This is a genomic window from Glutamicibacter sp. (assembly GCF_035257265.1).
Classification (GTDB): Bacteria; Actinomycetota; Actinomycetes; order Actinomycetales; family Micrococcaceae; genus Glutamicibacter.
Map to the genome: position 1 here is coordinate 171,522 of NZ_DATEXC010000019.1, position 57,122 is coordinate 228,643.

The following is a 57,122-nucleotide window of genomic DNA, read 5'->3' on the forward strand; positions in this document are numbered from 1 at the left end:
GTTCCCATGGGCCATGTACGCAATTGTTGGTCTGGGTATGGCCTACGGTAGCTTCCGGCTCGGACGTCCACAGCTGTTCTCCGCGATGTTCTCCTCAATTTTCGGTGACCGGGTCACGCATAGTTGGGGTGGCCGCACCATCAACATCTTGGCCATTTTGGCCACGTTGTTCGGCTCCGCGTGTTCTTTGGGTCTTGGTGCGCTTCAGATCGGTGGCGGAATACAGGCCAGCGGTGTGATGGCCCAGGTTGGCTCCGGTATTTTGGTTGTAATCATCGCCATTTTGACTGCATTGTTCGTCGCCTCGGCCGTATCCGGCATCGAACGCGGAATTCAGTGGCTTTCAAATATCAACATGATCTTGGCTCTGGTCATTGCATTGATCGTCTTCATCGGCGGACCAACGCTGTTCATTCTTAACGTCATTCCAAATGCCGTGGGTGCCTTCATTGGCGACCTTCCGCAGATGGCATCGCGTACCGCCGGTTCCGGAGGCGAAGCAATGTCTGCTTGGCTGTCCTCCTGGACCGTGTTCTACTGGGCTTGGTGGGTTTCATGGGCTCCGTTCGTTGGCTTGTTTATCGCCCGTATTTCGCGTGGTCGCACCATTCGTCAGTTCGTGACCGGTGTGCTGCTGGTGCCTTCCAGCGTTACCCTGATCTGGTTCTCGATCTTTGGCGGCGGCGCTATCGGCCTGCAGGAACGTGCCGAACAAGCTGGGGATACCGGTGCTGCCCTGGTGAATATGGTGGACGGAGTTCCGGACCTTGACTTTGACTTGATCCTCTTTGACCTGCTTGACGCGCTACCTCTACCTGGTTGGATCGCGGTGCTGCTCATGATCGTGACGGTATTGCTGATTGCGATCTTCTTCGTCACCGGCGCCGACTCTGCCTCCATCGTGATGGGTGCGCTCAGTGAACGAGGAGCCGCGGAACCGTCGAAGAAGTCCATTATCTTCTGGGGCGTTGCCGTAGGCGCGGTAGCTGCGGTGATGCTGCTTGCCGGTGGCGACAAACCAGCCGAAGCGTTGAACGGTCTGAAGAATATTACAATCGTTTCCGCGCTGCCGTTTGTCCTGGTGATGCTACTGCTCTGCGTGGCCATCTGGAAGGATCTGAGTAGGGATCCTCTGGTGCTTAGCGACAAGGTGGCTCGTCAGGTCTTGGAGCAATCGGTGACCGAGGGCGTTGAACGCCACGATGGAAGCCAATTCAGCTTGATGACCACGGAAATCCCGTTGGTAGATAGCAAAGAATTTGTGCTCAAGACGGAGGCCGTCGATTCGTCATCCGCAAAGGAAGACTCCGGCTCAACTGGGCCGGCGAAGCCCGAGCGTATCGAAGAGTAACGATGTAAAACGAGACAAATCTGCCCCGCAGTTCAACGAACTGCGGGGCAGATTTGTCTCTGAAACTGTTTAGCTCCGTGCCCGGCAAATTTCATCTAGCTCGGCGATGCACGGCTCATTTTGCAAGCTGGTGGTGTCCCCGAGCTTGGTGCCTTCGAAGAGCTGAGTCAGCAAACGGCGCATGATCTTGCCCGAACGGGTCTTTGGGACATCGGGAACCAATACGATATCGCGCGGTTTAGCGATGGGGCCGATCTGCTCGGTGACCGTTGCACGTAAGGTGGTGATGAACTCTTGCTGGCGAGCAATCGTTTGCGCGTCAGGGTTTGCTGAGATCAATGTCTTATCCAGCGGAACCACAAACGCGGTGGCCGCGTGGCCGGTCTTCGCATCCGGGGTGGGGCAGACTCCGGCCTCGACAACACCTGCATGGGTCACCAACGCCGACTCAATCTCAATGGTTGACAGCCGGTGCCCGGAAATATTGATTACGTCATCGGTGCGACCCAGGATATAGATATCCCCGTCCTCATCAAAGCGGGCTCCATCACCTGCAAGGAACCATCCCTGGGCAACATATTGCTCCCAGTAGCTGGTGTAATAACGTTCCGGGTTTCCCCAGACCGTGCGGGCCATGGATGGGCCGGTTTGGGTAATCACGATATTTCCCTGTTCGTTGGCAGCCACGGTATTTCCCGCAGCGTCAACGATGTCCACCGATACGCCCGGTAGGGCGCGCGAGGCACAGCCTGGCTTGAAGTGCTCATCGGTAGGCAAGGGCGAAAGTACGGTAGCGCCAGACTCGGACTGCCACCAGGTGTCAACCATCGGGATCCCATTCTCGGTATCTCGTCCCACCTGGGCGCGCAGCCAGCGCCACGCCTCGGGGTTGACCGCTTCGCCCACGGTGCCGCCCACACGAATTGAGGACAAATTGTACTTGTCCTCAATTCCATCGGGGAACCAACCCATCAGCGAACGGACCAGCGTAGGTGCAGTGTAGTAACTGGTGACCTCGTAGCGTTCGATAATTTCAAAGTGGCGTCCGGGATGCGGCGCGTTCGGCACACCCTCATAGATCACCTGGGTGACACCGTTTGCCAGTGGCCCATAAATTTCATACGTATGCGCGGTAACCCAGGCCAAATCCGCGGTGCACCAGTGCACGTCTTTGGCGCGCTGCGACTCATCGGGGTTGCCGAACAAAAGATTGTGGCTATAAGCAGCCTGTGTGAGGTAACCGCCGGTGGTATGAACCAGCCCCTTAGGCTGTCCGGTAGTTCCCGAGGTGTACATGATGAACAGCGGCGTTTCGGAGTCGAAGGCTTCGGCTTCGTGATGCGTGGGCTGGCTCGCTACCGTTTCGTGCCACCACAGGTCGCGTCCTTCGGTCCAAGGAATGTCGTCTCCGGTGCGGCGGATAACCAGCACCTTTTCAATATCATTTTCTCCGGAGACCGCAATGTCGGCATTGGCTTTGACGGGGACCGAGCTCCCGCGACGGAATTGACCGTCGGTGGTCACTAGGAGCTTCGCTTTGGTGTCTTCCACACGGAATTTGAGTGCCTCCGCGGAGAAACCTCCGAAGACCAAGGAATGGATCGCGCCGATACGGGCGCAAGCCAGGGTAATCACAATTGTTTCGATGAGCACCGGTAGGTAAATGACCACACGGTCGCCCTTGGTAATACCGAGTTCCAATAGTGCGTTGGCCGCTTGGCTGATGCGATCTTGCAAGTTCTGGTAGGTCACCGCAATGCGGTCCCCAGGCTCACCCTCAAAGTAGAGCGCAACCTTGTCACCATTTCCGGATTCCACATGGCGGTCCGCGCAGTTCACCGCGGCATTGAGCTTACCGCCCAGGTACCAAGAGATCTGTGGTCCACGCTTTGCTTGGGGATCTGCGGCAACGATCTGGCTAGTGGTGTGCCATTTGGTGTCCCAGTTGAGCAAGTTTGCTGCTTCGTCCCAGAATTCCTGGCGGTTCTTGTCGCCAGCAAGTGTGGTTGTTTTGGCCAACTCGGTGATAGTCATTGTGTTTCCTTGAAGAGTTTGGGGGCTGCAGTTCCTGCGGTGCTTACGTGCGCGTTGTTTAGCTAGTGGGTGCCCAGTTGCTTGCGCATTATCGAGCAGCATCTTCGAGTAAGCCGGCCGGGGCAGGGCGATATGAAAACCATGATTTATCTCCATCGTTCCTGGCGGTAGCACCGGCCACACCTTGAATGAAAATTCGTGTGTGGTGGTTGCTGCGGCGTCACAGAGCCAGATCTCTTGGCCGCTCGGGATGGTTGCATGACTATTACAGGCTGTCGAACGAATTCAATGCAAATCCGTCGTAACATGAAAAATATTCGATAACTACGTCACATCATCAAGATATTTCGATTTTTATTTCACCAACAACGTATTTGGCTGAAAATTCGCGAAACGCTGGGCGTGGTGTTCGGCTATGGCGGATAAGTGCAGTCCTTGATGCACTTCAAAGGTCACGCCAGCACGAAGAAATGTGACTTATCGGGTTGAAGGCAACGTAATTCTCAGGCTACAAATGATTACGAACCATCCAGAGCGACCGAGAGATCTGGCTCGAAGACGTCGCAGCAACCACCCACCATTTTTTGGCCCGGGACGGTGCTACAGCCAGAACCGATGGAAAGAATAGAGGACTTTCGATGTCATTTGGCGATTCAGCTGGCGACTTTAACGAGCTCAGCGATCCGTCTGTGGCTGGAAGCGCTACGCAGCTTGATGAGCTGCCCGCAGAGCTGCCCACACGACAATTACTCAAAATAACTCCAGGTCCAGGCGCGGATGAACAGTACGAACGACTTGCAGATATCTTCCGTCCCGTCTTCGCGCAGATTGCCGCCGGGTCCAGTGAGCGTGACCGGCAACGGATTCTCCCCTTCGAACAAGTTGGGCTGCTTAATCGTGAACGCTTTGGTGCCCTGCGACTACCCATTGCCGAAGGTGGTCACGGGGCACGGCTAAGCGATGTGTTTCGGCTGCTCATTGAGCTAGCCGAAGCTGATTCGCACGTTGCACAACTCTGGCGCGCCCATATTGCCTTCGTGGAAAATGTGGTGCGTCTAGAAGACCAAGAACTCCGCAGCAAATGGGTTACACGAATCAGTGCCGGCCAGATTGTCGGCAACGCTTATACCGAAGAGGGCGGAAACGCCCTGGGCGTACTGAACACCAAAGTGACCGAGCAGGACTCGCGGTGGTTGGTCAACGGCCGCAAATTCTATTGCACCGGTACCATCTTTGCGGACTGGACCACCGTCGCGGTAGCCCACCCAGAGATTCCGGGCCGCCAGATCGCCGTGGTATCAACACAACACAGTGGTGTGAAGATCCTTGATGACTGGGATGGTTTTGGCCAGCAGCTCACAGGTACCGGCAGCACCGAATTTCAAAATGTCCCGGTGGATACCTTCATGCCTGAAGATCCCACCGACCCGGAGGCCGCAATCTTCCAGCTGGTGCTCATGGCGGTGCAATCAGGAATTGGTCGGGCCGCACTAAACGACCTGCGATCCTCGGTTCAAGCACGTACCCGCAGCTTCTCCACCGGGACAGGGGTCCCGGTGCACCGAGAACCGCAGGTACTGCAGTTGGTCGGGGAAGTTTCCGCGGAAGTTTTTGCCTCAGATTCCGTGGTGATCGGTGCGGTGCTGGAAGTTGAAGCGGCGATGGCGGACCCAAATCTGAACTCCGAGGAACGCTTCGCGGTATGTGAGTTAGCGGCTAACCGGGCACAGACCATCGTGCAGCCCTTGGTGATCGGGGCGACGAGCAAACTCTTTGACGGTCTCGGCGCATCAGCTACACGTAACAGCTGCAATATGGATCGGCATTGGCGAAATGCCCGCACCATTGCAACGCACAACCCGGCAATTTATAAGGCACGCATCGTAGGGGACTACGAGATCAATGGGGTCCAGCCCCAACGGCTCTCGGTCACCGGCACGGTTTCTGGAATCCGCAGTTTTCCGGATCCGAAACAAAATTTCTGAACACAACTCAAGATCAACCAGATGTCATTTACATGGATAGGGGCACACCAATGAGCGAGAACAAGCGCGAAATCCGTTTTAACGCCTTCGATATGAACTGCGTGGTCCACCAGTCACCAGGACTGTGGCGTCACCCAGCCGACAAGGCCTCGACCTACAAGACTCTGGGCTACTGGACACACCTGGCCAAGGTGCTGGAAAAGGGTAAATTTGATGGTCTGTTCCTCGCCGACGTCCTAGGTACTTACGACGTATACAAGGATTCCAACGAGAGCCCACTGCGCACTGGCGCGCAGGCTCCGGTCAACGATCCGATGATGCTGGTTTCAGCGATGGCCGCAGTCACCGAGAACCTCGGTTTCGGTGTCACCGCTGGCACCGCATATGAACACCCATATGCATTCGCCCGCCGCCTGGCCACCTTGGACCACCTGACCGAAGGCCGTGTGGGCTGGAACGTTGTCACCGGTTATCTGCCATCCGCTGCCCGCAATATGGGTCAGGAAGACCAGATGGAACACGACGAGCGCTACAACCACGCAGACGAGTACCTGGAGGTTGTTTACAAGCTTCTTGAAGGTTCGTGGGAAGACGACGCGGTACAGGCCAACAAGGAAACCGGCGTTTATGCCGACCCGGCCAAGGTGCACTCGATCAACCACGAAGGAAAGTACTTCAAGGTTCCGGGCATCGCCATCACCGAACCAAGCACCCAGCGTACCCCGGTGATCTACCAGGCCGGTGCCTCTAGCCGCGGTATTAAATTTGCCGCCGGCAACGCCGAATCGGTCTTCGTCACCTGCCCAACACGTGAAACCCTCAAGGCTGCCGTAGCCAAGATCCGCGATGCCGTTGAGGCTGCCGGCCGCGACCGCTACGACGTAAAGATCTTCGCAATGCAGACCATCATCACAGATGAGACCTCCGAGCTAGCCGAAGCCAAGTACCAGGACTACAAGTCCTACGCGGATATCGAAGGCGCTCAGGTGCTGATGTCGGGCTGGATGGGTATCGACCTCTCCGCATACGGTCCCGATGACGTCATCGGCGAGAACGTCAAGTCGAACGCTATCCAGTCAACTGTGGAGACCTTCCAGAAGGCCAGCGGCGATTCGGACAAGCCATGGACCATCCGCCAGCTGGCTGAGTGGGTCGGCGTTGGCGGCTTCGGTCCAATCACCGTCGGTTCCGGTGCTGAGGTTGCCGAGAAGCTCATCGAATGGGTGGACTACACCGATGTAGACGGCTTCAACTTGGCCTATGCGGTTACTCCGGCAACTTTTGAGGACATCGTCGAGTACGTGGTCCCGGAGTTGCAGGCACGCGGCGCATACAAGAGCGAATACACCGAAGGTTCACTGCGCAATAAGCTGTTCGGCCAAGGAGACCGGGTCAAGGATACCCACCGGGCTGCCCAGTACAAGATTTCAAACCGACTGGCTGCGCAGGCTTGAGGTTTTAAAACTCACGTAGTGGCGTAAAACCAGCAGGTCCCCGCGAAATATCGAATTTCACGGGGACTTGCTGGTTTGAGCGGCTATTTAGCGGGCGTGACCACCATGGCCGAGCCGCCGCCACGGCGGGTTGGTTCAGCCGCCGCGGTCAGAGACCCATCTGCGGCGATTTCCACCGCCTCGACCGCGCCGATTTCCGCCTGCGGTGTGAAGGAATCACCGGCGGGGGTGAGCTTGTGGCCGAAAGCCTCAAGCGCTGACCCGTAGGCCTCGATGAATTTGGGCTCTGCCGTCACTGCGGCGGTATTGCGCTGCGAGGCGCGAGGTGCCGCGATTGCCTGGCTGATGTCCATTCCCAAATCAATGCGGTTCACCAAGGTCTGCAGCACCGTAGTGATAATAGTGGAGCCGCCGGGGGAGCCGATGGCGAGCATCGGTTCGCCGTCGCGCAGCACAATCGTTGGCGCCATCGACGAGCGCGGACGCTTGCCAGGTTCAATACGGTTTGGATCCTGCGGGTCGTACACCGTGGAGAAGTCGGTCAGCTCGTTATTCAGCAGGAAGCCACGCTCCGGCACCACCATTCCCGAACCGCCGGTCTGCTCAATAGTCAGGGTGTAGGAAACTACGTTGCCCCAGCGGTCCACCACCGAAAGATGGGTGGTGGAAATGTTCTCGGTATCCTGCTCAATGACCGGTTCGCTGGTTGCCGCCGGGCACAATCCGTCATAGCCCTCAATGTCGCCCGGAGCTACCGGCTTCACCGCAGCCTGTTCGGGGTTTATCGCGCACGCCCGGTCCACGCCGAACAGCTTGTCGGTCAGGGTTTCGGTGGGAACATCAACAAATGCCGGGTCGCCAACAAACTTGCCGCGATCAGCATAGGCCAAGGCCGTTGCTTCAAAGTAGTGGTGAAGCGCGGACGGCCGCTGCATGCCCGAGAGGTCGAATTCGCCAAGAATGTTCAGTGATTCTCCGATGGTGGTTCCTCCGCTGGACGATGGGGCCATGCCAAAAACGTCCAGTCCACGGTAGGTCACCTTGGTTGGCTGCTGCTCCGCAACCTCATAGTCCGCCAGATCGGCGGTGCTCACATAACCAGCAGGAACGGGGAGGGCGGTGTCTTCAGTCTTGGGTGGAGCTTGCACCGTCTGGGATATTTCCTCGGCCATCTCGCCGTGGTAGAACGCCGAAGGGCCCTGCTTGGCAAGTAACCGGTAGGTCTGGGCAAGATCCGGGTTCTTGAAGATGCTGCCAACTTGGGGTGCATCGCCATCGGGCAGGAACAGTTCGCTCGTCGAGCTGAAAGCAGCGAAGCGTTCCTTGTTATCAAGGGTCTGTTCACGGAAGGTTTCATCGACGACAAAACCGCGTGAGGCCACCTGAGTGGCCGGGCGCAAAACTTTCTTCAGACTTTGGGAACCCCAATTATCCAATGCCCGCTGCCAGGTGGCTAAAGTCCCGGGTACACCGACCGCCACCCCGCTAGTGACCAGTTCGGGAGTGAAGTTGTAGGGCTCGCCGGTTGCAGGGTCGACAAAGGCATCGTGGGGCATTGCTGCCGGAGCTGTCTCACGGCCGTCAATGGTGCTGATTTTTCCGGTTTTTGAGTCGTAGTACATGAAGTAGCCGCCGCCACCGATGCCCGCACTATAAGGTTCGGTCACACCCAGCGCTGCCGCGGTTGCGACGGCCGCATCAACTGCGTTGCCGCCTTTGCGCAGTATTTCAATGCCGGCGGCGGTCGCTTCGGGGTCCACGGATGAAACAGCGCCGCCGCTGCCTTTGGCCGTAGGCGTTTTGCCGGTTGCCCGGGGATCTGCGCTGGCCGGAAGGGCAGTGAAAGTTCCCAGTCCCAGCGCAAGTGCCGCCGCGCTGGCGATAGCTCTCGTACTTGCTCGTGACATACTTTGATCTCCTGAAAAGGTGGGGATGAAGTAAGCGCCAATTTACGTGACAAACACCTGAGACTAGGCCTGTGACACGCATCACCGTGCAAGCTTATCGGTAATTTCGCGCAGGTCGGGACGTATTTAACTTGAGTTTCACCAACACAGCAGTGTCCTCAGGGCGCGAGCGCACAGGTATCAAGTTCATCTGATTCGCTGGTTGCTGCCACTTCGGAAACCTTTGCATCCGGCGAGGACGCTGCGCTTTCCGAACTGAGGGAGCGTGGCGTGTGCCTGGCCGAGTACGCCGAAGGCTCACACCGGGAGCTGCACGAGACTGTCTGCCCAGTCTCACATCATCGCGCTAACACCCAATCAATTACCTGGATCAACAACTGCGGTGGCTGGACTGCGCTTAGGCTAAGAGAATGAGCAACGAACCAACCGCCGAAATGCCACCGCTAGATCTCGCTGCAGCCGCACAGATGTGGGATGACTACCAGAAAACCTGTGCCAGCGACCCGGGCGGCTACGTGGTGGAATACTTCGGAGACAGCCCTGCTCTCGCCGACTCGTTATTGCGGGAAGTAACCCACGGGCAGAAACGTGCCACCTCGAGCCTCGAAAACGAGTACCTCGCCGAAAATGAACCCCTCCCGCAGGTCGGCTCGCACTGGATTGCCAGCGACGGCACCGGGACACCGCAAATCATCCTGCGTACCAGCGAGGTGGCGTTGAGGTCATTCGACCAGGTAGATGCCGACTTCGCCTACGCCGAAGGCGAAGATGACCGCTCCCTGGCTAGCTGGCGCCGGGAACACGAGAAGTTCTGGAAGCGGACGCAGCAAGCGGATTTCGGCAAAAACTGGGAACCTGGCATGACAACTGTGCCGGGAGAACGAATCGTGTGCGAGCGCTTCGATGTCGTCTGGCCGCGCAGCTAACGGGTGGTACTGATTCATGGAGATTAGATATCCCCAACCGTTGAAACCGGGCGACCTGATCGCGGTGACCGCACCCTCTAGTGGTGTCGGCAAATCTCTGCAGCATCGTCTGGATTTTGCGGTGCAAAATTTACGCAATCACGGTTTCAAAGTCCAGATCGGTAACTGCATGGATGGAGACAGGCACATCAGCGCGCCGGCTGAAGAGCGCGCCGCGGAACTCATGCAGATGCTCTTGGACCCAGCCGTTAAGGCTGTCGTTCCTCCATGGGGAGGCGATATGGCTATTGACCTTATTTCGCTCCTCGATTTCGAGACGCTCCTGCAGGCAGAACCCACCTGGTTGGTGGGCTATTCAGATATTTCAACGCTGCTCGCCCCGCTGACCCTTCTCACCGGAATGGCAACTCTGCACGGCGGTAACCTGATGGATACTCCGTATGAGGTTCCCGAAGGACTCATGTCTTGGATTGAGGTTGCGTCACTAACTGCGGGGGCGAATTTCAGACAATCTTCCCCTGGAATTTATAGGCTCAATGACTGGGACAACTGGGAGAATAATCCTCAGGCCGCCCGCCATGCGTGGAATGGCAAGGGCAGCTGGGAGCGGTTTGATTCGGCAGGCGATCCGGTCGATGTTAGCGGCAGGCTTATCGGCGGGTGCATTGAAACATTGGTCAATCTTGCAGGTACCCCGTATCTCGATAGCAGCAGGCTACTCGTTAGCGCAGAAGAATCATTAATTGTGTTTGTGGAAGCTTCCGGAGTCGAAGCGACGACGATCTGCAGGCAGCTTCATGGGATGCGGCTCTCCGGATTCTTTGATCGTGCGCAAGCGATCCTTGTGGGACGAACGGGAGCCCCGGATTCTCCGACACTGACTCAACGCGAAGCCGTATTGGACGCGTTGGGAATGCTGTGCATCCCAATTATTGGCAATGTGGAATGCGGTCATGTGCCTCCTCAGCTGCCGATCGTCAACGGCGCGAAGGGGCACCTGATTTTTACCGAAACAGAGCAGTATCTCGGACAGGAATTGGCCTGAATTTCAAGGCCAATTCCTCTCCGCATCAAGCGACTCGTTGAGCTCACTGCGGATTCGTTTTCGGGGCAAATAGAATTGCCAAATACTTCAAATATCCAAGCTCTGTCGACAGCCAGCGTCACGTGACGACATATGACGTTCGATGGTTGTGTATTTGACCAGTTTTCCGTCCCGGGCCTTCGCCGCGAGGGCTCCATGACGCATTTATAACGTCATGGTTGTTCATGAAAGCTGCTCCGGGACAGACTGAAACTGTTCGATTCAGACATCGAATGGTAACCATCCAGAGCGACTGAGAGACCTGGCTCGCAGACGTCGCAGCAACCACCCCGAGCGGGGCCGGTGCTACCGCCAGGACCGATGGAGCGGTCCGTAGATCCAACGCTGTTCTGCAAGACTCCGTAGCTGCCTCATGCCGCTGCATTGTGAGTTTGCAGCTCATGCTTGACTCGGGCTCTGCGCGGTGCCAGCACCAAGGAGAACAAATGCAACCAACTTTCTTCGGGCCTTCGAATGATTGAGATCCGTCAGCTGCACAAGCATTACGACACGGCTCAGGGCCGTGTCCAGGTCCTCAAAGGAATCGATCTGGATGTCCAAGCGGGAAGCATCACCGCCGTGGTTGGACCTTCGGGTGCAGGTAAATCTACGCTGTCACATTGCATCTCCCTCCTGGAGAAGCCGAGCAGTGGGCAGATCTTGGTTGATGGCAAAGACCTTTCGATCCTCTCAGGCAAGGCATTACGTATAGAACGCCGTGCTATTGGCACGATCTTCCAGAATTCTGCCCTGCTGCGCCGCATGACCGTCGCCGAAAATGTGGCGCTGCCGCTGCGCAACCTCGGCGTGATTCACCATGAGATGGAACATCGGGTTGCCGAGCTTTTGGAACGAGTCGGGCTCGCCGACCGAGCCAACTCATATCCTGGCGAACTCTCCGGCGGACAGCGCCAACGCGTAGGTATCGCCAGGGCTCTGGCCCTGCGCCCACGGCTGCTGCTCTCCGACGAGGCAACCTCGGGTCTTGACCCGGAAGCCACCGCGCAGATCCTCGAACTTCTCGCTTCCCTGCGCACCGACCTGGGGTTGGCAATCATCTTGATTACCCACGAGATGGATGTGGTGCGTCATATCGCCGACCGTGTGGCACAGCTGGACGGTGGCCGAATCGCTGAATACGGCGAACTTCGCACGCTGGTGGCAAACCCGGAATCGGTGACTGGTTCCAAGCTTTTGCCCTTGCACCCAGACCTAGTGCCTGCCGGTTACGACTTTGCCTTGACCGTCGCTTACCGCGGGACACACATTGATCCGTCATGGATTTCCAAATTAAGCAGCGAATTTGGTGCCACGGTGGCACTGCTTGGCGGATCCGTAGAGGCCCACCATGAAGGCACCCTGGGCCGCGTTGAAATAGGGCTATCTGGTATCGGCGAGGCACGGGCCATCGAGGTACTCGACGGTTGGGGATTGCATGCCACCGCGCATTTGCAGGCGCTGCACACAGGCAAAGTCAATGATGATACACGAGTCGAGGTGACGGTATGAGCCTTCCAGCTGAAAGCGCCACCGTGGGTACCGATACCCCGTGGAGTGAGTTGGGCGCCCTGATGCTCCCTGCCTACGCAGAGACCTGGGCCATGGTAGGAATCGTGATGGTCTTAGTGATCATTTTTGGCGGCATCATGGGACTGGCTCTGTTCAACACTGACAGGCGAGGCCTCTTCCCGCACACGCAGAGCCATGCCACGTTGAGCTGGATCGTGAATATGGGCCGCTCGCTACCGTTCCTTGTTTTGATGGCTGCCATTATTCCTTTCACCAAATGGATCACGGGAACCACCATCGGCATTTGGGCTGCCGTAGTCCCCATGACCATTGCGGGTATTCCATTCTTCGCCCGTTTGGTCCAAAACGCGTTGAACGACCTGCCCAAGGAAAACCTTGCAGTCGGTTTGGTGACCGGTGGATCCTCGTTGCAAATCATTGGCACCACGCAAGTACGCGAGGCGTTGCCGGCACTCGCCTCGGCGATCACGTTGAACACCATCTCCATGGTCGAATATTCGGCGATTGCCGGAACCATCGGAGCTGGCGGTATCGGATATCTTGCGGTGACTTACGGATACCAGCGTTTTGATATGAACGTCATGATTGCGACCATCCTCGCACTGATCGTAACCGTACAAATAGTCCAATTCCTTGGCGACCGTATCGCCCGTGCACTTGCGCGACCCTAAGCGCCCTCAAACAAACGAGAAGAACATGACAACTTCACCCAACGGCCACGATCACGGCTTCACCCTTCGCAAAAGCACCGCCAAGTTGCCCTGGACCATCGCCGCTTGCGCGACCATCGTGGCACTCGTCCTTGGCGCACTCTTAATACAGCAACGATCTACCCCCGCACTCGCTGCCAATCAGCCAAGTAAGACAAAGTTCAAGGTCCACTATGAACCGGCGATGGCCGGGGAAGAGCAGATACTGAAATACGTCGCCGAGAACATTGCTCCTGACCATGGACTTGAAATCGAACCTGTGGGTTTGCAGGACCCGGTTCAAGCCAACCGTGCCGTGGCCGAGGGGCAATTCGACGCCACCATTTTTGAGCACGAGTGGTACATGAAGCAGTCTGCGGAGGCCGCCGGTGTTGACCTCACCGCTACCGTGGAGCTGTATCAGTGGGGCTTCGGGTTGTACTCCAGCCGGTATGGTTCCGTCGAGGAATTGCCCAAGGGAGCGACACTGCTGCTCCCTAACGACGTCGCCAACCAGGGACAGGCGCTATGGCTTCTGGAACGCGAAGGTCTGCTCGGATTGAACCCTGATATCGAACCGCGTACCGCGAAGATGGCTGACGTGGTGGACAATCCACATGAATTTAAATTGAAAGAAGCGGAACTGATGACTATGCCGCGCATGCTCGATGACGTGGACGTGGCGATTGGTTATGTCTCGCAGTTTGATGCTGGAAAAGTTGGCCGGGATAAGGGCCTCCTGTTCCCGGAACCACCTAGAACTTTCGCGTCTAAGCTCATTTTTGGTACCGAATTCTCCAAGTCTCCAGACGCAGCAAAACTGATTGAGGTCTTCTCTGATCCTCGGTTGCAAGAATATCTGGAGAGCACGGAAGATCCCTTAGTGCAGGGAGTGCTGACTCCGGTATCGGAAAAGTAGCACTGCTTACCATCGGCTACACCCATGAGGTCAGCTCGAACCGTCAAGGTCCGTGCTGGCCTCAATTTATTCGGAAATCTATGGCGGGATCCAGCCATAGAAGAAATAGTACTGTCAAGGAATTTTTGAAAAGAGTGTCACAAACTGACTTATGACGAGATCTGGAGAAGAATGTGACGCGTATTTCCGTGTCAAGCAGCTCGCAGTTGGCTTCGTGACGCGTTTATAACGTCATGGTTGGTCACACCGCAAGGCCGGGCACAGACTTGAATTATTCGGAAAACACACCGAATGCTAACCATCCAGAGCGACTGAGAGACCTGGCTCGTTGACGTCGCAGCAACCGTCCTTTAGAAGGAGCGGTGCTAAGGCCAGGACCGATGGAGATTGCTAGATTTCGCAACGGTCCACACAGGGGAGAAGTCTGCCTTTTCCCCCTCCCCGCAGCCTTGCGGTTGGACCAGGATCTCGGCGTAATCCTCGGGAACTTACCGAGAGGAACACCAGAAAATGCGTACTAAATACTTAGGGATAAAGACGGCAGCATTACTGACGGCAGTCGGACTAACTTTGACCGCCTGCGGCGGAAGTAGCTCCGCGACTGGGGCAAACCCAGCTCCCTCGAAGGTTTCTGAAAGCGGGACCCCGGTAGAAGGTGGCACTTTCACCTACGCCGAGGTTACCCCGATCAACAACTGGCAGACCCAAGCTGCACGCTTCTACGAAAAAGCGAACGTGCTCAACTCGGTACTGGACAGGTTGACCTACTTTGATGTGGAGTCTGGCAAGCTCGTAGGTTGGATCGCCTCCGATTTCACCGCCAACAAGTCACAGACAGAGTTCACCTTCACCATCCGTGATGGTGTTACTTTTTCTGACGGAACTGATCTAGATGCGAAAGCCGTGCAGAAAAACTTAGATGCGCTTGGTTTAGGCATCAAGTCCGCGCAAATTCAGCCGAACGTCGACTTTTCCGCCTACAAAAGTTCCCAGGTCCTCGGCAAGAACAAGGTCAAGGTGACGCTCAAGCGACCGGATGCAAACTTCCTGCGCTCCACCTCCTCCGTGACCGCCGGTCTGGTATCTCCGGGCACACTGGAACTGGATAATGCAGGACAGACCGCAATATCGCAGATCGTCGGTTCTGGTCCGTTCGTCTTCGAATCCGAAAAGCCAGATGAGGAAGTCGTCTTCACCAGCCGCGATGACTACGCCTGGGCACCCAAAACAGCAGAGAATCAAGGCGATGCTTACCTTGAAAAACTAGTCATCAAATACTTGCCAGAGGTGGCTCACCGTGCCGGAGCGGCGCAGTCCGGGCAGGTGGATTTGGTTCGCGGCCTGCAACCGGTTGACGAAGAAGTGCTCAGCGCCGGCGGCGGACAGATCTTCGCCGCCCCAGGTGTTGACCTGACGGCTAATCATGCGGCGATTCGCATCGGTTCGGGCAAACTGGCCGAGACGAAGGTACGCAAGGCGCTGCAGGTGGGCATCGACCGCCAGGCGCTAAAAGACACGGTCCTGTCGGATAGCTATGTCCTTGCAGGCTCGATCCTCAACCACCAGGCACCGGGCTTTGTGGATCTGTCTGCCGAACTCGACTATGACCCGGAGAAGTCCAAGTCATTGCTTGAAGAAGCGGGCTGGACCGTCGGGGCGGACGGAATCCGCGAGAAGGATGGCGAGAAGCTGGAAATAACAGTGGCCAGCTCCAATAACTCCGTTGTCATCAAACCAGCTTTTGAACTCGTCGAACAGCAATGGCGTGAGATCGGGGTGCAGCTAGTGAACCGCGCTGCGGACAATTCATTCTTGACCAACGCGATGGTCGATGACCAGATCGAATTCTTCGGAACGCGCCAGTTCGCCTATGGCGGTCTGGGGCCGGTGTACGCACCAGCGACTAATAACCAGACGCTGAATGCCGACAAGGAACTGAACGCGTTGTTCACCCGCGAGCAGGCGGCGACCACCGAGGAAGAACATCTGAAACTTGTTGGCGAAGAGCAGCGTGCGTTGGTACTGGACAAGGCATTGACCCTCGTGCTGTGGGACGAAGTCCAGGTGTACGGTGCCAACAAGGACGCGCACGTCGACTTCACCTCCGGTACCGCACCAATCTTCCAGGGCGCCTGGAAGAGCAACGGCTAAAGGACTCATCATGGGTGTATACATCGTTCAACGCATCGGACAGGCGCTGCTGGTGATCCTGCTGGCCTATACCGCGGTCTTCCTTGCGGTGCAGGCCTTGCCGAACGACCCGGTCACGATCTTCCTCTCTGCCGATGCGTCCGCGGACCCGGCAACCATCGCACAGATGAAGGCCTACTACGGCTATGACCAGCCATTGATCGCGCAGTACTTCACCCAGCTCGGTGCATTGCTTTCCGGGGATCTGGGCTATTCCTTGTCTTCCGGCTCGGCGGTGAACACCCGCATAGGTGAAGTCATCGGCTCCACCCTGGTGCTCGCCGGAAGCGCCTTCGCTGTGGCGCTGGTGCTGGCAGTCGGCTTGACTGCCGCCGCCAGCCTGTCGCGCCGTGCCCGGGTGCGCAACGCCTTGCTGAATCTGCCACCGCTGATGATTTCCATCCCGGTGTTCTGGCTCGGACTGGTGCTGCTGCAGATCCTCGCGGTACAGCTCGGAATGATGTCGCTGTTCCCCGACGGCTCGTTCCTCGCCCTGGCGGTGCCGATTCTCGTCTTGGCCATCCACCTCAGCGCACCCATCGCGCAGGTGCTGATCAAGAGCGTGCACCAAGTGAACACTCAGCCTTTCGTCGACGTCTTACGGGCTAAAGGCGCCAGCGAGGCGTGGATCTTCTACCGCCATACCCTGAAAAACGCCGCCCCGGCGGCGCTATCCATCGCAGGCATCACCATCGGCACCCTGCTCGCCGGATCTGTTATAACCGAGACCGTATTTGCCCGCGCCGGCCTGGGCCAATTGGTGCTTCAAGCGGTCACGGTGCAGGACATCCCGCTGGTGCAGGGACTGGTGCTGCTCACCGCCGCCGCCTTCACCGCGGTGAATCTGCTAGTTGACCTGATTCACCCGAAGCTTGATCCGCGCATCATTACCGCCCACGCCGGTTCGCCCCGCGCACTGGCAGCTTAGGGAAGAGGATACGATCATGAGCCTTTTGACCGAACGAGGCAACACCGCAGTGGATCCAGGCACCGGTGCCGGGCTGTTCCCGGCGCATACCGCCACACGTGGCGGCACATTGTTTGGCTGGTTGGGGAACTGGTGGGTGCTTATCCCCTTGGCGGTCCTGCTCGCTTGGGCCGTAGCGCCGGGGCTGTTCACCGGACAGGATCCGCTCACCGGGGTGCCGCAGCAGAAGCTCGCCGAACCATCGCTGGCGCATCTATTCGGAACCGATCATCTGGGCCGTGACGTATATGCCCGGGTGGTCCACGGAACCAGCCAGACGCTCATGACGGCCGGGCTTGCCTGCCTGATAGGCAGCGTCGCAGGAAGCCTGCTGGGACTGCTCGCCGCAACCGCCGGACGATTCGCGGACTCCGTCGCGATGCGCTTCGTTGACGTGGTGCTGGCGGTGCCTGCTTTCCTGATCGCGCTGATCCTTGTCACCGCGACCGAGCCCGGCCCTTTCTCGCTGGGACTCGGAGTGGGCATCGCCTCGATCGCAGCCTTCGCAAGGCTTGTCCGCACCGAGGTGCTGCGCGTACGCTCGCGTGATTTTGTGCAGGCGGCGCTGATGAGCGGCGGCGGGTACCTCACCGTGCTGCGCCGCCACATCATCCCGCATGTCATCGGCCCGGTGCTCGCCCTCTTAGCCGTCGATCTGGGAGCGGCGATCCTGGCGATCTCCGGGCTTGGATTCCTGGGATTCGGTTCACCGCCGCCCACACCAGAATGGGGATTGCTGATTTCCGAGGGCCGCCAATACCTCACCGTCGCCTGGTGGCTGACCACCCTTCCGGGGCTGGTGATCGTCGCGGCAGTCATGCTCACCGCGGTGCTCGGCCGAGCGATCAACAGGGCCTTCCGCTTCTAATCCGCAACGGTTACCCAAAACTTGTGAAGGGAGTCAGGTAATGACAACCAAGAACACCAAGCGCAACCCGGTAGTGCGCATCGAAGATCTCTCGGTGCGCTACGCCCAAGGTGCCCTCGCCGCGCAGGGGATCAACCTCGAAATCCCGTCCGGAGAAATCGTGGCGATCGTCGGCGAATCGGGTTCGGGGAAATCTACGCTGACCAAGGCACTGATCGGGCTGCTTCCCCAAGACGCCAGCACCACCGGCAGTATCCGGTTTGGCGGCACCGAAGTCACCGCGCTGAGCTTGCGCCAATGGAGAGACATCCGCGGTGCCGGCATCGGGCTGGTCCCGCAGGATCCAGGCGCGTCGCTGGACCCGGTGAAGACCATCGGCTCTCAGCTCATCGAGGTGTTCCGGCTGCACCCCGCCAGTTCGGTGCCCAAGAACCAGTGGCGCGAAAAGGCAATCGAACTACTGGCCAGTGTCGGGATCGACCGGGCGGAAGAACGCCTGAGCCAGTACCCGCACGAGCTCTCCGGCGGGCTGAAGCAACGGGTGCTGATCGCCATCGCCTTCGCGCTGAATCCGCAGCTGCTGATCGCGGACGAGCCAACCAGCGCGCTGGATGTCACCGTGCAGCGCACGGTGCTTGAAGTGTTCGTATCCCTGGCCAGGCAGAAGGGGACCACCGTCCTCTTTGTCACCCACGACCTCGCCGTAGCCACCGATATTGCCGACCGGGTGCTGGTGATGAACGGTGGAAAGGTGCTCGAAGACCGTCCGGTCCGCGAACTGATAACAAACAGCACCAATGACTACACCAAGGCCCTGCTCGACCAGGCTTATGCCACCAATACACGCCGCGAGGCGGCTGGAAGCGGTGACGTGGCGATCCGCGTTGCGGACCTGGGCAAGGAGTTTGGCCAAGGTTCCAAGGCGCATCAGGCGGTCCAGCAGGTCAGCTTTGAGGTGGCGCGCGGCACGACCTTCTCGCTTGTCGGAGAATCGGGATCGGGTAAGTCGACGACGGCAAAAATCATCATGGGGCTGCTTGACGCAAGTCAAGGCAGCGTCGAAGTCAATGGCCAAGACATCACCTCAATCAGCGGCAAACAGCGCTACGCGCTGTGGCGCGAGGCTCAGCTGGTTTACCAGAATCCCGACTCGGCACTGGACCCCCGTCAAACCGTCCGTTCGATCATCCAAGAGCCGATGCGCAACTACAAGCTGGGCGACCCGGCCTGGCGTGAATCGCGCACGGAGGAGCTGATGGCGCAGGTGAACCTCGCCCCGGAGCTTGCAGTCAAGCGCTCGCCGGAACTCTCGGGTGGCCAGCGCCAACGCGTGGCCATCGCCCGCGCCCTGGCAAGCGGCGCTAAGATCCTGGTCCTCGACGAAGCATTGAGCGCGCTCGACGTGCTCACCCAGGAACAAATCCTCAGCTTGCTCGATCGGCTGCAGCTAGAACAGCAATTGACCTACTTATTTATTTCCCATGACCTGCATGTGGTCGAGCGGATCAGCCACCGGGTGGGAGTGATGCGCCGCGGCGAACTTGTTGAAACCGGAACTGTCGAGCAGGTGTTCTCCAACCCAACCCACGAATACACGCGCACCCTGCTTGCGGCCAACCCTGGAGCGGTGCTGCGCGAATTCGAGCACCTGCGCAGCGTCTAAGCGGCAATTCATCCCCATATATTTCCAGTGAAGAGGAACGAGAAGCACATGAGCATTGACCTCAGCCAATCCCTGAGCTCCGAAGCCACCTATCAGCGTCTGGCCGAGCGTTTCGCTCCGGTGTTCGCCCGCGTGGGTGCGGACGCTACGCGGCGTGAGCAACAACGGATTCTCCCATTCGAACAGGTCCAATGGCTCAAAGATGCCGGCTTCACCACGCTGCGCGTGCCGCGCAGCCATGGTGGAGATCCGGTCGGCCACGAGCATCTTTTCCGATTGCTGATCGATTTGGCGGCCGCTGATTCGAACGTTGCCCATTTGCTGCGCAGCCACTTCTCCTTTGTCGAAACCATCGCGTTGCAACCACAAGAGTTCCAAGACCGCTGGTTCCCCCGCGTGCTTGCCGGTCAGATCTTCGGAAACGCCGCCACCGAGCGTGGTGGCAATGCGCTGGGCACCACCAATACGCGTTTGAAGAAAACCGCAGTGGGGTGGGTGCTAAACGGCGAAAAGTATTACACCACTGGTTCAATCTTTGCCGACTGGGTGGTAGTGATGGCCTCCACTGATGGAATTGAAGGACGCCAGTACGCGATAGTTGACCGTCATGGCGAGGGTGTGGAGATTCTTGACGACTGGGATGGATTCGGCCAGCCGCTCACCGGGACCGGAACGGGGATTTTCACCGACGTCCCGGTGGAAGAAACTAATATTCTGCAGCGGAAGGTGGCGTCCACGCTGGAGCCCGCGTTCTTCCAGCTCTGCCTGCTCGCCGTACTAGTAGGCATTGGCAAGGCAGCCCGCAATGAAGCAGCGCATATCGTGGCAACACGCACCAGAACGTTCAACACTGGATCGGGAGAGCTGTTCCGCAATGACCCGCAAATTCAAGAACTTGTAGGGCGGCTTGCTGCTAACGTCTACGCCGCGGAATCTATTGTGGTCACGGCTGCCCGAGAACTAGATGCGGCCCATGATCCATCGCTGGCTCTGGATAGCACCGCGGCTTATCTCCGAGCCGAGCTAGCGGTCCAACAGGCACACGTTGCTGCACCCAAGCTTGTACTTGATGCGACCAGTGAGCTCTTTGACGTGACAGGGGCCTCGGCCGTCTCCGTCAGTAAATCATTGGATCGTTTCTGGCGCAATGCGCGCACGGTCGCCACCCACAATCCTGTCGCATTCAAAGCTCGTTCGGTGGGCGATTACTTTATTAACGGCACTATTCCAACGGGCTTAAATTCAATTGGCGACGCCAAGGGAGCAAAATAACATGGGTACTTTCGACTCTCGCCCGCGGTTCATCCTTTCGGCATTTCTGATGAACACCTCCAGCCATATTCTCGGCGGGATGTGGCGACATCCAGATGCGCAGCAGGACCGCTTTCATGAATTGGGGCTCTGGGTAGATTTGGCGAAGAAACTCGAAGAAGCCAAGTTTGACAACCTTTTCTTCGCCGACGTAGCTGGTGTTTACGGTGATCATGAAGGCGGCTGGGCTTCATTGGCCCGTAAAGGAATGCAGATTCCAAGTCATGATCCAATGGTGTTGCTCTCGGCTCTATCTGCGACGACCAAAGACATTGGACTGGCGATGACCAGTTCCGTAGTGCAGTCCCATCCGTTCCAATTTGCCCGGCAAATTTCCACGTTGGACCATCTCTCCCAGGGGCGTGTGGCTTGGAATATTGTGACCAGTGTCCTTGAAAATACGCACCGTAATTTTGGTGCGAAAAACCTTATGGGGCATGACGACCGGTACGGCTGGGCTGAAGAGTATGTCGATGCCGCGTATAAGCTCTGGGAAGGGTCTTGGGAAGACGACGCATTGAAAGCTGACAAGAAAGCCGGACTTTATGCAGATCCTTCGCGGATTAACAAGATTAACCACCGCGGTGAGATCTACTCAATTGACGGTCCACACCAGGTCCTTCCCAGCGCACAGCGCACGCCGTTTCTCTTCCAGGCAGGATCTTCTGCGCGGGGAAGCCAATTTGCAGCTACCCATGCCGAAGCCACATTCTTATTCGCACCGCATCCACAATACGTGGCCAAGAAGGTCACCGGACTAACGCAAAATCTGCAGGCCGCGGGGCGAACACGTGAGGACATCAAAGTTTTCGCAGGTCTCTCCTTCGTCGTCGGTTCCACGGAAGCGGAGGCCAAGGCCTTGGAAGCTGAATACGATCAATATCTTGACCCGCATGCAATCATCGCTCATATCGGCGGAGGAATCGGAGTAGACCTTGGTGGATTGGAACTAGACACTCCACTGGGTGAGGTCAAAACGGAGGGTGCTCAGGGAGTACTTGAGGCCGTCTTAGCGTCTACTCCGGGACGTAACCCGACCCTGCGCGACCTCGCGCACTACCGGGCGAAAGCACAACAGATTGTGGGAACCCCAGAACAGATCACTGACAAACTACTTGAGTGGCAGGATGCGGGGATTGACGGGCTGAATGTCATGAACCATATCTTGCCTGGATCCTATGACAACTTCATCGAGGGGCTGCTTCCGGAACTTCAGCGTCGAGGACTGGCGCAGAGTGAATATGCTCCCGGAAGCCTGCGCGAGAAGGTCTTCGGTAGGGGAGACAAACTGCCAGAAAACCATCCGGCGGCCAAGTACCGTGGTTCCTTTGGTGACCTGTCTGCCACCAATCTGGAAAAGGATCTTCAACAAGTACGGTAAGGCGACTGTTCATAATGTGGCAGTGATTCGCGGTGCAATGGGGGACCGCGAATCACTGCCAGGTGGGTGAACTCATCAGAATTCGCTGCGATGCTTTGGCCGTTTGGGGGTTCACGGTAAGGTGGCGGACATGAGCAACCAACATGTCAACGATCAGGCAATAGTGCGCAGATTATTGACGACGCATGCGCGATGGGCGGTCGTAGGACTGAGCGCTAACCCGCATCGGGTGGCCCCTTCAATTGCTGGGTACCTCCGCGATGACCTAGGCATGGAAATCATTCCTGTCTCGCTCCGTGCCGAAGATGCACTTGGAGAAAAAGGCTATGCGAGACTCGATGAGATTCCCGGGCAGATCGACGTGGTGAACTGTTTCGTCAATTCGCAAAAGGTCGGCGATATTGTGGACCAAGCAATCGCGGTCGGGGCAAAAGCTATCTGGATGCAGCTGGGCGTTAGCGATGAGCTCGCCGCCGAGCGTGCCAAAGATGCAGGGCTCGAAGTAGTCATGGACACCTGTCCAAAGATTGAATATCCGCTGCTCTAAGCCCTTGAGCTAGTCGATGCAGGACCAACCATCTTGATACGGTAAAAGCACTAGCCCGGTCTTAACTCCTAAGGATATTTGATGCCAGACGATTCGCTCGAAGTACTTCATGAGCGCTGGCGTGCCCTCTGTCTGGAGATGCCCGGAGCTTTTGAAGATTTTCCCTTCGGTGAAGGCAGCACCGTGTTCAAAATTGCCGGTCGTGACCGCGCAAAAGCCAAGATGTTCGGGTTGCTGATGGAACATCATGGAGAGCTGTTGCTGAACTTGAAATGCGAACCAGCTATCGCAGACCAACTTCGTAGCGAATATGAGCATATTATCCCCGGATATCATATGAGCAAAAAGCACTGGAATTCTTTGCTTCCAGGGTTGGAAACCGAGCACATGCGCGAGCTGATTGAAGACTCATATGATCTGGTGATCGAAGGCATGCCCAGGCGTGACCAAGAATTCATCCGGTTTCAAACCAAAGTCTCTAGTGAATCGTTAGACTGATTTACATGTACTTCATTGTCGTTAAATATCAGGTAAAGCCGGAATTTTCCGAGAGCTTCATGTCCCACGTTGCACAGTTCACTGAGGCCACCCGCGCCGAAGCAGGCAACATGTGGTTTGACTGGTCACGCAGTGTTGAAGATGCGAATGAGTACGTTCTCGTCGAAGCATTCCGCGATGACGAAGCTGCTTCGGCTCACGTTAACTCTGAGCACTTCGCTGCTGGGCTTGAATCCATGCGTCCATTGCTTGTCCAGACCCCGAAGATCATCTCGCGCAAGATCGATGGCGAAGATTGGGACGAAATGGGCGAGTTGCAGATCGGCTAGTCCCCAAGTCAATATATCGACGCGGCTCGTGAATGGAGAAAACTCCACTTACGAGCCGCGTTTTTGTTGTTGCGCTGATAAAAGCAGGTTGCATTGGTGCACTACGCGGTGAAGACTCGGTACGGAAAGCAACTCAACAACTGTGAGGACGCGATTGTGGCTAGAGAACTTGATGTCATCGTTATTGGCTGGGGTAAAGGCGGCAAAACCTTGGCCGGAACGCTGGCCCGTGCAGGGTGGCGCGTAGCGATCGTGGAACAGTCGGAAAAGATGTACGGGGGAACGTGCATCAACATTGCCTGTGTGCCAACGAAAATCTTGATTCACGAAGCCGAACAACACCGTGGCCATGGCGCAGATGCCGATTACTTCAATAGCTCGGTTGAACGTCGCGATGAGCTCACCGGCAAGATGCGTCAAAAGAATTTCTCCATGCTTGATGATCTGGATTCCGTCTTGGTGCTCACCGGGAAGGCCAGCTTCCTCGGGGCTCACCAGATCAGGGTGGAATGTGGTGAGGATGTTCTCGAGCTGAGCGCACCAAAAATCATTATCAATACCGGTGCAGTGCCAGCTATTCCACCCATCAAGGGTGCGGAAGTCAGCGGGCGCATCCATGATTCAACTACCCTGCAGCATGCCGAACTTCCGAAAAAACTCGTGGTGGTCGGTGGCGGTTACGTGGGTCTCGAATTCGCTTCAATGTTCGCTCAATTCGGTTCGGAAGTCAGTGTCTTGGACCGTGGTGAACGGGCACTGAAACTCGAAGACGAAGACATCGCTGCTGAAATAGTCTCGGCATTAAACAACGCCGGAGCCACGATCATTAGTTCGGCCAACGTCACCAGTTTGAGCCAAGACGCGCACAGCGCCACAGTCACCTATGAGCGACTCGGAGAAGAGCACCAGTTGCACACAGATGCAGTGTTGCTGGCACTGGGCCGAACCCCAAATACCGCGTCACTAAAACTAGAGAACACCGCGGTGAAGCTCGGTGACAAGGATGAAATCAAGGTGGATAAATACCTGGCGACGGATGCGGAGGGGATCTACGCACTGGGTGACGTCATCGGGGGAGCTCAATTCACCTACACCTCGCTGGACGACAACCGGATACTCAAAGACCAATTTTTAGGCGAAGGTAAACGAAGTCTCGATGATCGTGTTGCGGTACCGAGCACTATGTTCGTCACCCCGCCTTTGGCTCGCGTGGGGCTGAATGAAGATCAAGCTCGTTCACAAGGACTAGACATCAAGGTCGCGACGAAAAAGGTTGCAGATATCGCGGCGATGCCGCGTCCCAAAATTGTGGGTGATCCGCGCGGCATCATCAAGTTTGTAGTGGAGCGCAAGACCGACCAAATTCTTGGTGCCGCGCTAATGCACGTAGATTCGCAAGAGCTCATCAACCTCGTTGCGATGGCCATGCGTGCGGGTATCAGCGCAAGCACTCTGCGCGATTCGATCTTCACTCATCCGTCTTCTACTGAAGCGCTCAATGATGTCTTGGGCAGCTTTAATTAGCCTCAAAAGGATTATGGCACCCCGGAAAATTTCCGAGGTGCCATAATCCTTAGCGATATTTAGTGGGAGTTCTTCTTACGACTGCGAAGCAGCAACAAGATAATTCCGGCCACGATTACTACGCCAGCGGCAATTCCAATCCAGCTAGCGGCGAAACCGGTGTCAGCCAATGAGTCCTTGTCCCGAGGCTGTTTGCTCGGAGACTCGTTGGTGTCATTTGATGGGGAAACGCTTGGTGACTGCGAAGGGCTCTGCGTCGTCTCGGCCGATGGCGATGGCGATGCCGACGGGCTCGGCGACGGCTCTTCGGATGGTTCGTCGCTAGGAGTCGGAGCGACTGCCTCTTCGACCACGGTGAAGTCCACCGAGATGTCTTCGCGCTGAATCTGCGAAACTACCAGAGAATTTTCGCCCAAGGTTGCATCGGAAGGAACCGCAAGCTCGAAGGAAGTATTGCCTTCAGTGTCTGCGGCCGGGATGTCCTCAACGGCAAGAGCACCGTCGAAGGCCGTTGCGCTGAGTTCTGCACCCTGTTCCAAACCGGAAACCGAGACCTGAGCACTTTCGCCGGCAACTACCTGTGTTGGGTCAATTTCCACGGTGGCCCAGTCGGTGCCAGCCAGTGAGGCGCGGCCTAATGGTGCTGGCGAAACCAGATCGTGTGATTTGAAGTAGTTGACCGTTGCATCCAGATCAATTTGGCCACTATCGGTGTGACCGGTTCCGGAGGCAAAAGCTGAGAAGTTGTCGCCACCGGTAGCCAAGAATGCGTTAGCAGCTACCTTGAATGAGGCGCTCTCGTCGAGTGGCTCTGCGTTGAAGGTGATGTCTTTGATGTGCTTACCAAAAGCTGCATCTTCGACGTAGGTGTAGTCCAAGCCGTCGGAGATTCCCAGGTGCAGTTTGGCACGCTCGGAGCCTTCTGGCTGCCACTGCTGCTCTAGCGCTTCACGGATCTGCTCACCGGTCATGTCGAACGTGATCAGTGTGTTTGCAAATGGCTGGACATCCGCAGCGGCCTTGTAAGTCACCGTTCCGTCTTCGCCGTAGAGCAAATCAGCACGCAAACCGCCAGGGTTCATGAACGCAATTTCTGCTGGTTCGCCACCAAAGTTCTCATTGGAAGTGGCCCATAAGTGAATGTCTGCCACGGTATTACCAAGGGAGGACTCGACGCCACGGTCAGATCCGGGTTCCGTTCCACCGCGCAGAATATCCTCGGAAATTTGGCCGACTGGCTCACTGCCGACTACCTCAGAATCTTCTACGGCCTTATCTACAATGGTTCGAACCTCGGGGTTGGCCTCGAACAATGGGGACCAGTCTCCATTGGCATCTTCTTCCGCCAACGGAATCAGTGCGTGTGTACTGTCTACAACTTCAAAAGTGGTTGGGTTGATTTCGAGTGAAATCTGGCCAAGCGTAGTTCCGTACTGGTGCGACTGGATAACCGGGCGTCCATCGATGTCGCAGTCGTATGCCTGGTGGGTGTGTCCGGAAAAGACTGCGTCAACATTCTCATTAACATCGCGGATCAACGTTCCATAGTCGGTTTTTTCGCCGGCAATGGTGGCGCAGTCGGTGCTGTCCGAACCGTTGTGAGTCAGCAAGATCAACACGTCTGCGTCGCCGTTTGCGGGATCCTGGTCAGAGAGCTGCTTGGCGACACGGTTCGCGGCTTCAAGTTCGCTTCCGAAATCAAGGTTCTTAATACCTTCTGGGCTCACTAACGACGGAACGTCCGCGGTGACGGTGCCGATGAAGCCGACCTTGATCCCAGCAATATCGCGAATTGCGTATTCACGCAGAGCGGGTTCCTTGGTGCCCTTCTTATAAACGTTGGCGCCGAGCGCAAAGTCGGCACCTTCTGCTCCGGTTGCTTCGCCGAAGCGGTCAACGACTCGGCCACTAAGATCTGCGAAACCACGGTCAAACTCGTGATTACCAACGACAGAAACATCTAAGCCGCCGGCAGCGAGTGCATCAATGGTCGGGTTGTCTTCTTGCGAGGCAGAAGCGAAAGTGGAGGCGCCGATATTATCGCCGGAGGAGACAAAGAGCGTGTTTGGATTTTCCGCTCGTTGCGTATCGACGGCGCCGGCTAACACCGCAGCGCCTGCCGAATCACCATCGGCCGCGATACGACCGTGAAAATCATTGATTCCCAGCAGGTTAAGCGTGATGTTTTCGTCTGCTGCTGGTGTTGCGGTGGTTGTTGCCTGGGCGGTCAACGCGCCCGTGGTGAGTAGGGACAAGGTAGCTAGTGATGCTAGCCCCGTGTTCCTTAGCTGCCTGATTGTAGACATAGGTCCTCCTAGTAGTGTGCGAGTGACATGCATCATGTCTATCGCAAGAAGGTGAACCTGTCGATGTTTTCTTATGAAATTTATCCATCGTCCGGTAAATTTTTTCGCAGACGCAGGTACTTGCTGCCGCGTGGACTGCTAATTCGGCGACCTTGGTAAACTACAGCTTATGAGTGAAACTTTGCCGCCGTGCCCAGAATGCGCCAGCGAATACACCTACGCCATGGACACCTTGTTGGTTTGCCCCGAGTGTGCCCATGAATGGAATGCGGCTGCAACTGCCGATAAATCGAGCGATGAAGCAAGCACTGAGATTAAAGATGCTGTGGGTAATGTCTTGCAGGACGGCGACTCGGTCACCATCGTGAAGACCATGAAGGTCAAAGGCGCGCAGAGTGCCCTGAAATCTGGAACCAAGGTCCGTAATATCCGGCTCACGCCCGGTAGTGGAGACCACGATATTTTTGCCAAAGTTGATGGTTTTGGACCAATGGAATTGAAATCTTCGATCGTGAAGAAAATCTAGCCTGTTAGTTCTTTTGGCGACGTGGATCGCCGGCGGTGACGATTGACCGTTCAAGCGTGCTGGTTACCAGGATCATTGCTGCCACGATGAACATCAGCGAGGACGTTACCCAGCAGGTAGTCGCGATTTCACGTTGCCCAATATTCAAGGCGAGCAGGAAGACACAGACGCTGACGGCCAGGATTGATGAGCCGAGCAGTCGAGTCTTCATGGTGCACCAGTTTCTGTAGAAATTCATCGTTCGCGCCTAAAAGCATACGCAAAACGCTGGACTAATAGAATTCTGCCACAGTTTATCTACTTTGAATATAAAACTTTTGGTGCAACTTTGACCTATTGCCCTCATCCTTTTGTAGGATGCCTACCCCTGAGTTTGGGTTAGAGGCAGGATTTTAAGATGGTACTAATCGCCGTGTGCTCCGCGGTAGTCATCCAAGCATCGTACTTTGCCTTGACCTGCGTCTGACGCGAAACGTAGGCACAACGGAACTGTTTGTTCGGCGGTAGCCACGTCGCCGCGTCCTTGTCACCCTTGGAGGCATTGGCAGAACCATCCGAGGCCATTAGATTTAGCGGGTCATTCGCGAATTCGAGGCGAGTCTGCGGATTCCATTTTTGAGCACCCTTCTGCCAGGCGTCCGATAGTGCGACTACGTGATCGATTTGAACCTTCGAGCTGGTTGCCTGACCGCGCTGAAAATTGATGGTTTCGCCGGTATAAGGATCGTGGAAAACACCACTGAGAACTACGCAGTTTACCCGGGCCTGTTTGAATACTACGTTTTCCAGATCGCGTGCCAAGATATCATTGCGAGCGTCGCAGCCGTTTCGGTCTGGATCCTTCCATCCCTTGCTGAACTGGTCACGCGTGTAGCCTGTTTTCGGGGCGCGTCCCTTGATCCTGATGGATCCCAACTGTTCAAGCGACTTTGCAAACGCTTCTGGACTACCCAGCTCGGGACCTGCAGCTGGTGCAGTTCTTTCGGCCTTAAATTCAGAAAACTCGACGGATCCAAGAGAAGCGCAACCGCCTAATCCGAGGGTGCTGGCAAGTAATGCAATAGATAAAGTGCGACGCAATAAGCGCATGCTCGGGTGGTTCTCCTGCTCAAATTAAATTTCGTGGAGATACGCTCCACTCTTTGCACTATATTTTGAGCAACCGACGAAAAGACGCATTCGAACGCGTGTGGCATTGTGAGATGACTCCACTAGTACGTGGGAGAAACAAATTTTGCACCAAGTTTGGAGATGTAATGCGAATCAAAGAATCTGACTCCTATTGTTTAACGTCATCCGATGAAATAATCTTTTCTCAAGCGAGGTTATAGAAGGCCAATAGAGGAGCAATACCGTTGAGAAAAATGCTATCTGTATTGACTGCGTCGCTGATGGCGTTGACCGCTTGTACTGGCACTCCGGCCTCGGTGCTGGAGAAACAGGCAGGCTTAGAGGATCTCCAGATACGACATGAACAACAACTTAGCGCTTGGGAAGCCGAACAGATCGCAATCGAATCAGGCACCTTTGAAGAACCAGCAGTTTTCCTAGAAAAGGTGTTTAACGCGGTCAGAGAGGTCGATCTGCTGGACGATGAAGTATTGGACAACGACGGGGTGACGATGGAGGTCACAAACGCTGGATACTTTAGTCTCGATGCTGACGGTGGGGTCATGGACGATGCCCTCGAATTTTGGGGCGAACATGCACCAGGAACCTATTGGGTGTTGTTAGCTTGCTCGGGCAAAGGAGAAGTTGAAATCTCGGCTTTCGCTGACGACAAACGACTCATGACAACATCACTCGTTTGCGAACAACCGCTGTCCACGGTCAAGAAGAGCTTTGAACTCAAGACATCGGCAGAGTCATTACGTGTAAATATCGACCCAGATGAAAGCGTCCGAGGCCGGTACGAAATCCATCTTTACGGATAGTCCGCGGTGTTCATGGGCTGGCCGAGCACATGGAACTACTGTCGTTGGGTTCTTGGCCGCTTAGTTCGCAAAGTCCAGTAGGAGGAGACATGAACGTCCCGCTTGCTTAGCTCCCAGCTTTTGGCCACGTGCGAAACTGCCTTTGCCGTGGAGCGCTCGGCATGCACCATCACGCTAGTACTGGTGCGAGGGGTCGCGAGTCTGGAGAAGGCATCAACGAGCACGTCGCTGGTTCCGGGATGGAGTCCATTACGATGTACCCAGCGCAGCTCAATTCCCGACGGATGGTCAATAGCAAATTCACTCTCGGGCCCATCAACTTCAAGAAGTGCAACACCCTTGGCATCGCTCCGGAGCATCCCCATGGCCACGGAGACTGCTGGTATTCCAGCCTCGTCCGCGGCGAACACGTAGTTATCAACATTGTTGTTTGGACTAAATTTCCCGCGCGATTCAGAGATGACCAGCGGATCTCCAGGCTTAGCGGTCGAAGCCCATGCGCTGCCAGGACCACCATCACCGTGCAATACAAAGTCGATGGCTAGCTCCTCTGCCTCTTGATCGATCCATCGAATCGTATAGGAACGGGTGCATGGAACCTGTTCGCGCGGCAATGAACGGCGCAAGGTTTTGAGGTCGTACGGTGCTTTGAGGCCAAGCGCCGGATCAGCAAAGAAAACCTTAACGTACTGATCCGCTTTGCCATTCTGTCGGTATCCAGCAAGTTGTTTAGCGCCGGCAATAACTCGAATCATTTCTGGGCTTAGCTTTTCAACCCGTTTGACGGCGAGTACATGCTGGCCGAATCCGTTGTTAGCAGAAGATGTTGTTTCGCGCTCAGATTGAAAAGACGTGTGGTCGGCATCGATACCTTGACGGGTCGGTTCCTTTGAGCCCAAGGACTTTCCCAAAACACGACGAGCCGCGGCTAGCGCAGCCGAGGCTCCTGCTTGTTGTGCGGCAAGGAGTAGCTCATCGGTTTGCAATGCATTGAGGTCGGTACCCCTACCGCGAGCATTTTTCAGTGCCCGCTTGGCAATTTTGGCCCCGACTTTGGCGCCAGATTTTTCCGCGTGGTTCAGCACCTGCAAGGTGAAATGTTCTGACGCCTCGACGACTAGCTGAGGTCCGTACTTACTATGCTTATGGTGCTTAGACATAACCGGTGTCCCCGCTGCTCTTAATTGCCGACAATGCTCCTTCCTTGAGTGTCCGCCACGGCAGGCAAGCTGACAAGTCCACGGCTCTTGATACCGTCGATTCGGCGAACTGACTGTGTCAAATATTGGAGTTTGACCACCTGAGGAAAAACAGAACAATCAAGATGGTTTCGCTGAGTTCCGGCTGAAAGCTCACTGAGATTGCTAGCCAGAATGAGATCACGTGCCTAGGCTGGAAAATGGGCGAAAGGAGCTTCCCATGAAAAAAATTCTCATGGTTCTAACTAGCGTTTCCGAAATTGAAGAGACCGGAGAGAAGACCGGGTACAACGTAGCTGAAGCTGCGCACCCATGGAAGGTCTTCAAGGATTCCGGGCATTTTGTTGATTTTGCTTCCATTAAGGGAGGCCAGCCGCCACAGGATACCGTGGACGAGGATGATCCAATCCAGGTGGCCTTCACTCAAGATGAGACCACGCGGGCGGGCCTATACAACACCGCGAGGATTGAAGTTGTTGATCCGGAGCAGTACGACGGTGTGTATCTTGTGGGTGGCCACGGCACCATGTGGGACTTTCCGGATAACGAGGGCCTACAAAAGCTGGTGGGTAGCATCTACGACTCAGGCGGATTAGTCGGAGCCGTTTGCCATGGACCGGCCGGGCTAGTCAATGTCGAACTGAAGAACGGTTTGCGACTTGTCGAAGGTCGAACCGTGGCGGCATTTACCAACGATGAAGAAGTAGCAGTGGGCAAGGAGAAGATCGTTCCATTCCTGCTGCAGGACAAGCTCGTCGAGCAGGGTGCGACCCATGAGGCTGCCGACAACTTTGAAGAAAAGGTTGTTGTCGACGAACGTCTGGTCACAGGCCAGAATCCGGCGTCTGCTGGAGGTGTCGCAAAGGAAATGGAGAAGCTCTTCGCTGAAGCGATCCATCAGGAGAAGGCAGACGAGCAACATGATGCCGAGGATCTGCGAGCGGCCCATGACTCCAAGAAATCGGCATCGCATAAGGAGCGCGAGGGACACTAGCGTTCCGTTTCGTGAGAACTAGCTTCGCGCTTCTCACTTCCGAAAAACCTGGAATATGGGTCGGGATGGCAGATGATATTTATCTGCCATCACGACCCATTTTGCAATAAGCGGCTGTCGTTGGAATCCATGGACGCACGCGTGCGCGCAGTTGGCGTGTTTTGCCAGACCAATTGCAGTGGTGGTTTTTGGCAGCAGTTAGGTGCGCGCCGGGTTGGAAGAGGTGGCCGCAAAAGCGCCAAACTGCAATCCAGCCGTGCTGGTATGACTCCAACGCTCGTCGTTACAGTTGAAGGACTGTTCGTTCAGGCTCCTGAGGAGGAAATCATGCGACCTCAACGGATTTCTCAACTTCCCATAGCGTTCGGGCTCGGAATACTTTTCCTTGCTGCCGGTTGCAGCGCGAACGGTGGTGAAGGTGCGGCCGAAAGTTCTGCACCGCAGAGCACTAGCCAGAGCTCAATTCCGTCACAAGATCCGCCAGCTCCCGTCAGTTCCGCCACAGCCAGTGCGAGCAGCTCTGCGTCGGCGAACAGTGCCAGTTTGACACTGTTTTACGTAGCTGTAGGAGACGCGGGTAAAGCAGGACCCGAAATTGGCTGCGGTGACTCGCTCGTTGCTACCGAAACCGGGCCGACAGAATTCACTAACCAGGTCGAGGCATCGATCTCGGCACTGCTTGCGAACGATGCCGAGGAACTTGGAAGTTCCGGATTACGCAATGCACTGGCCGCCTCGGACCTCGAATACGTGTCGTCCATGGTGGACGGTGATGTCGTGACGGTCCGGCTAAACGGTGCGGTCAGCTCGAGTGGGACTTGCGATGATCCGCGTATTGTCGAACAGCTCAAGTACACGGCAATGACCGCAGCCGGTACCGGGCAAGCCGAAATTCTGGTGGAGGGCGAGAAAATTGAAGAGGCGCTCAGTTCCAAATGACCGGTATGCAAAAAACGGTGGTCTTCCTCAAATTGAGGAAGACCACCGTTTCAAAGCAGTATCTAAGGCTTAGCCGAAGTACTTGATCATGGTGCCTTCGTGCGCTTCGCGCAGGTCCTCGATAGATACGGTGAATTCACCTTGTACTTCAAGAGACTTTGACTGCGCATCGACAATGCCCAAACGTGCCACGGTAACTCCGCGGGCGCTGGTCATGTCGTTGAAGCGAACTTCTTCGCTACGTGGAACTGCAACCACTGCACGTGACTGCGACTCGGAGAACAAGGCAGTGAAGGAATCGAGTCCGTCACGCTTCTTGATGTCATCCAGAGCTACGCGTGCGCCAACGCCGTAGCGCAGAACCATTTCTGACAGGGCGGCTGCAAGGCCGCCTTCAGACAGGTCGTGCGCTGCGTCGATCATGCCGTCGCGGCTGGCGTTGATCAGGATCTCACCGAGTTCCTTCTCAACTTCCAAATCAACCTTCGGAGGCAGGCCACCGAGGTGTCCACGCAGGTTCGCGAACTCCGAACCGTCTAGCTCGTCGAAGGTCTTACCAATAAGGTAGATTGCCTGTCCGTCTGCATCCTCGCGCCAGCCCGAGGGGGTGCGACGTGCGACGTCATCAAGTTTGCCCAAGGTCGCAACCACCGGAGTCGGGTGGATCGCGGTGGTGCCGGTCTGGTTGTACAGGGATACGTTACCGCCGGTGACCGGAACGCCGAGCACCTGGCAGGCGTCGGATAGTCCGCGGATACCTTCTGCAAGCTGCCACATCACATCCGGATCCTCGGGGGATCCATAGTTCAGGCAGTCGGAGACGGCAATCGGGATCGCGCCGGAGGTAGCGACGTTACGGTAGGACTCGGCCAAAGCCAGCTGGGCCCCTAGATAAGGGTCCAGGTAGGTGTAGCGCCCGTTTGCATCGGTAGCGATGGCTACGCCTAGGCCGGTTTCCTCGTCGATACGGACAACGCCAGCATCATCCGGGGAGGACAACGCGGTGTTACCGCCAACGTAGCGGTCATACTGGCGGGTGATCCACGACTTGTCGCACATGTTCGGGCTGGCGATGAGTTCGAGTACCGCAGCCTTGATCTCATCTCCGGTAGCTGGCAAGTTCTTGCCGGCGTCCGAAGCCTTGAAAGTGTCGGCCTGCAGTGCATCCTGCCACTGTGGGCGTGCGTAGGGGCGGTCGTATTCCGGACCGTCTACTGCCACGGTGCTTGGATCAACGTCTACGATGACCTCACCGTTCCAGGTGATGGTCAGACGGTTATCGTCGGTGACCTCGCCTAGCCAGGAGTATTCCACGGCGTACTTGTCCATCACGGCTTCAAAAGCCTTGACGTTATCCGGGGTTACCACGGCCATCATGCGTTCCTGGGACTCTGACATCAGGATTTCGCCTGGGGTCAGGGTGGGGTCGCGCAGCAGGACGCTGGTCAGTTCCACGTTCATGCCGCCGTCGCCGTTGGCTGCCAATTCACTGGTGGCGCAGGAGATACCCGCGGCACCCAGATCCTGGATACCTTCAACAAGCGAAGCCTTGAACAGTTCCAGACAGCATTCGATGAGTACCTTCTCGGCGAACGGGTCGCCAACCTGTACCGCTGGGCGCTTGGATGGCTTGGTGTCATCAAATGATTCCGAAGCCAATACCGAAGCGCCGCCGATGCCGTCGCCACCGGTGCGTGCACCGAAGAGCACTACCTTGTTGCCCACACCTGAGGCATTAGCCAGGCGGAGATCTTCGTGACGCAGTGCGCCTACGGCTAGTGCGTTCACCAGCGGGTTGCCCTGGTAAATCGGGTCGAAGACGGTTTCGCCGCCGATGTTCGGCAGACCCAGTGAGTTGCCGTAGCTACCGATACCGGAGACCACACCATGCACCACACGCTGGGAATCCGGGTGGTCGATTGCGCCGAAGCGCAGTGGATCCATCACTGCAATTGGGCGTGCGCCCATGGAGATGATGTCGCGCACGATACCGCCGATGCCGGTAGCAGCACCCTGGTGCGGCTCAACAAACGAAGGGGAGTTGTGCGATTCGATTTTGAAGGTGACGGCCCAGCCGTCGCCCAAGTTGGTGACACCGGCGTTTTCGCCCATGCCGACCATCAGGTCCTTCTTCATCTCCGGGGTGACCTTCTGGCCAAACTGGCGAAGGTGGTTCTTGGTGGACTTGTACGAGCAATGCTCGGACCACATTACCGAGTACATGGCCAGTTCAGCCGCGGTTGGACGGCGTCCCAAGATCTTCACAATCTCGGCAAACTCATTGTCCTTCAGGCCTAGCTCGGCCCATGGCAGTTCCACCTTTGGGGTGGCTGCGGCGTTCTCGACGGTGTCGATGTTAAATTCTTTGGTGGCTTCTAGGCTCATTTTTTGCCTCCAACAAGGTGGGTCAAAACACTGGTGAAGAACGTCAGCCCGTCGGTGCCACGGTGATCTGGACCGAAACCGGCTTCGATGGCGTGCTCTGGGTGCGGCATCAGGCCGACCACGTTGCCTGCCTCGTTGGTGATGCCGGCGATCGAACGGCGCGAGCCGTTAGGATTCCAGCCCACGTAGCTAAAGGCCACGCGGTTTTCGGCTTCGAGCATGTCCAGGGTCTTCTCGTCAGCCACGTACTGGCCGTCCTGGTTCTTCAGCACGATGGTGATCTCCTGGCCGGCTTCGTAGCCGTTGGTCCAGGCGGTCTGATTGTTCTCAACGCGCAGCAGCTGGTCGCGGCAGAGGAACTTCAGATGATCGTTTTTAATCATCGAACCGGGCAGCAGATGCGACTCGGTGAGGATCTGGAAACCATTGCAGATGCCCAAGACCGGAAGCTTCGCCTCCGAATTTGCGGCATCAACAATCTTGTCCATCATGGGTGCGAAGCGGGAGATCGCTCCGGCGCGCAGGTAATCGCCATAGGAGAATCCGCCGGGGATCACCACGGCGTCGACATCCTGCAAATCGGTGTCGGCGTGCCACAAGGACACCGATTCGGCACCGGCAGCGCGAACCGCACGAGCGGCGTCACGGTCATCGAGGGTGCCCGGGAAGGTCACCACACCGATGCGTGCACCAGATAGTTGCGTAGTTGGCGTTGAGTAGTCGCCAATTAAAGGAAGTTCGGTGCTCATTAGTCTGCTACGACCTCGACGTTGACAACGTCTTCGATGACCGGGTTAGAAAGCAGGGTTTCTGCAGCTTCGCGCGCCTGGGCGAGAATTTCGTCGGTCACCTCGCCATCGACAAAGAGTTCGAAACGCTTGCCCTGACGGACAGCTTCGAAGGAGGTGAAGCCTAAGCGGGGAAGTGCTCCCGCGATGGCCTTGCCCTGAGGGTCAAGGATTTCTGGCTTGAGCATGACATCTACAACGATGCGGGGCATCCGGCATATCTCCTGTTGGCGAGGTTAAGTTAAATGCCACACGGAGATGCCGTCTCACACCAGGGGGATTTGGCGCTCCGCGAGCTTGCTTGATCAGTCTACCGGGTAAGCGAGAGGTAAAACGCATAGGTGTGTATAAGCACAGTGCTAGCCCGTTATAAGTCATGTGATCTTCGGCTCGTAAGCTGGGGGACCGTACCTCCCAAGTAAACTAAATACGTGCAAAACTCCAAGGAAACCCGCTGTCCCTGCCGTGAGCTCGACGCCGAGCAGCGCAGTTATTTAGATTGCTGCCAACCTTTTCATGACGGGCGTGCCAGCGCAGATCATCTGCCACAGACCGCTGAGGAGTTAATGCGCTCGCGCTATAGCGCCTTTGTGCTGGGAAAAACGCAGTATTTACTTGATACCTGGCACGAGACCACACGGCCTGAGGAACTTGAATTAGACGCTGACATGCGCTGGTTAGGTTTGGAAATTCATCAAACCCGAGCCGGAGGCCCCGACGCTACTAGAGGTGTCGTGGACTTTGAAGCCCACTACGCCCACGGGCGTGGACAAGATAGCCAACGTGAAGTGAGCTCATTCGTGCGCGAAAATGGTGCCTGGTTTTACGTCGATGCACTGTAGCGCGCTGGAAGCTACTTGCTTGAGGTGCGAAGAGTCGACAGCATCTGGGTGAGATTACGTTTCTCTGCCAAATCAAAGGCATTGGACCCCGAGGGGTCGCTTAGATGCGGGTTGGCTCCGGCTGCTAAGAGCAAGCGGACGATTGACAGTGAATTATTTGATCCTTGCCCCAAGGCGATAGTCACATGCAATGCGCTCCAGCCAAGGTCATTGACCTTGTCCAGCGGAACGTCGTGCTGCAACAAGATCCGTACCGATTCGACCTGGCCTTCTTCACTAGCTAAGAAGAGGGCGGTACTGCCCAGGCGGTCCACGCTGTTCACGTCCGCACCGTGGGCCAGAGCCGAACGGAGAACTTCTTCCAAGCCAAAAGCGCTGGCCTTTAAGAAGGGCGAATCTTGGGAAGAATTTTTTGCATCCGGTAGCGCACCTGCGTTGATCAAGGTCTTTGCGACCTTCTGATCGCGGTTGAGTACCGCGCGCATCAGCGGAGTATTGCCCCGGGAATCCTGTGCTTCCAACTCAGCTCCGGCTTTTAAAGCCTTGCGTGCGCCCTTAGGATCCCGGTCGGCAACCGCCGCATAAAGAGCAGTGGTAGAAGCCGAAAGTACTGGAGTGTTTCCGGGAAGTTGCTTGAAGCTGGCCGAACCAGAACCGGAGGCCGCGGCGCTCGATAGCGGGGTCACATCTCCCTGCGTAGCGGAGGTCGTCGGTGAAGATGTTGGCTTAGTTTGCGTGTTGGTGACAGTCTTAGTCGCCGCGCTGGCTGGAGCACTTGGCGCTGTTGCCTTTTTGAGTTGAGTGGCAGAGGGCGCTGCAGCTGGGCTCTGAACCGGCAGATTTGCTGGAGCGCTGGAAGAGGCGGTCGACGGGACGGGCGCAGCTTGTGGTGCCGGGGAGGAGCAACTCGTACATGCTCCAATTACGGCTGCCAAGGGGAGCGCTAGTAATGCGTAGCCACGCATTTGAGTGGAATGCCCGTGTCGAAGTGCCATCTTTCCTTTCGAAAATCGGAAGTCTCTGGGTAGTCATCGTAGTTCATGCCCAATATCGATCTGCTAGTGAGCATATCGGGGAAAGCTGAAGATTTGCGGTCAATAACCGTCGAAAACGCTTTGTGCCGAACGCTCAGAGAACTTCGGTAAAATCTAAGACACCATGGAATGCCTTTACTTCTCCGCCGACCGTTGCCACTCCTGCACGCAAATGACGGTGCCATACGCTGACCAGCTCCAAGCCAAAGTCGATCACTGCGCCACCTCGTTGGCGCAGTTCCCTGATCTGCAATTTTTGCCGCCACAGGCCAGCTCGGAATCAGGATTCCGCAACAAAGCGAAAATGGTGATCTCCGGAACTACGGACAATCCCACCATCGGTATTCTCGACGCCGACGGACACGGCGTTGACCTGCGCAACTGTGGGGTGTGCGCCCCCGAGCTGCGTGCCCTGTTCCCAGTGATTGAGCGCTTCATCAAGGAACTGAAAATGTTTCCTTACAGCGTGCCGAAACGTAAGGGCGAACTCAAACACGTCATTCTCACGTTGTCAGATACCGGTGCCGTGATGGTGCGGTGGGTACTCCGCACCAAAAAGCATTTTGTGGCGTTGCGTGATTCATTGCCGCAGTTTTTGGAGCTGCTGCCACGGTATAGCGTTGTCTCGGTGAACTTCCTGCCAGAACACAAGGCTGTGTTGGAAGGTGAGGAAGAAATTATCCTCACTCGTCGCACTACCCTGGAATTCGGTCTCAACGGGGTGCCGATGCACCTGCGCCCGCAGGGCTTCTTCCAAACAAACACCGAAATCGCCGCGGCGTTGTACCGTCAGGCGCGCCAGTGGATTAACGACGCGAACCCTGCCAGCGTATGGGATCTATACTCCGGTGTCGGCGGGTTTGCGCTGCACTGTGCCGAAGGGAATCGTCTGGTTCAAGGAATTGAAACCAGTACCGAGTCGGTTGCGGCGGCTAATCTTTCGGCCGAAGAATTGGGCCAGGAAAATACGAGCTTTACAGCCATGGACGCTACCGAGTTCGCATTAACCGCAGAGCAAGCGCCGGATGCCGTAGTGCTTAACCCTCCGCGCCGCGGAATCTCTGCGGAGCTTGCCCAATGGCTGAACGCCTCCAGCGTGCAACACCTGGTGTATTCCAGCTGCAACAGTAATTCCCTAGCTCGCGACTTGGAACGCCTTGATGGCTTTAGCGCCAAGCAAGCGCGCGTGATGGATATGTTCCCGCAGACAAATCACTATGAGGTCATTGTGCGTCTGGAACGCATCGCGAGCTAAGCATCAGTTTAGCGATCCAAGGTTGCGGTGCGCCGGTCTAGGCGCAGCATGATCTCGTCAACCATGTGCGGGTCCACGCCAGGTTCGCGCCTGGCCTGCAGCAGCTCATCGCGGGCTGCTGCTAGCGCGGTGGACTGGATCGCGTCTGCCTTGGTGATTACCGCGCGCAACTGTGTGTACTTCTCATCGGTGATCGCATCGTGTGTATCAGGATCCGACAGCAGGATGTTGTGTAGATCGTGCATGCGTCGGGTGACTACGTGCCGGTAGTTCTCCGGCAGATCATGTAAATCCATATTCGTCTTCAACGTTTTCACCGCAACATCTTCGGCACGTCGGGCCAATGCCCGGCGTGCCTTCTTGGTGGCTTGGTCATTGCCCCGCACCTTGAGCACGCGCATCAGTACCGGTAGCGTTAAGCCGGGTACCACCAAGGTCGCCAGCAACACCGTGCATGCTGCGACAACTACGAAGTTTCGTCCTTCGATTGGTGTGCCATCCGCGGTGACCTTCGGCAACGCCAAGGCCAATGCCAATGTCGCCAAACCGCGCATGCCACACCAGGTGAGCACTAAGGAGTCCTTTGCCGAGGAGATTTTGTTCATTCCGCGCATGGTATTTGGCAAGTGGTAGGTCCCGAACATCCACAGCGTGCGCACCAAAATCACCACCACACAGATCGCCGCGACGCCGGGGATGAAACCGATCAGGTTGCTGCCTTCTTCTTGGATGACCGAGTTCATTTCCAAACCCATCATTCCGAAGGCCAGACCGGTGGCTAGCATTTCTAAGACTTCCCAGAACGCGTGTCGAGTCAGACGCTCCTGGGAGTCCTGTGGGCGGTCGCGCCGCCCAAGTTCTAGGGCCAAAACTACGACGGCAACCACGCCCGAGGCATGGACTTCTTCGGCCAACATGTACACCGCGTAGGGCGCCACTAAGGTTGCAGCGCAACGTGCTGCAAGATTTGGCACGAAGCGGTTCAACGCACCGACGATCCAAGCCATGACGAAGCCTACGAGTATTGCCAGCGCCGCACCGATCAAGAAGCTAGGGACAAGATTAAATCCAACCTCGGTGCCGTTCAGCATCGCGGTAACGGCGAGCTGGAAGAGCACGATTGCCATCGCGTCGTTAAAGAGGCCCTCGGTTTCCAATAATGAGGTGAGCCGGCGCGGCATCTTCACCTTGGTTGCGATCGCGTCAACGGAGACCGGGTCAGGCGGTGCCACAATCGCCCCGAGAGCGATAGCCAAGGGAATGGAAAGGAACGGTGCGAAGACAAGCGAGGTTGCCGCGACGGCGCCTGCCGTCACTACGATTAACACCACTGCCAGCCGGATCAGTGCTTTCCAGCGCAGCCGGAATACCGACCAGGAGCTTCGTTGTGCTGTGGCAAAGAGCAATGGGGGCAGGAAAATCGGGAGGATCAATTCCGGTTCGATATGCAGTTCGGGAATGAACGGCAAGAACCCTGCCAAGGTCGCCACGATCAACATCAAAATCGGGTAGGGCAGCTTGATGCGTTCACCCAGTCCGACAATCAAGATAGTGGCGAATAACAGCGCAATGATCAGCAGGAAGAACTCCATAGTCTTCCTATTCTAGTCGCGGCATCTATAACTCAAGGTATTTACGAGGAAAAAATAACTCGTTACTGAAGTCCTTCGCCTAGCAGCGGAGCCAGTGAATCCCAGATGCTGATGGCGCAACCATTGTGCCGGTCAAAGTTTTCTTGGACAGGCAGATCCCCAATTTTCCCTTTAACTTTAGCGGTGGCCGGTCCACCATAGATTTCGGTGCAAGTTTGTTGTGCGGAGGTTTTGGTGGCGAGCAATTCGGGGTTCTTTGCCAGTAACTCACAGGCATCATTGGCGTTAGGAAGTGTGCTGGATTCGGTCGCTCGGGCCCCACGGCACTGAAGATGATATTCGTTATCCACAGATTTACCATCAAAACTAATGCTGATCTTTAGATCCGCTGATGTGCTGGCGGGAGCGGAAGCTGTTTGGGGATTCGACGTCGCACAACCGGCGAGCAGCAGTCCGGCCATAAGCGGTGTTAACCACGCTAAGGCAGAAGTGCTGAGCTGATCTTTGAGTCGTCCCATAAGCTCATTGTGCTCGGCCAACATGGGAGTTTGCTAGTGTTTTGGGGTAATTGGCAGGCTAAGCGCTACCTGCAATAGTTTGGCACGAAGCACATCAGCACGCTGTGCAAACTCTTTTTGCAACCGCACATACTGCGCCTTGCCCTCGGGAGTTTCGATGCGGATGGGATCATGACCCCACTGGGCCAGATCATAAGGCGAAGCTTGCATGTCCATGGTGCGAATGTCCCATGCTAGTTCAAAGCAGTCCATGACCAGATCGGTCGGTGCCGCAGGGCTCAACTTATAGGCCCATTTATAGAGATCCATATTTCCGTGAAGGCATCCGGGCTGCTCGAGGTCCACCTGTGTGTCCCGCGTTGGCTGCAGTTCGTTGAGCGGCACCGCTTGTGGGGTGTAAAACCTGAATGCATCAAAGTGGGTGCAACGGATCTTATGGTTTTCAACTACCTGATCGGTTCCGCTGGCTCCCAAACGTAATGGTAAATATTCATGACGGATACCGTTGAGCTCAGATTTATAGGCCATTGCCCACTCATGCAGTCCAAAGCAGGAAAAGTTCGCTGGGCGCTGTCCGGTATTGCGCAAAAGGATGCGAGCAAATTCCGTGACACGTGCTCGCGACTCGGAGAACTTCTGTATATCAAGTTCTACGCCAGGTCCGTCAGGCGTTTGTACTGCACGATAAAACTTCCAATCGGCACGCTCTTGAGCTGCTTCGCCGAGCAAAGCCACACCAATTCCCGGGTGCCAACGGTAAAGCTGGCCAGGCTTCTGCGTGTAATAGGTGAAGAGAAAATCTTCGATGGGATGTTTGGCTCCGGTCATTCGCCGTTGCACAAATGGTTCGCCAAAGGTCCTCGCACGTTCCTCATGCGCGGCGGCACGTGCTAGCCACTGCGGGGCTTCCAATATGGTTCCGGTCGAGAGCATACTTCTAATTATTCAGTTCATTAGCTGACGAAACCAGTTTGGTACGTCAACTCACATCTCGGATAAAGGAGTGCATCATGGTAAACCTTCCCGCGTGGGAACCGCCAATGGGTGGAACCGAGCAAGTGCATCTGCTTGGCATGCTTGACCGGTTGCGAGTAACTTTCAGATATAAGGCCGACGGACTGGACAATCAGCAGTTGATGTTCAGGCTGCCCAGCAGTGAGTTGAGCCTTGGCGGATTATTGCAGCATCTTGCGGCCGTTGAGGATGAAAAGTTCACCTACTTCATCGCTCGCGAACGTCCCGAGGTTCTTCTTGAGCTCACTGCGGATGGACGCGACCAATTTGTGCTCAATCCCGAGGAAGATCCCGCAGTTCTTTATCGCCGGTATGACGCCGCGGTCGCCAAAAGCCGCAGGATTCAGGCCGAAGTGGTTTCCACCGGAGGTTTGGATGCACTTTCGGCTCTGGAGTATGAGGGGAACCACGCCAGCGTTCGCCGGGTTATCTGCGATCTCATCGAAGAATATGGCAGGCATACTGGGCATGCAGATTTACTGCGTGAGGCCATCGATGGAAGAGTCGGCGAGGACGCACCTTTCGATTATCTTCCGGTTTGGTACGCGTGAAATTAAATTTCGTGTAACAACGGGGGCGGGGCAGGAATCCATGGCAGTGAAATAACAGCATGAGAAGTTAAAGGAATCCGAAACTTCGCTAAAACTAAAAGCTCAGGCGGGGCCTGATGAATACCGGAGGCAACGGACTTTTGGGAAACCGGCGCCTAGCCTGAATCACACACGTGATCCCGGACTTTCAGAGCATCAAACCGATTGAGCGCCCCATTGGAACTTGGGTTACTGAGCTCGGCAGCATACCTACGTCCTTCGGCTCGTCCGGCGCATCCTCATGGAACTGTCGGTCAGAGTGGTTGGGACTGTGTTCAAGTGCAAGCGAGGCAAGCTGGTGCCGTCTCAAGATTCGGAGTGAACCCTTAGTCGCTACCGCACCCACATCGTCCTAGATCTCCGCACTTGTAGTTGACGCGCGTCGAACCGAACGTCTTTAAACACGGCATGGCTGAGCAATGGAGGATCCACGTCGTTTCGGGGTCTCCAACCTGACATCAGCTTCCTGCATAACCCGAGGGGGAGACGAATGTCTTCAGATAGGGCCCCTAAAAAGAGCGAATAGGAGCAACGCCGGCTAGGAACACTCCCGACGATGGTAGAGATATCTTCCGCGAGATGGACAGCTCCGAGCCCCCTGATGCCGCGGCTACGGACGAATAATAGACCCCGTAACTTATTTAATAATGATCGATGCGCTGTATCAAATATCAAGACCAACACCCCCTACCAGGACTACCGCGCGCGTCATCACCAAGAACTTCGGTAAGGTCTTCGCCATTTCTGACGTCATCAAGAAAGAGCGCTCATTCCGCGCAATAAATAGTGCGTGAAATGAGCGCTCGTCCTTGTCAACGTTCATGTCTTTCAAATTTGATTCACTTAGCCGCAGCCAACTCAGAACGGGAACATGATCAAAGGCAGGTTCCAGCGGGTGAACCTGGATTAGGAACCGATCAGTGCAGCGGCGGCACGCTCGCCGATCATCACCGAGGGTGCATTGGTGTTGCCCGTCGGAACCAGTGGCATGATCGAAGCGTCGGCGATGCGGATGCCGCTAAGACCATGCACCTTAAAGGTGGTTGGATCAACGACCGCCAGCTCGTCGATTCCCATCTTGCAGGTACCGACTTGGTGGTGGTAGGTCACCACCGAATCTCGGACGTAGCGTTCCAGCCCTTCATCGGACACTTCCGGACCCGGATAGATCTCTTCAGGCCCCCAGCCTGACAAAGCCTGGGAGCGGCCAATCTCCCGGCATTGACGTATGGAAGCCACTAGGGCATCAACATCTGCCTGCTCGGACAGCGCAGCAAGATCGATCAGCAACGGATCTTGCGCATTTGGACCGCTCAGTGTGATTTCTCCGCGACTTTGCGGACGAACTAGCCCACCAAGCAGGGAGAACGCGTTATCCGGACCAGTCATCTCTCCGGGCGCATAATCTTGTGAGTACATTGGCACTGAGAAGAATAGTGGCTGCGTGTCGCAACCGGGAAGATCTGGTCGGCTCTTGGCGAAGAAATGCACTTCAGCCGGTGCCACCTCGCCCCTTGGAACTGGCTTGGCCGAGGTGGTGAAGATGACCGGGGAGAGCAAATGGTCCTGCAGGTTTTTGCCGACGCCGGGTAAATGGTGGACTGGGGTGATACCCGCGGAACGTAGTTCCGTCTCCGGCCCAATGCCCGAGCGTAGTAACAGTTCCGGGGAGTTGATAGCCCCGGCAGACAATACAGTTTCCCCGGCGCGTAGGTTCTTCCGTTCACCTTCATGATCAAATTCGACGCCGGCCACGTGGCCGTCTTCAACGATCAGCTGGCGCACATGCGCACCGGTAAGCAGGGTGAGATTCGGGTGCTCCATCACCGGCTTGAGGTATGCGTGCCAGGTATTGAAGCGCTTGCCGTCACGCACATTAAGTTGCATGCGGGAGACACCCTCGACGTTTCCGGAGTTGTAGTCTTCGTTGTGCGGGATTCCGGTCTCTACAGCCGCGGCTAGCATGTCTTCTTGAATCGGGTTGCGGGCATAGTCCTGCATGACATCAAGTAGGCCTGAATCTCCGCGAGATTCCGAGGCGCCTCCATCGAAGTTCTCGATGGCCTTGTAGACGGGTAGGACATCATCCCAACCCCAACCCGCGCAACCTTCTTTTTCCCAAGACTCGTAGTCTGTGCGGTCCCCGCGCACCCAAATGGTGGCGTTCAACGCGTGGGAACCGCCCATAACTTTGCCGCGTGGTAGGTGGATCCGGCGTCCGGAGGCACCGGCTTGCTCGGTAGTGTAGTAATTCCAATCCTGCTCACTGTGCCAGAGCAAGCCCAGCGTATAAAGCTGAGCAATGTTGGGGTTGGTGTCCTGGTCTCCAGCTTCCAGAACAGCCACGCGCTTTCCCGCGTCGAGCAGTCGGCGGGCGATGACGTTGCCGGCGGAGCCGGCGCCAATGACGAGATAGTCGTAGTTCATGGTCTTCCGTTTCTGATTAGTAGCTGATGACCTGAGGCTGGCCCAGGTGCTTGAGACCGGCGACACCGAATTCGAGACCGTAGCCGGACTGCTTCGCACCGCCGAAGGGTACTCGTGGGTCTACGGCGCCGTGCTTGTTGATCCATACGGTGCCTGCCTGGACACGGGCAGCGACCTCACGGGCCGACTCAATGTTGCTGGACCAGACGGAGGCGCCCAAACCCACCTCAAGCCCATTGGCCATTTGAATGGCCTGTTCGGTGGTGGAATATTTGATGATGGGAAGTGCTGGACCGAACTGCTCCTGGGTCACCAGCTCGTTGCTGTTTTCGATGTCCGCGACCAACGTGGTCGGGTAGAAATATCCCGGCTGCCCGTCCTGTGGGTCTGCACCTACCAGCACACGAGCACCCGAATCCTTCGCCTGTTGCACCAGTGAAGCCACGATATCGAACTGTGCCTTATTCTGTAGCGGGCCCAGCACGTTGTTTTCATCCAGTCCCACGCCCATCGGCATCTGGCCTGCAACCTCAACAAGTGCATCACACACAGCATCGTAGATGTCTTCATGCACGTACAGGCGTTTGAGCGCAGCGCAGGTCTGGCCGGTGTTGATGAACGCACCCCAGAAGAGGTCCGTTGCGATAGCCTGCGGATCGGCGTCCGGCAGCACGATACCCGCGTCGTTTCCGCCAAGTTCAAGCGTGATGCGTTTGACCGTGTCCGCGCTGGAACGGATGATCGCCTTGCCCGTGGCGGTGGACCCGGTGAACATAATCTTGTCGATACCTGCATGGCTGGACAAAGCTTCGCCAACCTCGCGTCCCCCGGAAATAACTTGTAATACATGCTCCGGCAACGCGCTATTGATGATTTTCGCCAGAGCCAATACTGAAAGTGGTGTGTATTCCGATGGTTTGAGAACCACGGTGTTGCCCATGCGCAGTGCCGGTGCTAACTGCCACACCGAAATCATCATTGGCCAGTTCCACGGACCAATGGCTCCCACCACACCCAGCGGGCGATAGTGTAATTCGGCTTTGCCTCCTTCATCGTCTACGAGAATCTCTGGCTCCAGCTCGAACCCGGCGGTCGTACGCAGCCACGCAACACAAGCTCCGACTTCGAAGCGTGCGTTGGGCCCGTTCAACGTTTTGCCTTGCTCTCGTGATAGCAGGACTGCTAAGGCTTCGGCATTAGCTTCGATGGCATCCGCTGCAGTATTCATTGCCTCTCTGCGGGCTTCATGACCTAGCGCGGCCCAGGCTGGTTGGGCCAGGTGAGCGTCATTGATGGCGGCATCCAGGTCGCTCACAGTGTGTTCTGGTGCACGACCTACCACCTCGCCGGTGGCCGGATCAAGCATTTCCCTGCCCCCAACTTCCGGCTCAAGGGAAGCGAGCAGATCTTCAGCAGTGGCAAAAGTCTGGGTGGATTCAGTGGACATAAGAGCTCCTTGAGATCGGGCCGGCCGGGGACTCCGGACGGAGAACGCCTTACCTCAAGTGTGTTCTAGGTCATAGTCGGGAGTCTTGGCTTTCCCCGTATGCTTCTTGTCTGTTCGCGCCCAAGTTAGTTAGCGGTATCGGATTGCTCCGGTATTGACTCGGTGAGATTCCGTAGGTTGCACGAAAGACCCTACTGAAATGAGCGCCGTCGGCAAGTCCCCAACGCGCGCCGATCTCACCCACAGGAACGTGGTTGCACAATGGATCTGCAAGGTCGCGGCGGCATTTTTCCATGCGGCGTTCGCGGATCCAGCTGGCAGCCGTAATTCCGGATGCAGAGAAAATTTTCTGCAGGGTACGTGTAGCCATGTGGTGGGCACTGGCGATGGCGTCAGGGTTCAAATTCTGGTCAGCGAGGTTCGCCTCGATATGATGCTGGATCCTTCGCAGCAACCTTGCATGATTATCTGTGTTCTGTTCAGGGCGGGAGTAGACCTCGTCGGCCAGCATGGTCGAAAGCAAATCAACGATATTTAGTGCCAGTCGGTGGCCAATCGGGCTCTTGAGCTCCGGAAGCTGTGCCGCAATACTTGCCACAAAAGGTGCCACGGATTCGGCTAGTCGGTTGCCCTTACCCATGCGTACGGCGGTGAGCTCGGAAACGTCGTCAGCGGACAGCCCGAGTAGGTGTTGCGGGAACATGAGTACTACACATTCGAAGTCTTCCTCGAAGGTTAGTGAGTAGGGGCGCTGGGTATCGTAGATTGCCACATCTCCGGGCTGCAGCACTGCTTCGCGCCCATCTTGTAACAGCAGGCCGTGACCAGAGAGCTGAAGGCTTAATTTGTAGTGCCCAACGCCTCCGCGGGCAATGAGTTCTGGGGAGCGGAACACTGTTTGGGCGCCAGCTTCCAGCCGCATGATGCCAACGTCGTGTAGCTGCCTGCCATCAAGCAGACCAGTGAATGGTGCGGAGGATAGCGGTTTGGCCTCTAGTGGCACGAAGGTGCTTGAGATCATTTTCTTCCACTCAGGAAACGAGTGTGCCTGCTGAATTTGATACATGATACCTCCCCAACAACATGTTCCTATGTAGCATACGCCACATGGTAATTCTGCTGTCCTAGTGTTCTGCCGGACAGGCGAATTTCATCCCATGTTGTCTTCGCAAACGTACGCGATAGTGATAAACCTACTGACTGCTGGTGCCCGAAGTGCAGTTCTTGCACTTCGGGGTGGGGGTGCCAGGTGGAGGGCGAAATCGGATTCCGCCACTTAGTTGAGTAGCGGAATCATCGGCGGGGATTGCTTAGATCTCAGACAGAAGGTTCAATACCTTCGCTGCGGTCTGCAGTTCCTCCTGCACCAAACCACCGAGAGCATATCGAGGTCGGTCGGCGTTTTCTGCTCTCAACTTTGTGAACATTTTGTAAGCAGTGAGGCTAAGGGTGAGCATTCGCTGTCGGCCCTCGTGGGAATCTGCTCGCGCAAAGATTCGTTGATAAAAATCAGCTATGTTCGTATAGAGCTAAAGCATCAACGATTGTGAATGGTCGACTATTCGTAAGCTTGTTTGCAAGCTACAAAATTCGGACCTGACGGGCGCCCGCAGGACGTAGTATTGCCCCATGACACTCGAGCGTTCAAGCGAAATTCAAGCACCCCCTGCCGAAGTTTTTGCGTGGTTTTCTCGCCCCGGAGCGATTCGCAGACTCCTGCCGCCATGGCTTCCGCTCAAGGTAATAGCCGAAGCCGAGTCATTACGTGACGGAACGGCGATGCTGGGGTTGCCCGGCGGTCTGCGTTGGTTCGCCCAGCACCAGTCAGATGGTTTTATTCCAGAACGAAAATTTGTCGACGAAGTAGCACCGCGAGGATTGCGAGCCATCGCCACACGGGCGGTGAACTGGAAGCATGAGCATCTCTTCGAACCTGCCGGCGAGGACGCGACCATGGTTATCGACCGTATCAGTGCGAACCTTCCTGCCCGCCAGACTTCGCGGATGCTTGCCTATCGCCATCGTCAGCTCGGCGCAGACTTTGCTGCCCACCAGCGAGCCACCGCTGCAGGGCTGAAACCATTGACCATCGCGGTGACCGGTACAAGCGGAATGGTCGGCGAAGCGTTGTGCGCGTTCTTGTCCACCGGAGGGCATCGCGTTATCAGGCTGGTGCGCGGTGCCCCGAAGTCTGCAGATGAGCGACGTTGGGATCCGATGGCGCCGGCGGATGACTTGCTTGACGGGTGCGACGCGGTGATTCACCTGGCTGGGGCTAGTATCTTTGGCAGGTTCAGCGACAACCACCGGAAGGCGATTGAATCCAGTCGTATTGAGCCGACTCGGGCTCTGGCCGAACTCGCTGCTCGAGCAAACGTATCAACGTTTATCAGCGCCTCTGCTGTGGGAATATATGGTGCAAAGAGTGGGCCCGACCCGGTTGATGAAAAGTCGATCCCGCAATCCGATAGTTCCGATTTCTTAGCTGACGTTGTGCAGCGCTGGGAGCAGGCCGCCGGCGCAGGTTCAGCCGCGATGCGCCGAGTGCAAATCCGTACAGGTATTGTGCTCAGTCCCCGCGGCGGCATGCTCGCAGTGCTTCGGCCAATCTTCACCGCGGGCCTCGGCGGCCGGCTAGGTTCGGGCACCCAGTTCCTGTCGTGGATAGGTCTTGATGACCTGGTAGATATTTACCACCGGGCTTTGTGGGACACACAGCTGGACGGCCCGGTAAACGCCGTGGCACCTCACCCGGTGAACAATATCGAATTCACTAAGGCTCTGGCCAGAGCAGTGCGCCGTCCAGCCATCGTTCCGGTACCCGCGGCGGCGCCGAAGCTGCTGCTCGGTACAGAAGGTACCCAGTTGCTGGCCATGGCGGACCAGCGGGTAGTCCCGCAGAAACTGCTGGACGCTGGACATGAGTTTCGAAATGAACGCATTGAACTGGAATTGGCGCACTGCCTTGGTAAAAATTGACCGGGGTCGCGTTGAGCTAACTGGGGCATCAGCGGGAGCTCAGAGATTTAGGTCCTCTGATGCTCGACTGCGTGGGAATTCTCGACCGGTGGCTACACGAACTTGGTAGGCTTTCCCGATGACAAGCATCGACGCGCAACAGACTGCAGAACGCTGGACCTTCACGCAGCTCAAAGAGTGGTCACCCAAGTGGCGGGAGAACTTGGAGCGGTGGCTCGAACCTAACCTCGCGCTGGTAGGAGACGCGGCGTGGGGTGGCCAGATGCGTGACATGGTGCAGCTTCCTGTCCAGGATCCGCTGGCATGGGCGAATCGGCGGATAGAGCTGTCGGGCGGGCATTGGGCCGTTGCAGGCATCCGGTTTCGCGGGAGGGATGTTGAAAAGCCTTTTGTAGACATCATTCAAACCTCGTTGTCACCCGATACCGAAGGAATTGCTGCGCTTGGCGAGGTCCTGCCGTATTTCAGCGAATTCTCACCACTGTGTTTGCGCGTCGCCCTTCCGGACCCACAGCCGTGGCTTCGATCGTTTGCTCAAAGCACGACGGAGGAATTTCAGGTCACACCGGATTTGTTGGTCGTCGCCAGACCGGTAAACGAAATGCTTGCCCAGCCGTTGGCCGAAACGTACAACGACGTTTCGCTGGTCCCTTGTGATCCTGTGCAAGCGGCCGAACGAGTTGCAACTGTATACGAAGAGCTCACGGAATTACGGCCACAACTTAATCAGTGGGCGACACCGGCAGATGCCGAGGCCTTGAAAGATGCTGCGGAAGAAGGTCTGCTCTTTGAGATTCAGATGAACGGTATACCCGCTGGTGTTCTCGCAGCGGAACGCGAAGATGCGTACGGTTTTACTGGCTTCTGTATCCAAGAGATTGCGCTGGGTGCCGCACACCGTGGACAACAGGTTGGCGTCGCGGCATTACAGCGGTTATGTCGGAGAATTCCGACTGGTACCGACGAAGTGCTGTGGGGACATATACACCCAGCGAACGTAATGTCTTTGCATAATGCTCAAGCTAGCGGGCGCCTAGTGGTAGCCGCGCATATGTGGGTCACTCCTACCAGTTATGCTGGCATGCCTAGCTAACAGATCCTGTTCCAACGGTTTAAACACTAAGCTCCGCATCTTTGGGTATTTCTACCCAAGGATGCGGAGCTTAGCTGACGACGGACCAAAAGGTCCTTGGGTTTTAGCCCATGTGGATGACGCCGAAGAGCACACCCGAAGCGAGCATGACCAGGCTTACCACTGCCGCGCGCCACAGCACCTTCTTGTGGTGATCGCCCAAATCCACACGAGAGAGCGAAACCAACAGAAGGATTGCAGGAACGAGCGGAGATTGCATGTGCACCGGCTGTCCGGTGATGGAGGCGCGAGCCATATCCACCGCTGGAACTCCGAAGTGCGCGCCGGCCTCGGTGAGGACCGGAAGAATACCGAAGTAGAAGGCGTCGTTACTCATCAAGAACGTTGCCGGGATTGAAATCAAGCCGGTGATTACTGCCATGTATTGACCCAGCGAGTCAGGGATAATATCGACCAGCCATAGACTCATCGCGTCAACCATGCCGGTTCCGGAGAGCACCCCGGTGAGCACCGCGGCGCCGAGCACCATGGACACTACGGCGATGATTTCGCTGGAGTGTGCGGCGATCATCTTCACCTGGTCATTGACCTTCGGGAAGTTCACTACCAAAGCGATCGCGGTACCGATCATGAACAGGTAGGACAGTGGCAACACGTCAACAATGAGCAGCACCATGATCGCTACGGTGAGCACTAAGTTGAAGTAGAACATCTTTGGACGCAAGGTTTCGCGGTTCGGGTCCAGCACGGTGCCGTCCATGGTGGCAGCTTCGCTGCCGTCGCCGCGGCGTGCCACGGCTTCAAGCACTGCTACTGAGGCGCCCGAAGGTGAGGTGCCCTTGTCATTCTTGGTGCCGGTGAGATTGCCCCCGCCAAAGCCGGTGCCCCATAGTTCGGGACGCTCACGCTGCAGGCGGCGGCGTTCGCCCAGTCCCAACTGCCAAGCGAAGATACCGATCACGATCAGGGCTATACCCAAGGATGGCAACATCGGTACAAAGATATCTGCAGCGTCGACGCCTAAAGCGGCCGCGGCGCGGGCGGTTGGGCCACCCCAGGGAACGATATTCAAGGTTCCGTTGGTCAAGCCAGCCACACAGGTCAATACGACAGGGCTCATGCCTAGACGCTGATAAATCGGTAGCAACGCGGCAGTGACCACGATGAAAGTTGTCGAGCCATCGCCATCCAAGGAAATCACTGCGGTGAGCAGAGCGGTTCCCATGACGACCTTGGCTGGGTCGTTACCCACGAGCTTCTGAATACCCGAGACAAGCCGGTCAAAGAGTCCCACATCAATCATGATGCCGAAGTACATGATGGCGAACATCAGTAAGGCGGCGGTGCCTGACATGGATTTGATGGCGTCCATGATCATGTCGCCGAGGCCAAAGCCTGCTCCGGTGAACAGTCCGAAGACGGTGGGGACGATGATGAGGGCCAGCAACGGCGTCATCTTTTTAGTCATGATCAGCACCATGAAGGTGAGAACCATGAGGAATCCGAGAGCAACTAGCATTGCGCCGACCTCCTGAAGTGTGGCAAGTGATGATGCCAGCGGGGGTGCGGGCACTTATTCAAGGTACGTGGTGGCGCTCACGTTGGGAGGGTTGAAAGTATTCTGATCTCTTTAGTTTTTTGCCGTCTTTTTGCTCATTAAAATCATTGGCGGTTTATGCTGGACAAATGCCCCAGACAATAGCCACTCGACACTTCGCCTCGCGCATCATGCGCTTGCAGTTTGTGGTGCTTGGCGTGCTCATCGTGCTGGCCACCGCAGCGACACTGCTAAACAGCTATAACCGGGTCTTTGAGCGGGCCGAAGATGCCTCGCTGGGCATTGCGCGCTCGGTCGCGTCTTTGCCACAGGTTATCGAGGAAGTCTCGATCTATGCTGCGCAGGAAAAACTTGAGTTAGAAAAACTACGTAACGGTCCACTGCAGCAGTTAGCCGAATCAGTGCGCACCGGAGGACAGGCTTCCTTCGTAGTGATCACCGAGGACCGCGGACTCCGGCTGAGCCACCCAAATCCGGAGGAAATTGGCCAGCTGGTCTCCACCGATCCGGTGGCGTTGACCGGCGTGGAAAACGTGGCCCGAGAACACGGAACTCTAGGTGAATCGGTGCGTGCCAAGGTGCCAATCCGTGCCGAAAATGGCAAGGTCATTGGTGAGGTATCGGTCGGTGTGGCAACGCAGTCCTTGACCGGTGCATTGATTGCATCCTTCGGTTGGATTGTGCTTTTCGCTGTACTCGCAGCCTTGTTAGCAACGTTGGCTGGGCGCTTCACCGTGCGTACGCTCAAACGCCAAACCCTGGGGCTGGAACCTGCAGAGATTGCCCAGTTAGTCCGCGACCAGCAGGCGGTGCTTTACGGCGTCAGCGAGGGCGTGATTGGTTTGAGTCCTGATGGAACCATCACCGTGCGCAATAAGGCGGCCCGGCAACTTCTTGGCCTGCCACACCGCACCGAACTCGCCGATATCATCGGGCGGCACTACGAATCTGCAGGACTTGATCTGCGGCTCGTGAAAGCCATCAAAGAGCATGATCGCGCCCCGGTCAGGTTGGAAGCCAACTCAAATGCCATCGTTGCCCGAGTCTCTGACGTGGTGCGCGATGGGGTGGAGCTAGGCCAGGTCATCTTGCTTCACGATGTGAGCACGGTCGAGGCGCTGGGTACCAAGCTTGATGCAGTGCAGGATATGGCCGATGCTTTGCGCGCTCAACGCCACGAATTCGCCAATCGCATGCACGCGGTACTGGGACTAATTACCTTAGGCAAAACTGACCAGGCTGAAGAATACCTACGTGAGGTCATGGACTCTGGGCCGGTGATTGCCCCTGTCGCAGGACTGGAACAAGTCCAGGACGCATATCTCTCGGCATTCCTCTCGGCCAAGGGGGTTCGCGCTCATGAGTTGGGTATCGAATTGCGTGTCTCTGCCCAGTCCATGCTTTTTGAGCAGGTCGCCTCGGCTTCAGATGCCCAAGATGTCACCGCGGTACTTGGAAATCTTTTGGATAACGCCTTTACCGCCAGCTTGCGCGGAAACAGCGACCCGTGGGTAGAAGTGGATCTGCTTTCCGAAGGGAGCACACTGCATCTTGCGGTGGCTGACTCGGGGGCCGGGATCAGTACCGCTGAAGATATCTTTTCCCCCGGGGTGAGTACCGGCTCTTCGCTAGGCGAGGGGCACGGCTCGGGTGTGGGATTGCCGTTGATCCGCCGCTTAGCTCGTTCACGCAGTGGCGATGTGTGGATTGCCGATGCCGGGGGAGACCATGGTGGAGCGGTAATTGCCGCGCGGCTGCCAGCGGTATTAGCTGAACCGAAGAACTAACGATCATGACAGGAGCACAAATGGCACAGGGCGCCGCCACGGGAGACTACCGGGTACTTATCGTAGATGACGACTTTCGGGTCGGGCAGCTGCACGCCGACATGGTCAATGAGATTCCTGGATTCCAGGCCCTAGACCCGGTGCAAGATCCACGCACCGTTCCGCAGCTGGTCGCGACCTTGCAGCCGGATCTAGTACTTCTGGATTTGTACCTGCCGCATGTCAGTGGCGTGGAATTGCTGCGCGAGTTGCAGATTGACGCGATCATGGTCTCGGCTGCAACCGAGTCGAAAAACGTGGCAGCGGCGTTGCAAGCCGGGGCGTTGGCTTTCATCATCAAGCCGTTTGGTGCCAAGACACTGACTGGAAAACTCAAAGGGTGGGCGCGGTACCGGCGGCAGCTAGCTGCCTCCACCGAGTTTGACCAGCAAGGCGTTGACCGGCTTTATCGGACCTTGCAAGGTGCCGAAGATAGTTCGGCCGCCCCTAGCGTAGCTCCCACGGAACAAGCAGTCTTAGCCTGTGTCCGTCAGTCGCGTGAACCGATGAATGTTGCAGAGGTTGCCGAGGGTGTAGGCGTCGCACGGGCGACGGCGCAGCGTTACCTTGCCGCGCTGGTGGCCAATGAATCCCTTGAATTGCAACTGGGCTACGGCACGAGGGGCCGTCCTGAACACCGCTACTTTGCAAGGTGATGGACTAAATCTCTTTATGTCCAGATTCATTTTCGTGTATTTTCTGCGCATGTTTTGATTTTTTGCGCTGGCTGCTGTTCTGGTAGCGTCTTGCTCAAACTCAATTGAGGAGGGCAAATGAAAAAGCTGCATGCCAAATATTCGGTGGGATTATTCATCGCTGTGCTTATTTCTATGAGCCTCGCATGGAATCAGCGAATCGCAGACCCATGGGGGTTGTATCTGATCGTGCTGAGCGTAGCTGGCTTTGTGATCTCCGTGGTGAGCCTAGCAATCCGCACGGCTCGCGAGGAATCCCTAAGTAGCTAGGCAGAGATCATGGTTATACGGCAGAGTTTGTTTTGCAGTTCATAAACCTGCCATCTAGTGGATAACTTGACGCGAAATACTGGCGATCATGACACAAATATCGCGACGGAACTTGCTGACTGGTGCCCTCGGCGTTGGCGCGCTTGGACTCATAACCCCAGCCGGCCATGCATTGGCTGCTCCCGGCCCCCGGCTGGTGCGTTCAAGGCTCGAACTGACCAGTGGATTTTCTATGGGAGACGTCTCCACTCACGAAGCGGTGCTCTGGGCCCGCACCACAGGAGAAGGCCGCTTACGCGCCCAACTACGCGCCATTGATGAAGCCGGACAAATCATCCGAGGCCGCGGTTCCTTTGAACGAACTTTGCGTGGAGCTCAAGCCAGCGCGCAAACCGACTACACCGCCAAAATAGCCGCATCGAATCTCCCGGCTGGAATGCGCTTCGCGGTGAATATCGGCTTCGAAGACGAAAACGGCACATTGGGGGAGACCACCAACGGCTCCTTCATCACGGCACCTTCGAAGACCGGCAGACGTAATCACGGAGCTTCAATGGCGCAGAGTTTCGTCTGGTCTGGTGATACCGCAGGACAGGGTTGGGGAATCAATGAAGAAATCGGTGGCATGCGCGCCTACGCGGCGATGCACGCCACCAAACCAGACTTCTTCGTACACAGCGGTGACACCATTTACGCCGATGGTCCAATCTCCGCCGAGGTAGTGGAATCCGACGGCCAGATCTGGCGCAACCTGGTCACCGAGGAAGTCTCCAAGGTCGCCGAAACCTTGGCGGAGTTCCGTGGACGGCATCGTTACAACCTGATGGACGCCAACGTGCGTGCCATGTACTCCGAGGTGCCGGTGATTGGCCAGTGGGATGACCACGAAACCCACAACAACTGGTGGGCCGGGGAGACTATCGAAGATGAACGTTATACGGTGCGTGATATTAATACGTTGGCCGCCAGAGGACGTCGGGCATGGCAGGAATACCAGCCAATTGCCGAACCTCGTGCCATGCGCGGTGGAACCGGCTTTGAAGCCGCACGAATTTACCGCAAGATTTCCCGTGGTCCGGCGCTAGACCTCTTCGCGTTGGATATGCGGAGCCACAAATCGGTGAACACCGACGGGTTGGAAGGCCACGAGACGGCGATCCTCGGCGAAGAACAGCTGCAGTGGTTGCTCGATGGGCTGGATAAGTCGAAAGCCACGTGGAAGGTCATTCTCAACGATCTGCCGCTGGGAATTATCGTTCCAGATGGCAAAGCACAGGAATCCATTGCCAACGCCGACCATGGCGCACCGCTGGGACGTGAGCTGGAATTGGCTCGATTGCTGAAAGCCATCAAGGATCGCGGCGTGAAAAACGTGGTCTTTTTGACCGCGGATGTGCATTACTGCGCCGCTCACCACTACTCACCGGAACGCGCCGCCTTCAGTGATTTTAACGAATTCTGGGAGTTTGTAGCAGGTCCGGTCAACGCAGGATCCTTTGGCCCCAATAAGATGGACGGCACCTTCGGACCCAAGGTGGAATTCGCGCTTGCCGGGACCAGCAACCAGTCGCCGCGTGATGGCAAAGGACAGTTCTTTGGACACGTTAACCTTGATGAATCTCAAAGGTTCACGGTTTCGCTGCGTAACGGCCTCGGCGAAAGTGTTTACAGTAAAACCCTAGAGCCAGTGCGCTAACCGCACCGCTAGAGCAAACTGCATAAAAGTAGCGGCGCAGATCTAAAAGATCTGCGCC

Annotated in this window: 48 protein-coding genes and 4 riboswitches (1 of these 52 only partly in view); of the genes, 31 read left to right on the forward strand and 17 right to left on the reverse strand. The window is 56.5% G+C overall.

The window, feature by feature from the left end:
* Positions 1-1,351, forward strand: partial view of a BCCT family transporter gene (locus VJ369_RS04565; RefSeq protein ID WP_324090935.1) — the 3' portion only. It extends 503 nt beyond the left edge of the window; 1,351 of the gene's 1,854 nt are visible here — the last part of the coding sequence; the start codon falls outside the window, past its left edge; it ends in the stop codon at positions 1,349-1,351.
* Between the two features lie 69 nt (positions 1,352-1,420).
* Here the strand turns inward: VJ369_RS04565 and acs are convergent, their stop codons facing one another.
* Positions 1,421-3,385: an acetate--CoA ligase gene (gene acs / locus VJ369_RS04570; RefSeq protein WP_414652616.1), complete on the reverse strand. Its 1,965-nt coding sequence runs from the start codon at positions 3,383-3,385 to the stop codon at positions 1,421-1,423.
* Between the two features lie 149 nt (positions 3,386-3,534).
* Positions 3,535-3,642: riboswitch (SAM riboswitch) on the reverse strand.
* A 265-nt stretch (positions 3,643-3,907) separates the two neighbouring features.
* Positions 3,908-4,007: riboswitch (SAM riboswitch) on the forward strand.
* A 16-nt stretch (positions 4,008-4,023) separates the two neighbouring features.
* Between acs and VJ369_RS04575 the strand changes: the two genes are divergently transcribed.
* Entirely contained in the window at positions 4,024-5,370 is a 1,347-nt protein-coding gene (locus VJ369_RS04575; protein WP_324090937.1) for an acyl-CoA dehydrogenase, read from the forward strand.
* 50 nt (positions 5,371-5,420) lie between these two features.
* Positions 5,421-6,824, forward strand: coding sequence for an LLM class flavin-dependent oxidoreductase (locus tag VJ369_RS04580; RefSeq protein WP_324090938.1), 1,404 nt, complete (start codon positions 5,421-5,423; stop codon positions 6,822-6,824).
* Between the two features lie 83 nt (positions 6,825-6,907).
* On the opposite strand, the gene ggt is transcribed toward VJ369_RS04580, so the two are convergent.
* On the reverse strand, positions 6,908-8,731 hold the full coding sequence (gene ggt, locus VJ369_RS04585) for a gamma-glutamyltransferase (RefSeq protein ID WP_324090939.1): 1,824 nt from the start codon (positions 8,729-8,731) through the stop codon (positions 6,908-6,910).
* A 410-nt stretch (positions 8,732-9,141) separates the two neighbouring features.
* Here ggt and VJ369_RS04590 point away from each other — a divergent pair, with 410 nt between their 5' ends.
* The 15 genes from VJ369_RS04590 (at position 9,142) to VJ369_RS04660 (ending at position 25,157) form a co-directional block, all read left to right on the forward strand.
* Complete coding sequence (locus VJ369_RS04590) at positions 9,142-9,657, forward strand: ASCH domain-containing protein (RefSeq protein ID WP_324090940.1); 516 nt, start codon at positions 9,142-9,144, stop codon at positions 9,655-9,657.
* A 16-nt stretch (positions 9,658-9,673) separates the two neighbouring features.
* The gene (locus tag VJ369_RS04595; RefSeq protein ID WP_324090941.1) at positions 9,674-10,702 is read left to right on the forward strand and encodes a S66 peptidase family protein; all 1,029 of its coding nucleotides are present in this window, start codon (positions 9,674-9,676) and stop codon (positions 10,700-10,702) included.
* 276 nt (positions 10,703-10,978) lie between these two features.
* Positions 10,979-11,069, forward strand: a riboswitch (SAM riboswitch).
* Between the two features lie 146 nt (positions 11,070-11,215).
* Positions 11,216-12,250, forward strand: coding sequence for a methionine ABC transporter ATP-binding protein (locus VJ369_RS04600; RefSeq protein ID WP_324090942.1), 1,035 nt, complete (start codon positions 11,216-11,218; stop codon positions 12,248-12,250).
* Positions 12,247-12,942 carry a methionine ABC transporter permease gene (locus tag VJ369_RS04605; RefSeq protein ID WP_324090943.1) on the forward strand — a complete coding sequence of 232 codons (696 nt, stop codon included), beginning with the start codon at positions 12,247-12,249 and terminating at the stop codon, positions 12,940-12,942. The genes VJ369_RS04600 and VJ369_RS04605 overlap by 4 nt, the downstream gene beginning before the upstream one ends.
* Positions 12,943-12,967: 25 nt before the next feature.
* Positions 12,968-13,879, forward strand: coding sequence for a MetQ/NlpA family ABC transporter substrate-binding protein (locus tag VJ369_RS04610; protein WP_324090944.1), 912 nt, complete (start codon positions 12,968-12,970; stop codon positions 13,877-13,879).
* Between the two features lie 295 nt (positions 13,880-14,174).
* A riboswitch (SAM riboswitch) is annotated at positions 14,175-14,266 on the forward strand.
* A gap of 123 nt (positions 14,267-14,389) precedes the next feature.
* Positions 14,390-16,030, forward strand: a complete 1,641-nt coding sequence (locus VJ369_RS04615; RefSeq protein ID WP_324090945.1) for an ABC transporter substrate-binding protein — start codon at positions 14,390-14,392, stop codon at positions 16,028-16,030.
* A 10-nt stretch (positions 16,031-16,040) separates the two neighbouring features.
* Positions 16,041-16,997 (forward strand): ABC transporter permease, encoded by a 957-nt coding sequence (locus tag VJ369_RS04620; RefSeq protein ID WP_324090946.1) that lies wholly within the window; start codon positions 16,041-16,043, stop codon positions 16,995-16,997.
* A gap of 16 nt (positions 16,998-17,013) precedes the next feature.
* Entirely contained in the window at positions 17,014-17,904 is an 891-nt protein-coding gene (locus VJ369_RS04625) for an ABC transporter permease (RefSeq protein ID WP_324090947.1), read from the forward strand.
* Between the two features lie 40 nt (positions 17,905-17,944).
* Positions 17,945-19,567 (forward strand): ABC transporter ATP-binding protein, encoded by a 1,623-nt coding sequence (locus VJ369_RS04630; protein WP_324090948.1) that lies wholly within the window; start codon positions 17,945-17,947, stop codon positions 19,565-19,567.
* 48 nt (positions 19,568-19,615) lie between these two features.
* Positions 19,616-20,839, forward strand: coding sequence for an acyl-CoA dehydrogenase family protein (locus tag VJ369_RS04635; RefSeq protein ID WP_324090949.1), 1,224 nt, complete (start codon positions 19,616-19,618; stop codon positions 20,837-20,839).
* Position 20,840: 1 nt separating this feature from the next.
* Positions 20,841-22,259, forward strand: coding sequence for an NtaA/DmoA family FMN-dependent monooxygenase (locus VJ369_RS04640; RefSeq protein WP_324090950.1), 1,419 nt, complete (start codon positions 20,841-20,843; stop codon positions 22,257-22,259).
* A 130-nt stretch (positions 22,260-22,389) separates the two neighbouring features.
* Entirely contained in the window at positions 22,390-22,806 is a 417-nt protein-coding gene (locus VJ369_RS04645) for a CoA-binding protein (RefSeq protein WP_324090951.1), read from the forward strand.
* Positions 22,807-22,887: 81 nt separating this feature from the next.
* Positions 22,888-23,304, forward strand: a complete 417-nt coding sequence (locus VJ369_RS04650) for an MmcQ/YjbR family DNA-binding protein (RefSeq protein WP_324090952.1) — start codon at positions 22,888-22,890, stop codon at positions 23,302-23,304.
* A gap of 5 nt (positions 23,305-23,309) precedes the next feature.
* Positions 23,310-23,633: a putative quinol monooxygenase gene (locus VJ369_RS04655; RefSeq protein WP_324090953.1), complete on the forward strand. Its 324-nt coding sequence runs from the start codon at positions 23,310-23,312 to the stop codon at positions 23,631-23,633.
* Positions 23,634-23,789: 156 nt separating this feature from the next.
* Positions 23,790-25,157 (forward strand): FAD-dependent oxidoreductase, encoded by a 1,368-nt coding sequence (locus VJ369_RS04660; protein ID WP_324090954.1) that lies wholly within the window; start codon positions 23,790-23,792, stop codon positions 25,155-25,157.
* A 59-nt stretch (positions 25,158-25,216) separates the two neighbouring features.
* Here VJ369_RS04660 and VJ369_RS04665 read toward each other — a convergent pair whose 3' ends face one another.
* A complete protein-coding gene (locus VJ369_RS04665) occupies positions 25,217-27,463 on the reverse strand; it encodes a 5'-nucleotidase C-terminal domain-containing protein (RefSeq protein WP_324090955.1) in 2,247 nt (748 codons plus the stop codon).
* A 169-nt stretch (positions 27,464-27,632) separates the two neighbouring features.
* On the opposite strand from VJ369_RS04665, the gene VJ369_RS04670 reads away from it, so the two are divergent.
* Positions 27,633-27,989, forward strand: coding sequence for a zinc ribbon domain-containing protein YjdM (locus tag VJ369_RS04670; protein ID WP_324090956.1), 357 nt, complete (start codon positions 27,633-27,635; stop codon positions 27,987-27,989).
* Positions 27,990-27,993: 4 nt separating this feature from the next.
* Here the strand turns inward: VJ369_RS04670 and VJ369_RS04675 are convergent, their stop codons facing one another.
* Together VJ369_RS04675 and VJ369_RS04680 are read right to left on the reverse strand one after the other, a co-directional pair.
* Positions 27,994-28,227 carry a hypothetical protein gene (locus VJ369_RS04675; protein ID WP_324090957.1) on the reverse strand — a complete coding sequence of 78 codons (234 nt, stop codon included), beginning with the start codon at positions 28,225-28,227 and terminating at the stop codon, positions 27,994-27,996.
* Between the two features lie 140 nt (positions 28,228-28,367).
* Positions 28,368-29,078: an HNH endonuclease family protein gene (locus VJ369_RS04680; RefSeq protein ID WP_324090958.1), complete on the reverse strand. Its 711-nt coding sequence runs from the start codon at positions 29,076-29,078 to the stop codon at positions 28,368-28,370.
* 275 nt (positions 29,079-29,353) lie between these two features.
* Here VJ369_RS04680 and VJ369_RS04685 point away from each other — a divergent pair, with 275 nt between their 5' ends.
* A complete protein-coding gene (locus VJ369_RS04685; protein WP_324090959.1) occupies positions 29,354-29,923 on the forward strand; it encodes a hypothetical protein in 570 nt (189 codons plus the stop codon).
* Between the two features lie 35 nt (positions 29,924-29,958).
* Here the strand turns inward: VJ369_RS04685 and VJ369_RS04690 are convergent, their stop codons facing one another.
* Positions 29,959-31,083 carry a siderophore-interacting protein gene (locus tag VJ369_RS04690; RefSeq protein ID WP_324090960.1) on the reverse strand — a complete coding sequence of 375 codons (1,125 nt, stop codon included), beginning with the start codon at positions 31,081-31,083 and terminating at the stop codon, positions 29,959-29,961.
* A gap of 259 nt (positions 31,084-31,342) precedes the next feature.
* On the opposite strand from VJ369_RS04690, the gene VJ369_RS04695 reads away from it, so the two are divergent.
* Positions 31,343-32,116, forward strand: coding sequence for a type 1 glutamine amidotransferase domain-containing protein (locus tag VJ369_RS04695; protein ID WP_324090961.1), 774 nt, complete (start codon positions 31,343-31,345; stop codon positions 32,114-32,116).
* A gap of 327 nt (positions 32,117-32,443) precedes the next feature.
* Positions 32,444-33,055 carry a GerMN domain-containing protein gene (locus tag VJ369_RS04700; protein ID WP_324090962.1) on the forward strand — a complete coding sequence of 204 codons (612 nt, stop codon included), beginning with the start codon at positions 32,444-32,446 and terminating at the stop codon, positions 33,053-33,055.
* A 69-nt stretch (positions 33,056-33,124) separates the two neighbouring features.
* Here the strand turns inward: VJ369_RS04700 and purL are convergent, their stop codons facing one another.
* Genes purL through purS form a run of 3 tightly spaced genes read right to left on the reverse strand, consistent with a single transcriptional unit; the run spans position 33,125 to position 36,440 of the window.
* The gene (gene purL / locus VJ369_RS04705; protein WP_324090963.1) at positions 33,125-35,440 is read right to left on the reverse strand and encodes a phosphoribosylformylglycinamidine synthase subunit PurL; all 2,316 of its coding nucleotides are present in this window, start codon (positions 35,438-35,440) and stop codon (positions 33,125-33,127) included.
* A complete protein-coding gene (purQ, locus tag VJ369_RS04710; RefSeq protein ID WP_324090964.1) occupies positions 35,437-36,189 on the reverse strand; it encodes a phosphoribosylformylglycinamidine synthase subunit PurQ in 753 nt (250 codons plus the stop codon). Before purQ ends, purL begins: the two co-directional genes overlap by 4 nt.
* Complete coding sequence (gene purS, locus VJ369_RS04715) at positions 36,189-36,440, reverse strand: phosphoribosylformylglycinamidine synthase subunit PurS (protein WP_105677800.1); 252 nt, start codon at positions 36,438-36,440, stop codon at positions 36,189-36,191. Before purS ends, purQ begins: the two co-directional genes overlap by 1 nt.
* 219 nt (positions 36,441-36,659) lie before the next feature.
* On the opposite strand from purS, the gene VJ369_RS04720 reads away from it, so the two are divergent.
* Complete coding sequence (locus VJ369_RS04720) at positions 36,660-37,070, forward strand: YchJ family protein (protein WP_324090965.1); 411 nt, start codon at positions 36,660-36,662, stop codon at positions 37,068-37,070.
* Positions 37,071-37,081: 11 nt separating this feature from the next.
* Here VJ369_RS04720 and VJ369_RS04725 read toward each other — a convergent pair whose 3' ends face one another.
* A complete protein-coding gene (locus VJ369_RS04725) occupies positions 37,082-38,065 on the reverse strand; it encodes an ankyrin repeat domain-containing protein (protein WP_324090966.1) in 984 nt (327 codons plus the stop codon).
* A gap of 163 nt (positions 38,066-38,228) precedes the next feature.
* Between VJ369_RS04725 and VJ369_RS04730 the strand changes: the two genes are divergently transcribed.
* Positions 38,229-39,359, forward strand: coding sequence for a methyltransferase domain-containing protein (locus VJ369_RS04730; protein WP_324090967.1), 1,131 nt, complete (start codon positions 38,229-38,231; stop codon positions 39,357-39,359).
* 8 nt (positions 39,360-39,367) lie between these two features.
* Here VJ369_RS04730 and VJ369_RS04735 read toward each other — a convergent pair whose 3' ends face one another.
* From VJ369_RS04735 to VJ369_RS04745, 3 genes are all read right to left on the reverse strand, one after another.
* Positions 39,368-40,951, reverse strand: a complete 1,584-nt coding sequence (locus tag VJ369_RS04735; protein WP_324090968.1) for a sodium:proton antiporter — start codon at positions 40,949-40,951, stop codon at positions 39,368-39,370.
* A 62-nt stretch (positions 40,952-41,013) separates the two neighbouring features.
* A complete protein-coding gene (locus VJ369_RS04740) occupies positions 41,014-41,493 on the reverse strand; it encodes a hypothetical protein (protein WP_324090969.1) in 480 nt (159 codons plus the stop codon).
* Positions 41,494-41,502: 9 nt separating this feature from the next.
* Positions 41,503-42,402 (reverse strand): 3-methyladenine DNA glycosylase, encoded by a 900-nt coding sequence (locus VJ369_RS04745; RefSeq protein WP_324090970.1) that lies wholly within the window; start codon positions 42,400-42,402, stop codon positions 41,503-41,505.
* A gap of 77 nt (positions 42,403-42,479) precedes the next feature.
* Between VJ369_RS04745 and VJ369_RS04750 the strand changes: the two genes are divergently transcribed.
* On the forward strand, positions 42,480-43,034 hold the full coding sequence (locus tag VJ369_RS04750; RefSeq protein WP_324090971.1) for a DinB family protein: 555 nt from the start codon (positions 42,480-42,482) through the stop codon (positions 43,032-43,034).
* 945 nt (positions 43,035-43,979) lie between these two features.
* Here the strand turns inward: VJ369_RS04750 and VJ369_RS04755 are convergent.
* From VJ369_RS04755 to VJ369_RS04765, 3 genes are all read right to left on the reverse strand, one after another.
* A complete protein-coding gene (locus tag VJ369_RS04755; protein WP_324090972.1) occupies positions 43,980-45,500 on the reverse strand; it encodes a GMC family oxidoreductase in 1,521 nt (506 codons plus the stop codon).
* A gap of 16 nt (positions 45,501-45,516) precedes the next feature.
* Positions 45,517-46,947, reverse strand: coding sequence for an aldehyde dehydrogenase family protein (locus VJ369_RS04760; RefSeq protein ID WP_324090973.1), 1,431 nt, complete (start codon positions 46,945-46,947; stop codon positions 45,517-45,519).
* Between the two features lie 70 nt (positions 46,948-47,017).
* The gene (locus VJ369_RS04765) at positions 47,018-48,013 is read right to left on the reverse strand and encodes a helix-turn-helix domain-containing protein (protein WP_324090974.1); all 996 of its coding nucleotides are present in this window, start codon (positions 48,011-48,013) and stop codon (positions 47,018-47,020) included.
* 563 nt (positions 48,014-48,576) lie between these two features.
* On the opposite strand from VJ369_RS04765, the gene VJ369_RS04770 reads away from it, so the two are divergent.
* Positions 48,577-49,926, forward strand: coding sequence for a TIGR01777 family oxidoreductase (locus tag VJ369_RS04770; RefSeq protein WP_324090975.1), 1,350 nt, complete (start codon positions 48,577-48,579; stop codon positions 49,924-49,926).
* 118 nt (positions 49,927-50,044) lie between these two features.
* Entirely contained in the window at positions 50,045-51,019 is a 975-nt protein-coding gene (locus tag VJ369_RS04775) for a hypothetical protein (protein WP_324090976.1), read from the forward strand.
* Between the two features lie 103 nt (positions 51,020-51,122).
* On the opposite strand, the gene VJ369_RS04780 is transcribed toward VJ369_RS04775, so the two are convergent.
* Positions 51,123-52,538 carry a CitMHS family transporter gene (locus VJ369_RS04780; RefSeq protein ID WP_414652617.1) on the reverse strand — a complete coding sequence of 472 codons (1,416 nt, stop codon included), beginning with the start codon at positions 52,536-52,538 and terminating at the stop codon, positions 51,123-51,125.
* A 167-nt stretch (positions 52,539-52,705) separates the two neighbouring features.
* Here VJ369_RS04780 and VJ369_RS04785 point away from each other — a divergent pair, with 167 nt between their 5' ends.
* The 4 genes from VJ369_RS04785 (at position 52,706) to VJ369_RS04800 (ending at position 57,064) form a co-directional block, all read left to right on the forward strand.
* Positions 52,706-54,364, forward strand: coding sequence for a sensor histidine kinase (locus VJ369_RS04785; RefSeq protein WP_324090977.1), 1,659 nt, complete (start codon positions 52,706-52,708; stop codon positions 54,362-54,364).
* Between the two features lie 5 nt (positions 54,365-54,369).
* The gene (locus VJ369_RS04790) at positions 54,370-55,059 is read left to right on the forward strand and encodes a response regulator (protein ID WP_324090978.1); all 690 of its coding nucleotides are present in this window, start codon (positions 54,370-54,372) and stop codon (positions 55,057-55,059) included.
* 117 nt (positions 55,060-55,176) lie between these two features.
* Entirely contained in the window at positions 55,177-55,368 is a 192-nt protein-coding gene (locus VJ369_RS04795) for a hypothetical protein (RefSeq protein ID WP_324090979.1), read from the forward strand.
* Between the two features lie 88 nt (positions 55,369-55,456).
* Positions 55,457-57,064 carry an alkaline phosphatase D family protein gene (locus VJ369_RS04800; RefSeq protein WP_324090980.1) on the forward strand — a complete coding sequence of 536 codons (1,608 nt, stop codon included), beginning with the start codon at positions 55,457-55,459 and terminating at the stop codon, positions 57,062-57,064.
* The last annotated feature ends 58 nt before the right edge of the window (positions 57,065-57,122 follow it).

What these genes read in the sequence shown, in the direction of transcription:
- VJ369_RS04800 (WP_324090980.1), top strand. Translation starts at nt 55,457, where the DNA reads ATGACACAAATATCGCGACGGAACTTGCTGACTGGTGCCCTCGGCGTT.
- VJ369_RS04605 (WP_324090943.1), top strand. Translation starts at nt 12,247, where the DNA reads ATGAGCCTTCCAGCTGAAAGCGCCACCGTGGGTACCGATACCCCGTGG.
- VJ369_RS04735 (WP_324090968.1), bottom strand. Translation starts at nt 40,951, where the DNA reads ATGGAGTTCTTCCTGCTGATCATTGCGCTGTTATTCGCCACTATCTTG.
- VJ369_RS04670 (WP_324090956.1), top strand. Translation starts at nt 27,633, where the DNA reads ATGAGTGAAACTTTGCCGCCGTGCCCAGAATGCGCCAGCGAATACACC.
- VJ369_RS04640 (WP_324090950.1), top strand. Translation starts at nt 20,841, where the DNA reads ATGGGTACTTTCGACTCTCGCCCGCGGTTCATCCTTTCGGCATTTCTG.
- purL (WP_324090963.1), bottom strand. Translation starts at nt 35,440, where the DNA reads ATGAGCCTAGAAGCCACCAAAGAATTTAACATCGACACCGTCGAGAAC.
- VJ369_RS04790 (WP_324090978.1), top strand. Translation starts at nt 54,370, where the DNA reads ATGACAGGAGCACAAATGGCACAGGGCGCCGCCACGGGAGACTACCGG.
- VJ369_RS04625 (WP_324090947.1), top strand. Translation starts at nt 17,014, where the DNA reads ATGAGCCTTTTGACCGAACGAGGCAACACCGCAGTGGATCCAGGCACC.
- VJ369_RS04575 (WP_324090937.1), top strand. Translation starts at nt 4,024, where the DNA reads ATGTCATTTGGCGATTCAGCTGGCGACTTTAACGAGCTCAGCGATCCG.
- VJ369_RS04755 (WP_324090972.1), bottom strand. Translation starts at nt 45,500, where the DNA reads ATGAACTACGACTATCTCGTCATTGGCGCCGGCTCCGCCGGCAACGTC.
- VJ369_RS04615 (WP_324090945.1), top strand. Translation starts at nt 14,390, where the DNA reads ATGCGTACTAAATACTTAGGGATAAAGACGGCAGCATTACTGACGGCA.
- VJ369_RS04750 (WP_324090971.1), top strand. Translation starts at nt 42,480, where the DNA reads ATGGTAAACCTTCCCGCGTGGGAACCGCCAATGGGTGGAACCGAGCAA.
- VJ369_RS04695 (WP_324090961.1), top strand. Translation starts at nt 31,343, where the DNA reads ATGAAAAAAATTCTCATGGTTCTAACTAGCGTTTCCGAAATTGAAGAG.
- purS (WP_105677800.1), bottom strand. Translation starts at nt 36,440, where the DNA reads ATGCCCCGCATCGTTGTAGATGTCATGCTCAAGCCAGAAATCCTTGAC.
- VJ369_RS04665 (WP_324090955.1), bottom strand. Translation starts at nt 27,463, where the DNA reads ATGTCTACAATCAGGCAGCTAAGGAACACGGGGCTAGCATCACTAGCT.
- VJ369_RS04620 (WP_324090946.1), top strand. Translation starts at nt 16,041, where the DNA reads ATGGGTGTATACATCGTTCAACGCATCGGACAGGCGCTGCTGGTGATC.
- VJ369_RS04685 (WP_324090959.1), top strand. Translation starts at nt 29,354, where the DNA reads ATGCTATCTGTATTGACTGCGTCGCTGATGGCGTTGACCGCTTGTACT.
- ggt (WP_324090939.1), bottom strand. Translation starts at nt 8,731, where the DNA reads ATGTCACGAGCAAGTACGAGAGCTATCGCCAGCGCGGCGGCACTTGCG.
- VJ369_RS04795 (WP_324090979.1), top strand. Translation starts at nt 55,177, where the DNA reads ATGAAAAAGCTGCATGCCAAATATTCGGTGGGATTATTCATCGCTGTG.
- VJ369_RS04780 (WP_414652617.1), bottom strand. Translation starts at nt 52,538, where the DNA reads ATGCTAGTTGCTCTCGGATTCCTCATGGTTCTCACCTTCATGGTGCTG.
- VJ369_RS04595 (WP_324090941.1), top strand. Translation starts at nt 9,674, where the DNA reads ATGGAGATTAGATATCCCCAACCGTTGAAACCGGGCGACCTGATCGCG.
- VJ369_RS04760 (WP_324090973.1), bottom strand. Translation starts at nt 46,947, where the DNA reads ATGTCCACTGAATCCACCCAGACTTTTGCCACTGCTGAAGATCTGCTC.
- VJ369_RS04700 (WP_324090962.1), top strand. Translation starts at nt 32,444, where the DNA reads ATGCGACCTCAACGGATTTCTCAACTTCCCATAGCGTTCGGGCTCGGA.
- acs (WP_414652616.1), bottom strand. Translation starts at nt 3,385, where the DNA reads ATGACTATCACCGAGTTGGCCAAAACAACCACACTTGCTGGCGACAAG.
- VJ369_RS04580 (WP_324090938.1), top strand. Translation starts at nt 5,421, where the DNA reads ATGAGCGAGAACAAGCGCGAAATCCGTTTTAACGCCTTCGATATGAAC.
- VJ369_RS04655 (WP_324090953.1), top strand. Translation starts at nt 23,310, where the DNA reads ATGTACTTCATTGTCGTTAAATATCAGGTAAAGCCGGAATTTTCCGAG.
- VJ369_RS04675 (WP_324090957.1), bottom strand. Translation starts at nt 28,227, where the DNA reads ATGAATTTCTACAGAAACTGGTGCACCATGAAGACTCGACTGCTCGGC.
- VJ369_RS04680 (WP_324090958.1), bottom strand. Translation starts at nt 29,078, where the DNA reads ATGCGCTTATTGCGTCGCACTTTATCTATTGCATTACTTGCCAGCACC.
- VJ369_RS04610 (WP_324090944.1), top strand. Translation starts at nt 12,968, where the DNA reads ATGACAACTTCACCCAACGGCCACGATCACGGCTTCACCCTTCGCAAA.
- VJ369_RS04645 (WP_324090951.1), top strand. Translation starts at nt 22,390, where the DNA reads ATGAGCAACCAACATGTCAACGATCAGGCAATAGTGCGCAGATTATTG.
- VJ369_RS04690 (WP_324090960.1), bottom strand. Translation starts at nt 31,083, where the DNA reads ATGTCTAAGCACCATAAGCATAGTAAGTACGGACCTCAGCTAGTCGTC.
- VJ369_RS04635 (WP_324090949.1), top strand. Translation starts at nt 19,616, where the DNA reads ATGAGCATTGACCTCAGCCAATCCCTGAGCTCCGAAGCCACCTATCAG.
- VJ369_RS04650 (WP_324090952.1), top strand. Translation starts at nt 22,888, where the DNA reads ATGCCAGACGATTCGCTCGAAGTACTTCATGAGCGCTGGCGTGCCCTC.
- VJ369_RS04600 (WP_324090942.1), top strand. Translation starts at nt 11,216, where the DNA reads ATGATTGAGATCCGTCAGCTGCACAAGCATTACGACACGGCTCAGGGC.
- VJ369_RS04630 (WP_324090948.1), top strand. Translation starts at nt 17,945, where the DNA reads ATGACAACCAAGAACACCAAGCGCAACCCGGTAGTGCGCATCGAAGAT.
- VJ369_RS04740 (WP_324090969.1), bottom strand. Translation starts at nt 41,493, where the DNA reads ATGTTGGCCGAGCACAATGAGCTTATGGGACGACTCAAAGATCAGCTC.
- VJ369_RS04770 (WP_324090975.1), top strand. Translation starts at nt 48,577, where the DNA reads ATGACACTCGAGCGTTCAAGCGAAATTCAAGCACCCCCTGCCGAAGTT.
- VJ369_RS04765 (WP_324090974.1), bottom strand. Translation starts at nt 48,013, where the DNA reads ATGTATCAAATTCAGCAGGCACACTCGTTTCCTGAGTGGAAGAAAATG.
- VJ369_RS04785 (WP_324090977.1), top strand. Translation starts at nt 52,706, where the DNA reads ATGCCCCAGACAATAGCCACTCGACACTTCGCCTCGCGCATCATGCGC.
- VJ369_RS04590 (WP_324090940.1), top strand. Translation starts at nt 9,142, where the DNA reads ATGAGCAACGAACCAACCGCCGAAATGCCACCGCTAGATCTCGCTGCA.
- VJ369_RS04745 (WP_324090970.1), bottom strand. Translation starts at nt 42,402, where the DNA reads ATGCTCTCGACCGGAACCATATTGGAAGCCCCGCAGTGGCTAGCACGT.
- purQ (WP_324090964.1), bottom strand. Translation starts at nt 36,189, where the DNA reads ATGAGCACCGAACTTCCTTTAATTGGCGACTACTCAACGCCAACTACG.
- VJ369_RS04730 (WP_324090967.1), top strand. Translation starts at nt 38,229, where the DNA reads ATGGAATGCCTTTACTTCTCCGCCGACCGTTGCCACTCCTGCACGCAA.
- VJ369_RS04725 (WP_324090966.1), bottom strand. Translation starts at nt 38,065, where the DNA reads ATGGCACTTCGACACGGGCATTCCACTCAAATGCGTGGCTACGCATTA.
- VJ369_RS04775 (WP_324090976.1), top strand. Translation starts at nt 50,045, where the DNA reads ATGACAAGCATCGACGCGCAACAGACTGCAGAACGCTGGACCTTCACG.